The sequence below is a fragment of the Mycobacterium sp. E2479 genome (genome assembly GCF_001667925.1).
Classification (GTDB): domain Bacteria; phylum Actinomycetota; class Actinomycetes; order Mycobacteriales; family Mycobacteriaceae; genus Mycobacterium.
In genome coordinates this window covers 1-57,671 of sequence record NZ_LZJR01000151.1, presented here as the reverse complement: position 1 = coordinate 57,671, position 57,671 = coordinate 1, and the positions used below count along the sequence as shown (strand labels likewise).

Here is a 57,671-nt window from a genome sequence, read left to right as displayed (position 1 = left end):
TTTGCTCACCCATGGTTTCGGCGCCACCGCGGGCATGTGGAATCCCAATATCGATGCCTTGAGCGTCGACCGCCCGGTGATCGTCTGGGACCAGCGCGGCCATGGCAGCAGTGACGCTCCCGACGACATGGAGCGCTACACCGAGCAGCTTTGCGTCGCCGACATGGCGGCCATTCTCGACGCCGCGGGTGCCGATCGCGCCGTACTCGGCGGAATGTCCTTGGGCGGCTACCTATCCCTGGCCTTCCACCTCGTCCATCCGCAGCGCGTGGCCGGGCTGGTGCTGGTCGACACCGGACCGGGCTATCGCAATGACGAAGCACGCGACAAGTGGAACGCGTGGGTGGAACGCCGCGCTGGAGAGCTCGAGCGCGGCGAAGGGCGCGCCGACGCCTCGGCGGAACTCGCTCAGGCGGTCCATGCGCATCCCGAAGGACTGCCTCGCGCCGCCCGCGGTGTGATGGCTCAAAAGGACGCTCGCGTGATCACGTCGCTCGACCGCATCACGGTGCCCACATTGGTGGTTGTCGGCGCCCACGACTCCGACTTCCTGGCCCCGGCCGACTACATGCACCGCAAGATCTCCAATTCCCGCAAGCTTGTCATCGACAACGCCGGGCATGCGGCGAACATGGATCAGCCCGAGATATTCAATGCCGCCGTGCGCGAACTGTTGGAACGGCTATGACCACTGTCGATGTGACCATCGAACTCCTCGGCCACGTGGCCATGGTGGAGATCCATCGGCCCCCGAACAACTACTTCGACACCGGCTTGATCGCGCGCATCGCCGACGCCTACGAGCAACTCGACGACGACATCGAGTGCCGCGCGATCGTGTTGTGCGCCGAGGGAAAACACTTCTGCGCCGGCGCCGACTTCTCCCAGCCCGCCGAGAATCGTTCGTCACCGGGCGAGCTTTATCCCCAGGCCATCCGGTTGTTCCGCGCCCGCAAGCCGGTTGTCGCGGCGGTGCACGGCGCCGCGATCGGCGGCGGGCTCGGGCTTGCCCTCAGCGCAGACTTCCGGGTGGCGGCACCCTCCTCGAAATTCGCGGCCAATTTCAGCCGGCTCGGGTTTCATCCCGGCTTCGGTATCACCGCCACGCTGCCCCGTGTCGTCGGCCAGCAAAAAGCACTCGAGTGGATGCTCACCGGTGAGCGTTTCGGTGGTGAAATCGGCTATGCCTCAGGACTTTTCGATGAACTCGCCGCTGACGGCGATGTTCGCCCGGCGGCGGTTCGGTTCGCTGAGCGCATCGCCGCTTCGGCTCCCCTGGCGCTCACGAGCATCCGCACCACCATGCGCGCCGGACTTGCCGAGGCCGTCGCGGCCGCCACCGCCCACGAGCTCGAGGAACAAACGCGCCTTGCAGCGACCGCTGACTTCCGTGAGGGCGTGGCGGCAGCGGCCCAGCGCCGCGCTCCGATATTCACCGGTCGCTGAACCTTGCCGAGCTCACGGCGCAAACCGATACGGTGCATTGCATGCGTCGTGTGGACTACGTCATCCAATATGTCGAATCGCTCGACCGGTCCGTGGCGTTTTACCGCGACGTGATCGGGCTCCGGGTGCGAATCGAGGGCGACGGCTATGTGGAGTTCGAAATGGAGAACACAAAATTCTCGCTTTTCGAACGCTCGAAACTGCCGGAGCTCATCGGTCGCGATGGCGGCAGCCCGCCGTGTGGTGAGATCGGCTTCCTGATCGAGGACGTAAATGTGGAAGCGGAAAGGCTGAGCGGACTCGGTGTCGAAATCCTCACCGGACCGGTGGATCGACCTTGGCGTGAAAGGACGCTGCACATCGCCGACCCGGACGGCAACATCATTGAATTCGCGCAGAAGCTGCGATGATCCTCGCCGTCGACCTCGGCAAGACGTCCTGCCGAGCCGCCGCAGGCGGCCGGAGGGCCGAGGGGGTGGGCGCGCCCGGGCTCGGGGCGCCGGGCGGCGCGCGGGCGGCCGAGGCCGCGATTGTGACCTTAGCCAGCAAGCTGGTGCGAGATTTCGGCCCGGTTGATGAAGTGGTCGTTGGCGCCGCCGGCGCGCTGACGGCGCCGGACGCGGCGCGAGCCCTGGGCGATTCGCTACTGACCTCGCTGCGGACGGAGCGCGTCACGGTGACCAGTGACGCTGTTATCGCGCACGCGGGCGCACTGGGCGGGGAGCCGGGCGTCGTGCTGATCGTGGGCACCGGCGTCGTGGCGCTCGCGATCGATGCAAACGGCTCGCTGCGCAGCGCCGATGGATGGGGACCCTGGCTGGGCGACGAGGGCGGTGGCGCGTGGATCGGCGCCGCCGGGCTGCGCGCGGCGCTACGCGCCCACGACGGCCGTGGACCGTCCACCGCACTGCTTGACGCCGCCCGCGCCCGCTTCGGCGCGCCGGAGACCTGGCCCGCGCAACTCACCGGTGCCGGAGCGCTGGCGTCCTTCGCGCCCGACGTCCTCGCCGCAGCTGGTGACGCCGCGGCGCTGGCGATCATCCGCTCTGCCGCCGAGGCGCTCGCGGCGACCGCCCGCGCGGCCGGGGACGGCCCGGTGGCGATGGTCGGCGGACTGGCGGGAGTCCGGGCGCTGCGCGAGCAACTCGACGTCATCCCCGCCGCCGGCGATGCGCTGGACGGCGCGTTGGGATTAGCGGCGATCCACGAGCCGCACGTGATCCGCCGGCAGGCGGCCGCAACGACGGACGGGCTCGATGCGCTGGCCACCGAAGCCGTGCGGCCAGACCTGGACGACCTCGACGCGCGGCCCATCGACGAGGTCGTTGCGCTGCTCGTCGCCGCCGAAGGCGAGGCTCATGCCGCGGTGGCAGCGGCGATTCCGCGGATTGCGGCGGCGGCCGAGGCGATCGCCGCGCGGCTGGAGCGCGGCGGGCGCCTGATCTACGCCGGCGCCGGAACTTCCGGGCGACTCGGCGTGCTCGACGCGGCCGAGTGCGTGCCGACGTTCGGCACCGATCTGGTGCGCGGCGTGATCGCCGGCGGGCCGGCGGCGCTGACCGAGGCCATCGAGGGGGCCGAAGACGCCTTTGCCCCAACCGATCTCGCCGGCCTGACCGCCGCCGACACACTCGTCGGGATCACCGCCTCGGGCCGCACTCCGTACGTCGTCGGGGCGCTAGAGCACGCGCGCGCGGCGGGTGCGCTCACCGTCGCGATCGTCAACAACCCGAGAAGAGAGGCGGCCGCCGACCTGGTGATCGAGCTGCTCACCGGTCCCGAGGTGCTCGCCGGGTCAACGCGGCTCACCGCGGGCACGGCCCAGAAGGTCGTGCTCAATGCGCTGTCGACGAGCGTGATGATCGCGCTCGGCAAGGCCTATGGACAGCGGATGGTCGACGTGCGCGCGACGAATGCGAAGCTGCGCCGCCGCGCGGTGCGGATCGTCCGCGACGCGGCCGGCGTCGACGAGGAGACCGCGACCGCCGCGCTCGCCGCCGCGGGTGGCCACGCCAAGACCGCGATCGTCGCCCTGCTCGCTGGCCTCGACGCGACCGAGGCCGCCACCCGGCTCGACCGGGCACGCGGACGCGTGCGCGACGCACTGGGTGCTACCAGAATGAAGACGTCCCGCGGTCCGGTGTCACGCCCGTATGGTGAGGACCGTGTGTGAGCCAGCGCGCCGCCGGCCAGCTCTGGTCAGCCGCCGTCAGCTGCTAGCGCTGGCCGGCGGTGCCGGGGCGGCGTCCCTGGTCGGCAGCTGCTCGAGTGCCGCTTCTGGGACCGGCCCGAATCCACCGTCTCCTCCCCCGACCTCAACGATCAGTGCAACCCTGACCGCTTCGACTTCGGCGGTATTGCTGTGCCGGGACGCCTGGGGGGCGCGACCGGCCCGCTCCGGAGGGAAGCGCCACACCATCACCCGGATGACCCTGCACCACGAGGCGGTCGTCCTCGGCGACAACCGCAATGCCCCAAACCATCTCAGACAGGATCAGCGATACCACCAAGACCAGCACGGATGGATCGACATCGCCTATCACGTCGGCGTCGACCGCAATGGCAACATCTACGAGCTGCGGAGCACCGAGATCGCGGGCGACACCGCGACCGACTACGACACGACGGGCCATTTCCTGGTCCTCTGCGAAGGAGACTTCGATCAAGAGGGCGTGCCGGAGGCCCAGCTGCAGGGAGCAGCCCGCGCCTTCGCGTGGGCCGCCCAGACTTTCCACGTTTCGAGCGACACGCTGGCGGGCCATCGTGACCTCGCCCAGACCTCCTGCCCAGGCCGGAACCTGTACGCCCACCTTTCCTCGGGTGACCTCAAGCACCGCATTGATGACCTCCTCGGCGCCGGCGGAGTGGACCTTCAGCGCTTCTGCGGACCCGACGCGGCCGCAAGGGTCGCAGCAATCGAGTCCGGCAACTGACCTGCGCTCCTGGCAGGCGCTCGTCGGCGGAGCCCCGCCGGGACTCGAAACGCCAGGAGCGTAGACGACGAAGAAATGTTTGTAGTCCTGTAACAGCGGGCACTTCGCTGAGCACGGGTAGAAGAAGGGGTCAGCATGTCGGTCACACATCTCAGCGGTTTCGCCAATGCCTGTCAGGAAGCCGTGGGGGCCGTCCTTCATGCCATCTCCACTCACGGGGAGGAACGGCGAGGACACCTCTCGAACGCCAAAACGGCGGTCGACATGGCGTTACGCGATGCCCATAGCGGCGAGGAATGGCACCTGGCTGAGCACCTGCGCCAGGGAATCAAGGATGTCGAGACCCGCCTGCGCGACGCTTCCTGATCGAGGCCATTGCCAATCGCAACCGCTCGGGCATAACCATGACGAGGTTCACCCCGCCCAGACGTCCTCGACGTAGTTGTCGGATTCGATGAGACCGTTCAACCAGTCACGGGCCCGGTCGTCGTCAGCGCCCGTCCGGGTCCGATAGATGTCGAGAAAGGACCCGCGCACCGCAGGCGCCATCCGCGCGCCGTCGCCGCACACGTATACGTGGGTGTCCTTGTCCGGGTCACCTAATAGGTTCCACACCTCGTCGGCGTCTGCGGCGATCCGGTCCTGCACATAGCGGACCCCATCCTGCGGCGCGCGGGAAAATGCCGGGCGCATCCGCACGATACCGATGGCTTCGGCCTGTTCGAACCGGTCTCGGAAGATGTAATCGACCTCTGGGTCACGCACCCCGAAGAAGCACAGCGCAGGCTCCACCGGCGCACCCGCGCCTTGTACGGCCAGTCGGTCACCGAGAAAACCGAGGAACGGTGCGACCCCGGTACCGGCGCTGACCAGGATCACGTTCTTGGCCGGATCGGCACCGGCCCGGAACGCCTGGCGGGCCGGGTCCACGCGCGCCCGAATCACTTGTCCGGGTTGGACTGTCGCGAGGTAATTGGACGCGACACCTTTGAACAGACCATGCCCGGAACGGGCCGGCGCATCTAGCACACTGACGATCAGACCCACGGTGCGTGGTGACAGCATTGACGACGATGCGATCGAATAGTGCCTGGGCACCATGGGATCCAGCAGCTCAAGAAGTTCAGCACCGGTGAGAACGCAAGCAGGGTATTCGTCTAGGCACTCCAGCACGCTCAGCGGGCAGCCGTTTGGATTCTCGGCCAGTTCGGTGAGCCGTTGGCGCTCTGCAGGATTGCTGTTTGCCGCGGCAAGACTGCGTAATTGACTGCTGGTCACCGGTTTCCGCAATTCTACGAAGTGCGTGAGCAGTTCTCGTGCGCTGACCTCGCGGTCGAGCGCGATGAGCCGCCGAGAGCTGCGCCGGGGATTGATCGCTAATCGCAGTCCAGGGTCGATGCCGAGCTGTGCCAAAACCGCGTCGACCACCTCGGGTGGGTTGTCGGCCATCACCGTGAGGTGGTCGCCCGTTTGGTAGTCGACGCCGTCCGGCAGCTCCACGCGGACATTCATTTTGGCTTGACCCAGCCCGGGGCTGACCAGTTGGGTGTTCTCGACGATGGTCATCGGGATCACCGACGACCGTGCGTCCATCGCCGCCGTCACGGGCCCGACGATTCGGCGCAACTCATAAAGCGGTTCGGCCGCGTCCGTGACCGGCGCGGCGTCGGGGTCTCCGAAACGTTCGGCCAGCGACGACCACAGCGCGGCCGCGAACTCCTCGATCGCGCCGACCATATCCCCCGACGTGTCCGCCGCCGCCCGCGGAACCAATCGGTTGGCCTTCAGCTCGCCGAGGCGCTCGTCGATGCGCTGCGGGATCGCCTGGTAGGTGTCCGCCCAGTTGTGGTCACCCACGCCGAGAACCGCGACATTGGGTGCCGGGTTCAGTGTGGTATTCGCGTCGAGCAGCCAGGTGAGGAAGGCGCGCGCGTCGTCGGTCGGCTGTCCGTTGTAAGAGGACGCGATGATCACGGCGGCCTCGGCTTCGGGGAAGCCACCAACGGCATGGTCGAGGGGGGCCACCGTCGCCGTGCAGCCCAAAGCCGTGGCGTCGTCGGCGAATTGACGGGCCAGTGCGCGACAGGTACCGAGGTTCGAGCCATGAAAGATGGCCAGCCGGGTGCCGGCCCTGATCGCTGTCGGGTGCTGCTCTGCGTTCTGTCTGGCCGCGGCCTCAACGCCAGGGGTGCTAGTCTCGCGGTCCTGCGGTGTGCGCCGCAGCAGGTCGAGCCGGAATCCAACCGGCCGACGACTGGTGGGCGTTTCCCACTGCGGCACATAGTGATAGGAGTCGATGAGGCGGTAGCGATGCACCAGCCGCGCCACTGTCATGGCCGCCTCATGCAGCGCGAACTGCCGCCCGATACATGATCGTGCGCCCGTCCCGAAAGGTTTGAACAGCGCGGTCGGCCGGCAAGCCGAGCGTTCGGGAGCGAAGCGGCCGGGGTCGAAGAGTTCGACATTGTCGCCCCAGCCCGGCTGGCGGTGCAATGCGCCGGTGAGCACCGTGACCGCCTCGCCGCGCTTGATCGGATACTTGCCACCGATCACAGTGTCTTCCAGGGCCATTCGATCGAAATGCAGCACAGGTGGGGACAGTCGTAGGGTTTCATCGATGACCTGCCGCAGATAGGTCAGCTTGCCGATGTCGTCGTAGCTGGGCACGTAGTCGTCTTCGGCTCCGAACACGGTGTCCACCTCGGCCTGCACCCGGTGCAGCACCGTCGGATCGCTGACGATGTTGTACAGCGTGTTGGGCATCAGCTCCGATGTGGTGAGCTGCCCCGCGATCAGGAAGGTCATGATCTGATTGCGGATGTTCTCGGTTTCCAGCACGGGTTTGCCGTTCGGATCCTGTTGCAGCATCAACGCCAACAGGTCCTCAAACTCGCGGTCACCGGATCGATGCTCGGCTATCAACCCGTCGATGAACGTGTGCAGGGTGGTCAACTCTTCCTTGAACACCGACGTCGGCGCATCAGATGACAATTCCCCCAGTGCGGTTGTGAAGCTCTGTGGGATCGGAGCCAGGCCGGGGCGGTCGAAAGAGTCGAAGCGCGAACCGAATCCGGCGAGCGCCACGGTGTCCATGGCCAGCTTCTGCAGGTCAGCCGACACATCTACCGGTCCGACTCCTACTTTGGCGTCCCACCGGTCGATCATTTTGCAATTGATGTCCAGCATCGCCGCGTGGTAGGCGCGCAGACCGGCGTAACTGAAGCCCGGTAACAGGACATCGTGGGCGCGCTGCCAGTTCGGTTCGCCGTGGTAGGCCGTGAACAGGCCGTCACCGGCCAACGGCCTGACTCGGGCAAGGGTTGCCGTCAGGTTCTTGGCGAACCGGCTTTCGTCGCAAAGCTCGGTAACGAGCTCCAGCGAACACGCGTAGAGCTTCCTGAAGCCGCCGTTGAAGTCGGCGTAGAACAGCGGACCGTGTAATTCGCCGAGTAAATCCACGGCCAACGCGCGCGGTCGGCCGACCAACTGATCCGGTCCGGGCAACCGACCCTCGGCCGAGGGGATGCCGGGAAGATCCGGCGGGGACGAGGCACGGAACTCGGTCATGCGGGCAGCATAGGTTTCGACACGACAGCCTCGTCAGGAATCTGCGGACGTCATCGTCGGCGCAACGCGCGTTACTGTGCTTTGGTCGGCCCCACCGAACTGGCCGATAGAAAAGTTGAGCAATTCATGACCACAGCAGAAGTGTCGGCGCTCGAATCGCGGGTCGGCCACTACTACCAGATGGACGGCACCTACCTGGTCGGCCGCGAAAAGTTACGCGAGTACGCCCGCGCGGTCCAGGACTATCACCCAGCGCATTGGGACGTCGCCGCCGCCGCCGAGCTGGGCTATTCGGACCTGGTGGCGCCGCTGACGTTCACGTCGACGCCTGGCATGACCTGCAATCGCCGCATGTTCGAACAGGTTGTCGTCGGCTACGACACCTACATGCAGACCGAAGAGCTTTTCGAGCAGCACCGCCCGATCGTGGCCGGCGACGAACTGCACATTGACGTCGAACTGACGTCGGTGCGCAGGATCGCCGGCAGGGACCTGATCACGGTGACCAACACTTTCACCGACGCAGCCGGCGAGCGAGTGCACACCCTGCACACCACCGTTGTGGGAGTCACCGCCGAGGATGTCGATCCGGCGATCAAGTTGGCCGTGCCGAACATCATGATGCATGACGTGGACCTCACCGCAGTCGGTGAAGCCGATGACGCGTATGAGAAGACGGTGCGCCGCGAGGGCGAGATTCGGATCGCCGAGCAGGGCAGCACTCGCACGCCGGGGACGCCGTCCTTCGATGACCTGAAGGTTGGCGACGAGCTACCGGTGCGTCACACCCGACTGTCTCGCGGGGACCTGGTGAACTATGCCGGCGTGGCCGGCGACGCCAATCCGATCCACTGGGACGAGGAGATCGCCAAGCTGGCCGGCCTGCCCGACGTGATCGCCCACGGAATGCTCACCATGGGGCTAGGAGCCGGTTTCGCCTCCACATGGACAGGCGACCCCGGTGCGGTTACCCGCTATGCGGTACGGCTCTCGGCGCCGGCGATCGTGTCGGCCAAGGAAGGCTGCGACATCGAGTTCAGCGGCAAGGTCAAGTCACTGGACCCGGCGACGCGCACCGGTGTCGTGCTTGTTGGGGCGAAGTCCAGTGGCCGAAAGATCTTCGGTTTGGCGACGCTGAACGTCCGCTTCCGCTGATTACCTGCGGTTTGGCTTTTCCGGGTTTGATGGCGTCAAGACCCGTCGCACGGCACGAAGTCCTCCTCGGCGGCGAATTTCTTCAGCGGTTCACCGCGAATTGCCCGGGGACGCGGGGCTCGCAGGACTCGTTGAGGTCGTCGGGCTCGTCGGACTCGTTGAGGTCGCCGGGCTCGTAGGACTCGCCGGGGTCGTTGAGGTCGTCGGACTCGTTGAGGTCGTCGGACTCGTTGAGGTCGTCGGACTCGTCGGACTCGTTGAGGTCGTCGGACTCGCCGGACTCGTTGGGGTCGTAGGACTCGCGGGAGTCGGAGGAGTCGAGGGCGTAGGACTCGCAAGGCCTGGTCCTTCGCCGCACCAGTCCGCCACATCTTTCGGATACTGCTCGAGCGGTGGGGGACACCGCTGCCCCGGCGGGAAATTGGCGCCGGCGTTGAGCAGATCGCAGGGCACGTAGACCTGCTTGCCCTTGGGAGTGTTGGTCAGACATTTCGTCGGAGGCTCGCCATGGGCCTCGACGGGAATGATGGCCGCCGCCACCATCGCGCAGAGCGCCCAAGCAAGACGGCGATAGGTCATGAGAGCTCCTCATCTAGCTGCGAAGTCCATCACTGGAGTTCACTGGGGATTACCCAAACAAACGAGATTCTGCCTCCTCGACAAGAGCGCTCATCTAATACAGGTTCGCGTCGAACGGTGTCGGGCGCGCAACTTGACATCGCGGCCGTACGACGACTCTTGACGTGGTTGCGGCGCGTACCTAACTTACCGCTGCAGCCAAATGGTCGTCCGGCTGCGCTGACTGGATGTCGCGCAAACGAGTCACCGCATTGGCGCTGACGGGCGCGCTCGCGGGTTGGCCACTGCGCAAGCGTCCACCATCGACTCGCCGGTCCGGAGGGCCGTAAGTCACCGATCTACCTGCCGGATGTCATCAAGCGGCTGAGTTCAATGGGCTCCGCAATAGGGTCTCAATGCTCTGTTGCCCAATGCCGTCGCGACCCATCCTGTGAAAGCGAAGGAGAGCAACGATGGCAAAAGGCTGGTTGGTGATGGAGGGTGATGGACCCGCGGCGCCGTTTCGCGCCCGGCTGGCCGCGGCCGGGCGTCACCGCGAGTGCCGCTCTCTACCGCCAAGCGCTGAATCCGGTGTAGCGAGATGAATTCACCGACGAAATCGAAATCCACGATTGTGACCCTGACGATGAATCCGGCGGTCGACATCACTACGGACACTGATCGGGTCATTCCCACCGACAAATTGCGGTGTGGGCCACCCCGCTACGATCCCGGCGGCGGCGGTATCAACGTCGCGCGAATCGCCCATGTGCTCGGCGAATCGGTATTGGCGCTCTTCCCCGCGGGCGGCCACGCCGGCGACAAGGTAACGGATCTGATCGCTGAGTCAGGAGTTCCGGTACTGCGGATCCCCGTGGCGCACTCCACCAGAGAAAGCTTCACCGTCGACGAGCGCAGCACCGGGAAGCAGTACCGTTTCGTGCTTCCGGGCCCGCGGCTCACTGAAGCCGAGCAGCTTGCGTGTCTCGAGAAGCTCAGCGCCGCGGCAGGATCCGCAGACTTCGTGGTGGCGAGCGGCAGCTTGCCGCCCGGCGTGCCTACCGACTTCTATCAGCGGGTCGCCGACATCTGTCGCGAGCGTGGTGTGCCGCTGATTCTCGACACGTCTGGGGGTGGATTACGGCATATCTCTTCTGGGGTCCATCTGCTCAAGGCGAGCGTGCGAGAACTACGCGAATGCGTCGGACGGGAGCTCATCACAGAGCCGGAACAGCTAGCCGCTGCGCACGAACTCATCGACCGCGGCTGCGCTCAATTTGTCGTCGTGTCACTTGGTGCCGACGGTGCTCTGCTTGCCACACCGCATGGCAGCCAACGCTATTCTGCTGTCGAGGTGTCGTCCGGCAGCGGTGTGGGCGCTGGGGACGCCATGACCGCGGGCATTACTGTCGGCCTCAAGCGCGGCTGGCAACTCGACAAGGCGATGCGACTGGGCATCGCTGCCGGTTCGGCCATGTTGCTTACTCCCGGCACCGCGCCCTGCATCCGGGAAGATGTCGAGCGCTTTTTCGACGTGGTCGCCGACCCCATAGATATCGACGGGCCATGGTTTCCTGCTCGACCAGAGACATCGCCATGACGCTGCCGGTCACCGTGGACCCGCGCTACCACGACGCCGTGATCTTCAACCTCGACGCTGTGGTGACCGCCACCGATGCTGTTCAGGCGTCGGAGTCGACAATCGGTCTGGTGCGAAAGCTGCGCGAGGTCGGGCTGGCCACCGCGGTCTACTCCATGTTCCCGGGCGGTCGACAGCTCTTGAAATCCGCCGGGATCGACGACCTCTTCGGCGTCTGTGTCGATGGAGACCCTGCCGCCTCCCTCCCAGAAATTGTTCGCCAACTCGGTGTGCGTCCGCAACGGTCGGTTGTGGTCGACGGCGCCGGTGCCGGCATAGCGGCAGCTCGTGACGGCGGTTTCGCGTTCGTCGTCGGTGTCGATGCCGTGAGTGCCGACCGACTACTGGCGTGTGGCGCCGACGTGGTGGTCACGCACCCGGACGAAGTCGCAGTTCGCGTGGGCGGCAGGCGAATCTCGCAGCTCCCCGATGCCGTGGAGTCATACGGTCAGATCGTCGGGGTCCTCGGCGCCCGAGAACCGGTGTTATTCCTCGACTTTGACGGAACGTTAGCCCCCATCGTTGACGATCCCGGCTCCGCTGCCCTTGTCGTCGAAGCTCGCAAAGCGTTGGAAAGTCTTGCATCGCAATGTCCTGTCGCCATACTGAGCGATCGTGACCTCGCCGATATCCGCAGCCGGGTAGCGATACCGGGTATTTGGTACGCGGGCAGCCACGGTTTTGAGCTGACCGAACCGGACGGCACGTATCACCGAAATGAAGCGGCCGCTGCCGCCGTCGGTGTTCTCGAAGGTGCGGCGGCGGAGTTACGTGAGATCCTGACGGAGATTCCGGGAGTAAGGGTAGAACACAAGCGCTTTGCCGTCGCCGTTCACTATCGCCAGGTCGCGACGCAACACATCGGCGAGATTCTCTCTGCCACACACAAACTCGGGCAGCGCGATGGCCTGCGTGTGACGAACGGGCGCATGCTCGTCGAGCTGCGGCCGGATATCGACTGGAACAAAGGGACCACGCTGGCCTGGATTCGTGATCGCATCGACGCCGAGGGCTCCCTGCTGCCGATTTACATCGGAGACGATTTCACCGACGAAGACGCCTTCGACGCAGTCGAATTCGACGGCATCGGGATCATCGTACGCCACGACGAAGACAGCGACCGCAAGACGGCGGCCCGTTTTGCTCTGCAGAGTCCCCATCAAGTGCACGAGTTCGTCCAGCGCGGGTCGAATTGGCTGGCGAATAAACATCAGACATCCGCCAAGGCATGGGATTTCACCTACGAGGGATACGATCCGCAAAGCGAGAAGCTTCGTGAGTCGTTGTGCACGTTAGGAAATGGCTACTTCGCCACCAGGGGGGCCGCACCCGAATCGAAAGCCGGCCAGGTGCATTATCCCGGCAGCTATGCCGCGGGGGTGTATAACCGTCTCGTCGACGACGTATCGGGTACGACTATCGACAACGAGAGTCTGGTCAACCTGCCTAATTGGCTTGCCCTGACCTTCCGGGTCGACGGCGGTAGCTGGTTCGACATCGACGCGGTCAGTGTGCTGTCCTACCGACAGACACTCGACCTGCGTGGCGCGGTGCTGACGCGGGAGGTGCGCTTCCGCGACGGTGCCGGGCGCACCAGTTCGCTGAAGCAGCAACGATTCGTCGCGATGCACATGCCCCACGTCGCCGCATTGCAGACGACGATCGTCGCCGAGGACTGGTCCGGGATGCTAGAGATTCGCTCGACACTGGACGGCGGCGTCACGAACTCGCTCGTCGAGCGGTATCGGGATTTGGCCAACGATCATCTCGAGTTGATCGAAAAGCGACAGGTCTCGGACAACTCTGTGCTGTTGGCCGTTCAAACAAACCAATCGCGTATTCCCATCGCCATGGCGGCGCGAAGCATCGTGTGGCGTAACGCGAGTCCCGTGCCGGCAAGCTACCGGCCCGTCGACGACGGCGCAGAGATCGGGCACGATATCGCGGTCGAACTGTCGACGGGCGACGCGTTGACGGTGGAGAAGGTTGTGACCCTGTTCACCGGGCGCGACGTCGCGACATCAGAACCCGCTGTCGATGCGCAGCGCTGGCTGAGCCGGCTGGGACACTTTGCCGAGTTACGCGCCGGGCATGTCACCGAATGGGCGCATCTGTGGGAGCGCCTGTCTATCGAGTTCGCAGACTTCACCGAGGAATCGCGCATACTGCGACTGCATCTCCTGCATCTGCTGCAGACGGTTTCACCCAACAGCTCCGACCTCGATGTCGGGGTGCCGGCTCGCGGACTGCATGGTGAGGCTTATCGCGGGCACATTTTCTGGGACGAGCTGTTCATCTTCCCGGTGCTCAATCTCCGGCTCCCTATGGTCACCCGGTCGCTACTGGGATACCGATACCGTCGCCTACCCGAGGCGCGTCATGCCGCCAAGGCGGCGGGGTACTCCGGTGCGATGTTCCCGTGGCAATCCGGCAGCGATGGACGCGAGGAAAGCCAACGTCTGCATCTGAATCCGCGCAGCGGCCGGTGGAACCCCGACTCCAGCGCACGGGCACATCACATCGGCATCGCCGTCGCCTATAGCTCGTGGAAGTTCTATCAGGTCACCGGAGATCTCGCCTACCTGATCGACTACGGCGCAGAGGTGCTGGCCGAGATCGCGCGCTTCTGGGTAAGTCGGACCAGCTACGACGAGGAAGGCAAACGCTACAGCATCCGAGGGGTCATCGGGCCCGACGAATTTCACTCGGGCTACCCGGACGCGCCTTACGACGGCATCGACAACAACGCGTACACCAACGTGATGGCGGTCTGGGTGATTTTGCGCGCCCTCGATGCATTGAAATTGTTGCCGCTGCCGAACCGACTCGACTTGCAGGAAACGCTGGGACTGCGCACTGCCGAATTAGCGCATTGGGAAGAGGTGAGTCGACGGATGTGCGTCCCGTTCCATGACGGGATCATCAGTCAGTTCGAGGGATACGGCGACTTGGAGGAACTAGATTGGGACGGTTACCGGCGGCAGTACGGCAACATCCAACGCCTCGACCGCATCCTCGAGGCGGAGAACGACGACGTGAACCGATACAAGGCCTCCAAGCAGGCCGACGTGCTGATGCTGCTCTACCTGATGTCGGCAACGGAATTGTGTGAGCTACTGGACCGGCTTGGCTATCACTTCAGAGCCGACAAGATCCCCGAAATGGTGGACTACTATCTGGCTCGCACGTCGCACGGATCGACGCTCAGCGGTGTGGTGCATACCTGGGTACTTGCCCGAGCGAACCGTGATCGGGCCATGGAATTTTTTCAACAAGCACTCACCTCCGACGTCTCCGACATCCAGGGCGGCACGACGTCCGAAGGCGTACATCTCGCGGCCATGGCCGGCAGCGTCGACCTCATGCAGCGATGCTTCACTGGCCTGGAGACCCGGTGCGACCGCATCATCCTCTCCCCACATTGGCCGGAAACGCTTGGCGTGCTGGCGTTCCCGATCCACTACCGCGGCCTGCACTTGCACCTGCGGGTCAGCGGAAAGGGCGTGATTATCAGCGTGCAGCCGCGCGATGCTAACGGCGTCGAAGTGGAGTGCCGTGGTCGAGTCGTTCGATTGATGCCCGGAACCACTGTCCGATTTCCCGGCTGACCGGATTCTGAATCCCGGCGCTGGCGTGCATTATCTGGAGTTTCGTACTCAACGCTGGTGCGGCCAAACGTTACCCAGTCCAGTGACCTTCGGCCCTGGCACGGTGTGTGCCGCCGTGGGAGGTTGGCATTTGTGGCGTTATCGGCCGTACGGCAACGAACCGCAACACACCGAACGCACCGATCGTTCTTGTACCGCCACCACGAATGGCGTTGTCGGGCAATGAACCGAGCGAACTCGGCACCGCATGACGTGCGCGTCGAGTTCGCCGCCGACCTGATGCGCTACGAGAGGACAAGTCATGACAACATCCGGATACGTCCGCTTTTTCGAGGAGTTCGGCATCGACGATGTGCCGCTCGTCGGCGGAAAGAACGCGTCCCTGGGCGAGATGTTCCAGAAGCTGTCCGGGCAGGGCGTCCGCGTCCCGCACGGATTCGCGATCACCGCCCAGGCCTATCGCTACATGTTGGACGAGGCCCGCGCCTGGGACCGCCTGCATGCCGAGCTCGACGATCTGGACCCCGCTGACGTCACCGAGCTGGCGCGAAAAGGCAAGCGCGCCCGTGACATCGTCTACGGCGCAGGCCTCCCCGACGATCTGGCCGCCGAGATCCTGGATGCCTACCACAAGCTTCAGCAAGAGTACGGCGAGGAGGTCAGTCTCGCTGTGCGGAGCTCGGCGACCGCCGAGGACCTGCCGACGGCAAGCTTCGCCGGCCAACAGGATTCGTATCTGAACATCAAAGGCGAACAGAGTCTGCTCGACACGTGCCGGCGTTGCTTCGCCAGCTTGTTCACCGATCGCGCCATTCACTACCGACTCGACCAGGGCTTCGACCACTTCAAGGTGTCCCTGTCGATCGGCGTGATGAAGATGGTGCGCTCCGATATCGCCTCGTCCGGTGTGATGTTTTCCATCGACACCGAGTCCGGGTTTCGCGACGCCGTCTTGGTGACGGGCGACTACGGGCTTGGCGAAAATGTGGTGCAGGGCGCCGTCGACCCCGACGAGTTCTACGTCCACAAGCCGACCTATCTGACCGGCCACCGCGCCGTGTTGCGCCGCCGCGTCGGCGACAAGGCGGTGAAGATGATCCTCGTCGAGGGCGAGACGAAGAGCACGGTGCGAAACATCCCGACACCAAAGTCCGACCGTGCCCGGTTCTGCATCACCGATGAGGACGTCCTGGAGCTGGCCGGCTACGCGTGCACGATCGAGGCGCACTACGGGCGGCCGATGGACATGGAGTGGGCCAAGGACGGTCTGGATGGAAAGCTCTACATCGTCCAGGCCCGCCCCGAGACGGTGGCCTCTCAGCACAGCACAACGGCGCTGGAAACCTATGTCCTCGAGGGCCAAGGCGAGATCATCGCCGAGGGCCGCGCGGTCGGCGACCGGATCGCCTCGGGCGTAGCCCGAACGATCCATAACCCCGAGCACCTGTCCGAGTTCAAGCCTGGCGAGGTGCTGGTCGCCGACACCACCACGCCCGACTGGGAGCCGATCATGAAGACCGCCGCGGCGATCATCACCAACCGCGGCGGTCGCACCTGCCACGCGTCGATCATCGCTCGCGAACTCGGCATCCCCGCTGTGGTTGGCACCGGCGACGGAACCACGTGCGTGCCCGATGGCGAAACCGTGACGGTGTCGTGTGCCGACGGCGAGTCGGGCCGCGTGTACCGGGGCGAACTTGGTTTTCACGTGAACCGCAGCGAGGTGGCGGGCTTGGAGCGGCCTCGAACCCAGATCATGCTCAACCTCGGGAACCCCGCGCTCGCCTTCAAGACGTCGTTCCTGCCGAACGACGGTGTGGGGCTCGCCCGGATGGAGTTCATCATCAGCGAGGACATCCGGGTCCACCCGCTGGCTCTGCTCCACCCCGAGCAGGTCGACGACGCCGATGCACGCAGGACGGTCGATCGGCTCACGCACGACTATCCCGACGGGAGCACCTTTTTCGTGGAACGCCTTTCCGAAGGAATCGGCACTATCGCCGCCGCCTTCTGGCCCAAGCCAGTTGTGGTGCGGATGTCGGACTTCAAGACCAACGAGTACGCGAGCCTGATCGGCGGAGCGGCCTTCGAACCATCCGAAAGCAACCCGATGCTCGGCTTTCGAGGCGCCTCGCGCTATGCGCACCCCGCCTACGCCGAGGGCTTCGAGCTGGAGTGCCGCGCGATGCGACGCGTGCGCGAACAGATGGGTCTGACAAACGTCATTCTCATGATCCCGTTCGTGCGCCGAATCGCCGAGGCGGACCTCGTCCTACAGACGATGGCCGACCTCGGTCTGCGCCGCGGCGAGAACGGACTCAAGGTGTACGCGATGTGCGAGATCCCCAACAACGTGATCCTGATCAACGAATTCGCCAAGCTCTTCGACGGCTTCTCCATCGGCTCCAACGACCTGACTCAGCTCACTCTCGGCGTCGATCGTGACAGCGACATTGTGGCTTTCGACTACGACGAACGCGACGAGGGCGTCAAGGAGATGATTCGCATGGCCGTTGAGGGCTGCCGCCGCAACGGAATCCACTCGGGACTGTGCGGACAAGCGCCTTCGGACTACCCGGACATGGCCGAGTTCTTGGTCCGGATCGGCATCGAGTCGATGAGCCTTAACCCCGACACGGTCATCAAGACCACCCGTCAGGTCCTTCAAGTGGAGAAACAGCTCGTACCGGCCCAATGACGAGCGACGCATCCCATCGGCCCGCAGCGGCAACTTCGAGTGACCTCACGCCGCTTGCGGGCCTGTACCACCTGCAGTCTCGGGCCGGACCGGTGCGCGAGCGCCGACCCGTCTATGTCGATTTGCTGCCACCGTCCAACGCAGGTTGCCCCGCCGGAGAGAACATCCAAGCCTGGCTTGCCCATGCCACCGCCCTGGGCCTGCACGAGCAGGCCTGGCGTCTGCTCGTTACGGACAACCCATTCGCCGGAATTCACGGACGGGTGTGCTATCACCCGTGTGAAACCGTCTGCAACCGTGCCTATCTCGACAGCGCCGTATCAATCCACTCGGTGGAGCGGTTCCTCGGTGACCTAGCTTCCGAGCGCGGCTGGCAGTTCGAACCGCCGCCTACCCGCAGCGGCAAGCGAGTCCTGGTCGTCGGCGCGGGGCCGAGCGGACTGTCCGCGGCCTACCATCTGGCACGACTCGGCCACGCAGTCGAGATCCGCGACGCGGGCGCTATTCCCGGCGGGATGATGCGATACGGCATCCGAACTACCGGCTGCCGCGTGAGGTGCTGGATGTCGAGCTGAACCGGATCGCGGCAATGGGCATCCGGTTGACCAGCGATCATCGGGTCGATGACCTCAGGGCCGAGCGCGACACGTTCGGCTTCGACACGGTGTTTGTCGCGGTCGGCGCTCATCTGGCCAAACGCGTCGATATTCCCGCTCGCGACGCCGGCACGATGGTGGATGCGGTGTCTTTTCTGCGCACGCGAAACGACGCGAAAGTACGTGAAAATGACCTGCGGATGCGCGACACGTGTTGATGGCGTCAACACCGCCGACTCGTTAAGCAATCGGTGTCTTTGGTCCTCCGGCTTGCATCTCTTCGGCCCTGACAATCACGGCTTCCCTGAGTGATTCTGCCGGTGGGTAAATAGCCGATCAGAGAAGAATTGAAATGTGGCAACCACCACTTGGCGCGATCTTGGTATGCGTTGATGGTTCAGCAGCGGCACTGGGTGCCGTCCGGTGGGCGGCTCGTGATGCAGCGCTGCGGAATGTGCCGCTGACTCTGGTCCACGTCTCCGACCCCCCCTTACCGGAGTGGTTCGAGGTCACCGCTCTGGCCGCCGGCAGGCAGAGGCAGGAACAGCGGACACACGATTTCATCGAGTCGGCGATCAAGATCGCCGAGGAGAGCACCGATGGGTGCGGTCCAGTGCAGATCGATAGCAAGGTGTTCGATTCGGCCACCGTCCCGACGCTCGTCGGCCTCTCCGCAGAGGTGGAGATGGTCGTGGTCGGCTACCGAGGACGTGGCGGCGCGTTGGCCCGCGACTGCCTGGGCTCGGTGAGTTCGGCATTGGTCTACCACGCGCATTGCCCGGTCGCCGTGATCCACGACGACCAAACCATGACCGGCAATGTCGCACGGGCACCGGTGCTGGTGGGCATCGACGGCTCGCCGGCATCGGAAGCGGCGACTGCTATTGCATTCGAGGAAGCCTCCCGACGAGGTGTCGGCCTAATGGCTTTGCACGCCTGGACTGATCCCCGGGTTTCCGGCTCTCGGGCGCCGTTCCAAGACTCCAAATGGGACGCTCAGCTATCCGAGGAGGAGGAGATCCTCGCTGAACGACTGGCGGGTTGGCACGAACGCTATCCCGACGTGGGGATCCGTCGCAGAATCGAAATTGGTGATCCGGCACGTTGGCTCATCGATGCGTCCGAATGGGCGCAACTGCTTGTGGTCGGCAGCCACGGCTGCGGCCGGTTCCGTGGCAATTTGCTGGGATCGGTCGGGGCAATGGCAGTCAACAGGGCCAAAACCCCGGTGATCGTGGCACGTCAGTCCTGACGGCCGTTGAGGGTTGGCTTAAACCAATGTTGCTGAAATGTTGACACAAAAAGGGGCCGCATCTCTGCGGCCCCTTTCAGTGGAGCTGCCGGGAATCGAACCCGGGTCCTACGGCATTCCCTCAAGACTTCTCCGTGCGCAGTTCGCTATGCCTCTACTCGGATCTCCTGGTCACGCGAACAAGCCAGGATGACGATCCCAGTCGCTGTTGGTGTCCCGATGAGTCCCGCGACCGGACTCATCGGTGGATCCCTCTAGCTGACGCCAGGGTCCGGGTCGAGGGCTTTCCCGGGCTGACGGACTAGCTGTCGCTTAGGCAGCGAGAGCGTAGTCGCGCTGATGTGAATCGGCGCTTATCTGTTTGCAACGACGCTTACGGTGGTCAGTTGCCTGCACCGGCACGCTTCCCTTGATTCGATGCGCGAAGTCGAAACCTTTCAGCCCCTCGCACCCCGCCGACTTTCGGCAGGAATATCAATGGTACCCAACTATCAACCAGCGGCAACGCAAATATCTTCCGCCCCGGAAAGCCGAGTACCCCCGACGTCACGGCGCCGGGGGTACTCGTCTGCGTTGGCGATCCGCTAGCTGATTCCGACCACCTCTTGGGCGATGGCTGCGACACGGGTCTGCGCGGCGGAGACGATGCGCTGCCGGTTCTTGTGCGCCTCTTCATAAGCGATGATGACGCGCACGTCGTCGGCGGTGGTGAGCTCCCTGATCGCGGCCACGGCGTCGGTGACGTTGAGGTCGTCGTAGTTCCGGATGGGCAACTCGGACTCGTCCAGGACGCCGACCGTGGCACGGCTGGAGTGCAGTGCGTCTGCCGCCCGGTCCGCACCTTCGGAGCGGGTGACCCTTTCCGCGGCCCGCAACGCGGCGCTCTGCGACGCGGACAGCGCCTTCGCGGCGATCTCACTGGCGTTGCCCCCGCGCTTGACGAGGTCGTTGATCGCCGGGCCGGTGGAACGCAGCGCGTCAACGGCGCGATCCACCCCACGGGCGGACCAAGCGACCGGCAGGTTGACCAGCTTCACCGCCGTGCCTGCGGCCATCTGGATCGGGGTCCGACGCAGCGCCGCCGGGCCGCCGAGCGCATCCTCGGCAAGCACGGTGGTCAGCCAGTCCACGGTTGCCGCGTGGGCGGTGATCAAGCGGTCGGCGAGAGCGACGATGTCCTGGCGGTCCGCGGCGACGGCCAGCGCTTTGGTGTAACGCGCGCGGTCCAGTAGCTGGTCCTCGAGCGCGAGGTCCCCCAGGAGCGCCTCATCGAAGGGCTCGGCCTGCTCGGTCAGAGCCTTGACCGCCGCGGCGGCGCGACCCAGGAACGGACCGATCACGTCCGGGTAGCCCCCCAGGTCCCGGATCGCGGACTCGATGGCTTGTGCGCGGTCACGGCCTTTTCCGGCGTTCTGGGAGAGCTCCCGGCGCACCGCCTCGGTGCGCGCCTGGGCGACGCGGGTCTCCGCGATCTGGATTTCGGTGTTGGTCAGGTCGAGCAGCGTTCGCAGTTGCGCGAGCAATCTCGAGGTATCGGGTGCAGTCATTCGTATGGCCTCCTGGCGTAGACGATTTGGTGTGTGCGCACGGTGCGCTCTTCTCGTTCGGCTACCCATTCACCGGGGGCCAGGACACCTCCGATGCGGAGGTGTGACATATGTCGCTTTGACGAGTTCTCGCTCGCACCGAATTCACCCGGCGCCAAACCCCTACTTAGATAACGAAATTGAGGTGCTCGACGATTTGCGTCGCAACGTTTCGGTCGCCGTCGCGCTGAATGTCCTGGGTGCGGGTCGGACACATCGGGCGGCCACCGGTGAGCCTGGTGAACTGCAGCCCGTCCAGGCGGATGGTCGCGGTCGGCTCCCGGCCGCCGAAGTCGTCGACCACCGCGGCCCGCCCGTCGACGCTGACCCGGATGGTGCGTGCCAGCGGGCCGCTGAGGTCGAACTGGATGCGTGAACCCTCGGGCGCCTTGGCCAGCTTGCCGACGACGTAGCCCATGGTGGCGGCGATCTCGTCGAGGGCGAGCGACGCTGCGGGGCCGGCCAGCTCGTCATCGGACGGCGGCCGCTCCAACGCAACGCGGATGTCTTGTTCGTGCATCCAGCAGTCGAACACCCGGATCCGCATGAACCGGCCATAGGAGTCCGGGCCGGTGGGAGTCATCGTCACCGCGTCCCACTCCGCGCCCGGCAGGCTCGTCAGCGCTTCACGCCGATCGGTGGTGATCGCCCTGAAGCTCTCCAGAACGTCGGCATCGGCGTGCGCACTCAGATGGCGAACCCAGCACTCGTTCATCACCCCGACGTCATTGCGGACGTGCTCTAGCGTCGAGACGTCGATATCGGGCTGGGGTGCGGCGATGCCGGCAAGGAACGACTCGGTACCGATCATGTGGGCCACCAGTGCTTTGACGTCCCATCCAGGCAGCGGACTCGCCGCCCGCCATTGCGCTGCGGACAGCCCGGCCAGCAGGGCGTCGATGTCGTCCCACACCGCGAAAAGGCCGGAGAGCACGGCGGACTTGTCGAGTTTGGTGACGGGACGATCGGGCATGGTCAGGATCGTAGGCCGATCAATGGGCAGCAGGAGCCCGGGGTGGTCAGGCCGAGGCGATCATCGCCACGGAACCCATCGCCAGCACCATGCCGATCCCCTGCAAGCGGGTGACCCGCTCGCGCAGCACCACCATCGCCAGCACCACCGTCGCGGCCGGATACAGCGAGATCAGGATGCTGGCCAACGAGAGCAGCCAGGTGTGCAGCGCCGCCAGCATGGTGAGGTTGGCGAAGATGTCCAGGACGGCAACGGCCACGGCGAGTTTGAGCGGCCGTCCGCGCGGCATCACCAGGTTCTGGCTGGTCTTGGCCATCGCGACAACCACCAGGCTGGCGGCCACCCGAGCGAAGACCAGCGGCCAGAGTTTGCACACGTGCGGCGCCTGGTGCAGGAAAACCAGGTTCAAGCCCATCGCGGAGCCGGCAACTACTGTGAGCCAGGCCACTTTTGGGGTGAAGCGATACGGCGTCCCCTCCACCGGGGCCTCCCGGCTGACAAGCATCACCGCAGCCAGCGCCAGGACCACGCCCACCAGGGCGGCCTGACCGGGCCGCTCCCCCAGCGCCATACCGACCGCCACGGGTACCGCGGCGTTGAGCACGGCCGCCAATGGTGAGACGACCGAAATCGGCCCCGAACCGAGTGCGGCGAAGAACGCCCACATGCCGAAGGCCATGCCGACGCCGTACAGGCAACCCCACACAACGGCGCCGACGTGGATGGGCCCGCCGACGAAAACGGCCATCACGCCCAGCAACAGGGTCTCGATCGGGTAGGCGACCAGCATCACGCGCAGCGCGGCCACTCGCCGTGCTGCTACGCCGCCCACGAAATCGCTGACACCGTACGTAACGGCAGACAGCTGGGCGTAAGCCGCCCCGATCAGGCCATGCCCTTTGCTCGACGCCCCAATTCCCGGACCACTTCGCGCTGTGCGTCTCGCTGCGCCATGTCCTGGCGCTTGTCGTAAGCCCGTTTACCGCGCGCAAGGGCAAGTTCGACCTTGACCTTGCCCTCGGAGAAATACAGAGACAACGGCATCAAGGCGAGGTTACCATCTCGTATCTTGCCGACCAGCCTGTCGATTTGTTGCCTATGTAACAACAACTTTCGGTTGCGACGCGGCTCGTGGTTGGTCCAGCTACCGTGCTGATACTCCGGAATGTATAAGTTACGCAACCAAACTTCGCCGTCGTCGATCGTTGCGAAGGCATCAGCCAGCGATGCCTGGCCCAAGCGAAGGCTTTTCACCTCGGTGCCCTGCAAAGACACTCCGGCCTCGAACAACTCGATGATCGAATAGTTGTGCCGCGCTTTGCGATTGGTGGCGATAACTTGTTTGCTACCACCTTTGCCGCCCGCCGCCTTGGCGCGGCCGGAACCCTTGGCCACAGCTACCGCCGTATATAGAGGCGCAAGGTCGCGTACCCCGTCACCGCCGCCATCGACACGCCGAGCAGAAACAGCCACGGCGAGATATAGAGGATGTCGGCGTAGTCGACCTTGGCAATTAGATGTGCTTGATAGAACTGGCTCAGCGCGTTGTCCAGGAACAAGGCCCGAACCAACATGAGTCCGACGACGGCGATGGCCACACCGACGGACGCGGCCAGCATCGCCTCCACCAGGAACGGCAGCTGGGTGTACCAGCGGCTGGCACCCACTAGCCGCATGATCCCGATCTCGGTGCGACGGGTGTACGCAGCGACCTGCACCATGTTGGCAATCAACAGGATTGCTCCCACCGCCTGCACCAGGGCAACGGCGAACGCGGCATCCCGCAGCCCGTCCAACACGGCGAACAGCCGGTCGATGAGGTCCTTCTCGTTGAGGATGCTGCGCACCCCCGGCTGGCCCTGCATCGCGGCGTCGAACTCCGCGTGCTGTTCGGGATTGTTGAGTTTGACGATGAATGACGCGGGAAACGAGTCCTTCCCCGCCACGTCCTTGAACTCCGGGAACTTCTTGATGGCGTCGTTGTAGGCGTCCTGCCGGTTGACGAAACGCACCGATTTGACGTCTTGGCGTGCGTCGATCTTGTCGCGCAGTCCCTTGCACGGCGCGGACGCACACGTCGTGTCGTTGGCCGAAATGTCGTCGGTCAAGAACACCTGCGTCTCGACGCGGTCGAGGTAGATCTCGCGCGAGTTGTCGGCCAGCCGGACCACCAGCAGACCGCCGCCGAACAGGGCGATGGAGATCGCGGTCGTCAGGATCATCGCGGCCGTCATCGTGACGTTGCGACGAAACCCGGTCAGGACCTCGTTGAGTAGGAAACCGAAGCGCACTTAGCGGTCCATCCCGTAGATGCCGCGCTGCTCATCGCGAACCAACCTGCCCAGCGACAACTCGACGACGCGCTGGCGCATCGAGTCGACGATGTGGTGATCGTGCGTTGCCATCAACACCGTCGTCCCCGTGCGGTTGATCCGCTCCAACAAATCCATGATGTCCTTACTGGTATCTGGGTCGAGGTTGCCCGTCGGCTCGTCCGCCAGCAGGACAAGGGGCCGGTTGACGAACGCGCGAGCGATCGCCACCCGCTGCTGCTCGCCACCGGACAACTCGTGGGGCAACCGATTGGCCTTGCCGGACAGCCCCACGGTGTCGAGCACCTCCGGCACCACCCGGTTGATCGCGTCGCTTCGTTTGCCGATCACTTCAAGCGCGAACGCGACGTTCTCGTAAACCGTCTTTTGCTGCAACAGGCGGAAGTCCTGGAAAACGCAGCCGATGACCTGGCGCAGCTTCGGGACGTGACGACCGCGCAACTTGTTGACGTGGAATTTTGAGACCCGGACGTCACCGCTGGTCGGGTTCTCCGCGCCGAGCAGCAACCGCATGAACGTGGACTTGCCAGACCCCGACGGGCCGATCAGGAAGACGAATTCACCCTTGTCGATCTTGACGTTGACGTCTTCCAGCGCCGGGCGGGCCGACGCTTTGTACTTCTTACTGACATGGTCCAGGGTGATCATCACGGCACGCCAGTGTAGCGGTGAATTTCGCTGGCAGGCGACGTCAACTGGCCGGTGACGGCGAAGAGGGCGCCGGGCCGGGCCCCGGCTGCGGTTGCTGCGGCAGCGACGGCGTGGGGGTTGGGCTCGAGCTGGGCGGGCAGAACGGCGCCGGCAAGACGCACGGCAGCTGCGGCAGCTGGAACGGCGGTGTCGTGGTCGTGGTCGTCGTCACCGGTGGCGGTGGCGGGGGCGGCGGCGTGCTCGTCGGGGTCGGCGTAGGGGTGAGGGTCCCCGGCGGTGGCTGCACCCGGGTCCGCGGCACCCAGGTGTAGTTGGGGTCCGGCACAAAACCGGGCGGCACCACTTGCTGGGCCGGGGGCTTGGGGGCCGGTTCAGGGCGGTAGGTGTCGTAGACCCACCACACCCCGAAGAACGCGATGATCAACACGAAGGTGGACGTGCGCATCCGCCCGCCGAATATGTGCTTCGGCCAGCGATGCTGCGCATCCGTGTCGTCGCCGTCGCCGCGCTTCTCGAGGATGTTCAGGGTGAACTTCAACGCTTCTGCACCGCACCTCGGGCTTCGTCATCGCTTTGCTGTTCGGCGGCCTGGGCGGCCGGAACCGACGGGTCTTCCACCAGGCCCACCTTCGCGTCCGCCGCGGTCACGATGCCGACGCGGGCCAGCGCCCGGATGACCAGCACACGCAGCTGCCGGCCGACCTCGAACTGCTTGCCGGGCAGCGTCCGGGCCACCAGACGCAGGGTCACGGTGTCGACCGCGATGCTTTCTACCCCCATCACCGTGGGCGCATCCAACAGCAATTCCCCGAGCACGGGATTGTCCATTGCCCGGTCGCATTCCTGATGCAACACCTCGTTGACCCGGTTCAGGTCGGCGTTTGTCGACACCGGGATGTCCACCACCGCGCGTGCCCAGTCCTTCGACAGGTTGACCACCTTGACGATCTGCCCGTTCGGAATGGTCAACACTTCGCCATCCGCGGATCGCAGGCGGGTCACCCGCAAGGTCACGTTCTCGACCGTGCCGCTGGCCTCCGTCGCGGAAACGACGGTAATGGTGACCAGGTCTCCAAAGCCATATTGGCGTTCCACCAGGATGAAGAAACCCGCCAATAGATCTCGCACCAATTGTTGTGCACCGAAACCCAGCGCGGCGCCCACCACGGTGGCCGGCGCGACCAAGCCACCCACGGAGAACTGCAGCACGGAAGAGATCTGCAGGATCACCCAGATGCCGATGATGACGATCGACACCCAGGAGATCACCGAGGCCAGGGCCTGCCGGTGCTTGGACGCCTCCGAGCGCACCAGCGCGTCGCTCTCGGCAAAGCCCAGGTTGAGCTGATGGGTCACCTGCTGTGCCACCCAGTTGACGAATCGGGCAGCCAGCACCGCGGCGATCAGGACCATGACGATCCGCAGACCCCGGGTGATGATCCACTCACCGAGTTCGCCCCGCCAGAAATCGTGCCAGCGGTGCGTCATCGATGCGGCGAGAAAACTCGAGTTATTCGTCATCTTTTCGGTTGCGCCAACGGATTCCCGCTTCCAGGAATCCGTCGATGTCTCCATCCAGGACGGCGGCAGGATTGCCAACCTCGTACTCGGTTCGCAGATCCTTCACCATCTGATATGGCTGCAGCACGTAAGAGCGCATCTGGTTGCCCCACGAGCTGCCACCTTCGCCTTTTAACGCGTCTAACTCAGCACGTTCTTCGGAACGCTTGCGCTCCAACAACTTTGCCTGAAGCACCCGCATCGCCGAGATCTTGTTCTGCAACTGCGATTTTTCATTCTGGCAAGTCACGACGATACCCGTTGGGATATGGGTTAAACGCACCGCCGAGTCGGTGGTGTTCACCGACTGGCCTCCGGGGCCACTCGAACGGTAAACATCAACGCGCACATCACCTTCCGGTATGTCGATGTGGTCGGTGGTCTCCACCACCGGAAGCACCTCGACTTCAGCGAACGATGTCTGACGCCTGCTCTGGTTGTCAAACGGGCTGATTCGCACCAGCCGGTGGGTGCCCTGCTCCACCGAGAGTGTGCCGTAGGCGAACGGGGCATGCACGGCGAACGTCGTGCTCTTGATGCCGGCCTCTTCGGCGTAGGACGTGTCGAACACCTCTACGGGATACTTGTGCTGCTCAGCCCACCGGATGTACATCCGCATCAACATTTCGGCCCAGTCGGCTGCGTCCACTCCGCCCGCGCCGGAGCGAATGGTGACCAGCGCCTCACGTTCGTCGTACTCGCCCGACAGCAGGGTGCGCACCTCGGTGGCTTCGATGTCCGCGCGCAGCGCCTTCAGCTCGGCGTCTGCCTCGACCAGCGCATCGCCGGCACCTTCACCCTCCTCGGCCGCCAGCTCGTAGAGCACCGGCAGATCGTCCAGGCGTCCACGCAACTCCTCGACCCGGCGCAGCTCGCCCTGGGCATGAGAAAGCTCGCTGGTCACCCGCTGGGCGCGGGTTTGGTCGTCCCATAACTGGGGATCGGATGCCTCGTGTTCAAGCTTCTCGATGCGCGTGCGCAGACCGTCCACATCGAGCACCCGCTCCACCGTGGTCAGGGTGGCGTCGAGGGCGGCGATATCGGCTTGACGGTCGGGTTCCACAGCCGACCACGTTACCTGGGGGTCCCGGTGCAGCTCAGCTCGCGGCGAGTGTCCAGGCCACGACCAGCGGTCATGCGTTTAGCATCGAGTCACGATCATGTGCGCCCCCGCTTTGCGCGCGACAGCCCCGCGCGCATCCGGGCACGAGTAGAAGGTCGAGGATGCGCCCTTACCACGTTGCAATCGTTGGCTCCGGACCGTCGGGCTTCTTCGCCGCGTCCTCCTTACTGAAGGCAGCCGATGCGTCCGAGGACATCGATGTCGCCGTCGACATGCTCGAGATGTTGCCCACCCCCTGGGGGCTGGTTCGCTCCGGCGTCGCGCCCGATCACCCGAAGATCAAGTCGATCAGCAAGCAATTCGAGAAGACCGCCCAGGATCCGCGCTTCCGCTTCTTCGGCAACATCTCGGTCGGCGAGCACGTGCAGGCCCGCGAACTCGCCGAGCGCTACGACGCCGTCATCTATGCCGTCGGGGCCCAATCCGACCGCACGTTGAACATCCCCGGCGAGGACCTGCCGGGGAGCATCGCCGCAGTCGATTTCGTGGGCTGGTACAACGCACACCCGCATTTCGAGACGGCCACGCCCGATCTCTCCGGGGCACGGGCGGCGGTCATCGGTAACGGCAACGTCGCGCTCGACGTCGCACGCATTCTGGTCACCGACCCCGACGTGCTGGGTCAGACCGACATCGCCGACCACGCCTTGGAGTCACTGCGCCCGTGCGGCGTCGACGAGGTGGTCGTCATCGGCCGACGCGGGCCGCTGCAAACCGCGTTCACCACCCTCGAGCTCCGCGAGTTGGGAGACCTGGAAAACGTCGACGTGATCGTCGATCCTGCCCAGCTGGAGGGCATCAGCGACGAGGATGCGGCCGCGGTCGGCAAGACAGCGAAACAGAACATCAACGTGCTGCGCGATTACGCGAAGCGCGACCCACGCCCCGGACACCGCCGCATCGTGCTTCGCTTCATGACCTCCCCGATCGAGATCAAGGGCCGCGAGAGGGTCGAGGCGATTGTGCTCGGCCGCAACGAGCTGGTCACCGACGAAAGCGGGCGGGTGTCCGCCAATGACACCGGCGGGCGGGAAGAGCTACCGGTCCAGCTGGTGGTGCGCTCGGTCGGATACCGCGGCGTGCCCACCCCGGGACTGCCCTTCGACGAGAAGACCGCGACGATCCCCAACAGCGGCGGCCGGATCGAGGCCAGCCGCAACGAATACGTGGTCGGGTGGATCAAGCGCGGGCCGACCGGTGTGATCGGTACCAATAAGAAGGACTCGCAGGACACCGTGGACACGCTGCTCGCCGATCTGTCCGCCGCCGAGGGGCTCGCGGATTTTCCCGACGACCACGCCGACCAGCTGGTCGACTGGCTGGCGTCACGCCAGCCCGAACTGGTCACCTCGGCGCACTGGGACCTCATCGACGCCCACGAGCGCGCGGCCGGCGAACCGCACGGACGTCCCCGCGTCAAGTTGCCGAGTTTGGCCAAACTGCTACGGGTCAGCCACGGCTGAACCGGGCCCAGAGTACGAAGGGCTCTACTCAGCCACGTCGATCCTCCGTAGCGTTGAGGGCGTGGCTAGCGACCAACCGGTGACCGTGCTTTCCGACGATGAGAACTGGAGCTTGCTGGGCAGCGTGTCGCTGGGCCGGCTGGTCACCAACTTCGCCGGTGAGCCCGAGATCTTTCCGGTGAACTTCGTCGTGCAAGACCGCACCGTGTTGTTCCGCACCGCCGAGGGCACCAAATTGTTTTCGGCCGTGGCGAATCACGCGGTGGTCTTCGAGGTCGACGACCACGACGTCATCGAAGGATGGAGCGTGATCGTGCGCGGTCGCGCGCGACTGCTGAAGGCTGATGCTGACATTCAGCAAGCCGAACGCGCGCACCTGTTGCCGTGGACGGCAACGCCTAAACCTCACTATGTGCGCATCACGCCGACCGAAGTCACCGGCCGCCATTTCCGCTTCGGTCGCGAGCCCGACCGTCACGAGCCGGTTGCGTGACGACGAGCTCAGGTGGGCACCGGTCGGCCGCCGGTGCATAGCCACGCGATCCGGCGCGGCTGAACGTTCGCCCGATGGGCCGCCGGTCCCCGGTACATCTCGTCAACTGTGCTGTGCCATAGGATGAGCCAGCGGGGATACGCCGGTGGATCTCCCGGCCATCCCTCGTCGTCCAATGCCCGCCGGCAAAGTCGGCGCAGTACAGCCTGCCGAGCTACAGGTTGCCGCAACGTATCGAAAGCACGGAATGACCCGCGTGGCACAGGGCCTCGGCCCGGTAGGAGTCAGTGACCAGCAGCCGGCCCGCGTCGTGGCAAGCGCACAGGTCCAGCACGTCGGTCACGATGGCCGCCTCGGCCCGCACGTCGGGATACAACCGCATCCACCGCGCCAGTCGGCGGTCCAAATGCCGTTGCGCTGAGCGTTTTCCAGGTGTCGCATCGCGAGTGTCCGATTCTTTGGATACCGTCACGGCCCGCAGTGTGGCCCCGCGCAGCCTCGCTTCGTCGAACGCGTGCCGCAGCACCGTGCCGTTGTCCACTTCGGCTATCACACTGCTGACCTGGGGCACCGCCGGACGGCTCGTCGGCTGTTGGATCACGGCGACCGGACACGACGCCCAGCGGATCAAGGAGGTCGCAACGGAGGGTCCGCCATGGCAGGCATGGTTGAGCCCGATGTGTCCGATGCAGGCCATGGCGGCCGGCCTCGAGGCTTCGAGCAGCTTGGAAACCGTTCTGCCCCACAGAATGTCGGTCTCGACCTTGACCGATTGGTCGGTGGTGTCGACTGCCCGATGGGCATCGGCCAACGCGGCGCGGGCGACGGCGAGGCGAGTGGCGCCGTCGCGCGTGCCCCACGCGCCATGCGGATCGATGACATACACCAGTCGCAGCGGGATATCACGGCTTGTCGCCTCATCGATTGCCCAGACGGCCGCATGTATCGCCGCCCTGGATCCGTCGACACCTACCAGAATCGCGGGGCCTGAATACATGTTGCTCATCACGACTCCTTCGTCGAGCGGTCGAAAGGTGTTCAACTACACCGTTCAACTCTGACGTTATCGCCCGTAAACCCGCCTCCCCCAGAGGCATTGGTCCCGAAATAGGTGCCATTGGACCCTATGGTCCGGTCAACCCGCCGAATTGACTGTTGTCATCGTGGCGACAGAGATCGAGTATTAGATGCGGACAAAAAGCAGTTGTGTTTGACATCTGAGTCAGCGGGCACCACCACCCACCGCCCAGACGGGAGACCTCGCGCATGACCGCTCAGCAGACCTCCGCTCAACAGTCATCGTCTGCGCCCCTGGTCGGAAGGGGCTGGGTTCAAGGCGTCGCCCTGGTAATGATCTTCGGCTTCCTGGTGATGGGCATCCTGGCCTACCGAACGTATTCGGCTTCGATGCCGATGCCGGACAAAGTCGTCAACGAATCGGGCCAGGTCCTGTTCACCGGCCAGGACATCACCCGGGGCCAAGAGCTCTACCAGGCCCGCGGGCTGATGGAATACGGCTCGGTGCTCGGCCACGGCGCCTACCTGGGCCCCGACTACACCGCCGACTATCTGCGGACCGCCACCCAGGACGTCGCCGGTCAACTTCGCGCGCAGGGCATCGCCGATTCGCACGAGCGGGTCGTCACCGAATTCCGCACCAACCGGTATAACCCCGCCACCAAGACGTTGGTGTTCACCGATCACCAAGCCGTGGCCTTCGACCACATCCAAAGCCAGTACGCCGCCTACTTCGGTGAGAACTCGACGAAATACGGGCTGCTGCCCCGGATGATCACCGACAAGGCGCAGATCCGCGACCTCACGGCATTCTTCGCCTGGACGGCCTGGGCCGCGGCAGCCGAACGTCCCGGCCACAAGTACACCTACACCAACAACTGGCCGGCCGAACCGCGCGTCGACAACGGCCCCACCGCGGCGGTCATCGTCTGGTCGGCGCTGTCGCTCATCGCATTGCTTGGCGGCATCGGGATCATGTTCGCGGTCTACGGCCGCTGGAGCCAGAAGGTCGGCTGGCACAGCGCCGAATCCTCCACCCTGTCCTTCCGCCAGCCCGGTGAGGTGAGCCTCACGCCGGCGCAGCGCGCCTGCATCTGGTTCTTTGCGATCGTGTCGGTGTTGTTCCTGGCCCAGACACTGCTGGGTGCCGCGGCCGAGCATTACCGCGCCGACCTGTCCAACTTCTTCGGATTGGATCTGGCCCGCGTATTGCCCTACAACCTGGCCCGCACCTGGCATCTGCAGTTGTCGCTGTTCTGGACCGCGGCCGCCTTCCTGGCCGGCGGCATCTTCCTGGTGCCGTTCATCGCCCGGCGCGAGCCCAGGCGCCAGGCGTTGCTGGCGTACGTGCTGCTGGGTGCGGTCGCCCTGGTGGTGTTCGGGTCGCTGATTTGTGAGGCGCTGTCCATCTACGGCGTGATCCCGGCTGGCGGACTGTTCTCTCAGCAATGGGAGTACCTTGACCTGCCACGCCTTTGGCAGATCCTGTTGATCATCGGCATGTTCGTGTGGATTGCCATCATCTGGCGCGGGATTCGCGGCAGGCTCAAGGGCGAGTCGAAGATGAACATGCCCTGGCTGTTCTTCTTCTCGGGGCTGGCGATCCCGGGCTTCTACGCGGTGGGCCTGCTGGCCGGCAGCGACGCCCACTACACCGTCGCGGACTTCTGGCGGTTCTGGGTCGTGCACCTGTGGGTGGAAGACTTCCTCGAGCTGTTCACCACCGTGATGGTGGCCTACATGTTCGTACTGCTCGGCGTGGTGCGCGAGCGGATCGCGCTGGGCGTGATCTTCCTCGACGTCATCTTGTACTCGGCCGGCGGCGTCATCGGCACCATGCACCACCTGTACTTCTCCGGCACTCCGGTGGAGCATATGGCGCTGGGCGCCTTCTTCTCGGCCGCCGAAGTCATCCCGCTCACCTTCCTGACCGTCGAGGCGTGGGCGTTCCTGCAACTCGGTGCGCGTCAACAATCCGGTGACGCCAACCCGTTCCCGCACCGCTGGGCCGTCATGTTCCTGGTCGCGGTGGGATTCTGGAACTTCCTGGGGGCGGGCATCTTTGGTTTCCTGATCAATCTGCCGGTGGTGTCCTACTACCAGATCGGCACCGCACTGACGGCCAACCACGCGCACGCGGCGATGATGGGCGTGTACGGCATGCTCGCCGTAGGCCTGGCCATGTTCGCCTTCCGCTACGTGATCCCGCCCGACAAGTGGCCTGAGAAACTCGCGCGAATCTCGTTCTGGTGCATGAACATCGGTCTCGCGTGGATGGTATTCGCCACCTTGCTGCCGCTGGGCGTGCTGCAGCTCTACCACTCGGTCAACGACGGCTACTTCGAGGCGCGGTCACTGGGCTACATCACCAAGCCCGGTAACGCGGTGCTGGAGTGGCTCCGGCTACCGGGTGACGCCATCCTCATCGTCGGCGGTGTGGTGCCGTTCGTCTGGATCGCCTGGACCGCGCTGCGCAATTTCCGGTCGGGTACGCCCGTCGACGAATTGCCGGAAAACCCGCTGTACACCGAGACCGAGCCGCAGACCGGTGCCGCGGTGCCGGCAGAGGATTGACCGGTGGCCGCGCCGACCACCTCGGTGTGGATGATCGCCGGGTATTCCCTGGCCTTGCTGGCCGTCGGCTGGAGTTTCGATGTGATGGCCCGACGGGCGTCGGCGCACGCAGCACGCTGGCGCACGGGCCGATTCACCTACCGGCCCGACCATGATGCATGGGTATGTCCGCAAAATCATTGGCTGTGGCCCACTTCCTTCGACCCCACACATCGGGTCATGCGGTATCGCGCGCTGCCGGTGGTCTGCAATAGCTGTCCCGTCAAATCCGATTGCACGAGCTCTGAGCACGGCCGTGAGATAAGCCGCGAGGTCGACCCGTGGCCGCATTCGGACGCCGGGCGGTTTCACCGTGGAATCGCCTGCTGCGTCGCCGGACTCGGGATCGTGCTGCCGCTGGCGACGCTAGTGGCCGACCATTCGGCCGCAGATGCGATGGTCCTGACGGCTACTGTGCTGATCGTCGCGGTGTTGGGGCTGCCGCTGGTCCGCCACCTGTGGTACACGCCGTCCAACGCGCCCGAACACCTGCCGCACCGCACCGCGATCGAGGACCAGGTGGCCGCCGCAATCGACCGGTACTCCACTCGGTGGGGCGGCTGGACAAGCAAGGAGGACAACGCAACATGACTGCTCTTGTGGTCGGCCTGATCGGCGCGGGGATGGTCCTGCTTGCCGTGCTCGCGACGTGGTCACTGGCCGTGCTACGCGAGTATGAACGCGGAGTCGTGTTCCGGATGGGCCACGCACGGCCACTGTACGGCCCGGGGTTACGGTTCTTGATTCCCCTGGTGGACAGGATGATTCGGGTCGACCAGCGACTGGTGACGTTGACCATTCCGCCGCAGGAGGTGATCACCCGGGACAACGTGCCGGCGCGGGTCAACGCCGTCGTGATGTTCCAGGTGATGGAACCGCTGAAAGCGATTCTGGCGGTGGAGAACTACGCGGTGGCGACGTCGCAGATCGCTCAGACGACACTGCGTTCGTTGCTGGGCCGCGCGGACCTGGACACGCTGCTGGCACACCGCGAGGACCTCAACAGCGATCTGCGCACGATCATCGAGAAGCAGACCGAGCCCTGGGGCGTGCAAGTGCGCGTCGTGGAGATCAAGGACGTCGAAATCCCCGAGTCGATGCAGCGTGCGATGGCCCGCGAGGCCGAAGCAGAGCGCGAACGCCGCGCCAAGGTCATCAACGCCCGTGGGGAGCTCCAGGCATCCGAGGAACTGCGCGAAGCCGCGGAGACCCTGTCGAAGAGTCCGGCGTCGCTGCAGTTGCGCTACCTACAGACGCTGCTGGAGTTGGGGGCGGATCAGAACTCGACCGTCGTGTTCCCGTTGCCCGTCGACATCATCACGCCGTTTCTGCGGCATCCCGAGATGCTGCAGGGCGTGGTCGATAACCTCAACCACCGCGCCTGACCAGGGGCGCGCCCGTCGGCGGCGGGTCGACCGGCGCTCAGTCCGCGGGCGGCTGCGGCGATTCGGGTGGCGCGGGCGGCCCGGGCGGGGCGGGTGGTTCCGCGGGAGCGAACCGCCAGTTGTCCGGATTCTTCGGCGAATAGACCACCGGGAACAGCTGGCCGATGGTCGGCCACTGATTCACGTCCACGGCCATGCGCTGATACACCGCGTGTTCGTTGACGGTGGGGCCGTTGATCACGCCGGCGATGGTCACGAACTGCTCGCCGGCGGCGTCCGGGCGCGGACTTATCCCGGTCACCAGCAATGTGCCGCTCAGCAGCTCACCGCGGGGGCCGCGCGGAACGAACCGCTGGACGAGGAACACCGCCAATACGGCCATCAGCAGGAGCAGCAGCCCGAATTCCCACACGAGGCCATGGTAGGACCGTGATAAGACTGCGTCATGAGTCAGGATGATCTGGCGCTGGCATTGACGCTGGCCGACCGCGCAGACATGTTGACTTCCGCGCGATTCGGCGCGCTCGACCTGCGTGTCGACACCAAACCCGACCTGACGCCGGTGACCGACGCCGACCGCGCGGTCGAAACGGAGTTGCGCGAGGCGCTCGCGCGCGAACGGCCCGACGACAGCATTGTCGGCGAAGAGTTCGGTGGCGACACCGTCTTCACCGGACGTCAGTGGATCATCGACCCGATCGACGGCACTAAGAACTTTGTCCGCGGAGTGCCGGTGTGGGCGACGCTGATCGCGTTGTTGCAAGACGCTGTCCCCGTCGTCGGCGCCGTGAGCGCCCCGGCGTTGCAGCGCCGGTGGTGGGCCGCGCGCGGCCGGGGTGCTTTCGTAGCCGTCGACGGTGCGCCTGCGCGCCAAATCTCGGTTTCCTCAGTGGCACAACTGAGTTCGGCCAGCCTTTCGTTCTCCAGCCTGTCCGGCTGGGCGCAGCTCGGCCTGCGCGACCAATTCATCGCTTTGACCGACGCGGTGTGGCGGGTGCGCGCCTTCGGCGACTTTTTGTCCTATTGCCTACTCGCCGAAGGTGCGGTCGATATCGCCGCCGAACCGGAAGTGTCGGTGTGGGACCTCGCGGCGCTCGACGTCTTGGTGCGCGAAGCGGGCGGGGTGCTGACGGCGCTGGACGGCAGCGCGGGACCGCACCATGGCAGCGCCGTAGCCACCAACGGCCTGTTGCAGCAGCAGGTCCTCGGGGGCCTCGCCCCCACCCCGCTGTGAATTAGTTAACAAGTGTTCTCTCTGATCTTACTCCGGAGTAAGATCGGGCATATCCGCATTGCCCAACGACCTGAGGCTGCTGAAAATGACCGGTTCCGGTTCCAAACAGACATCCACCCGCTCTCGCACCAAACGGCGCGACCACAAGTCCGCCGTCGGGCTCCAGACCCACAAACGCAGCGGAGTCGACATCGCGATCGCGCTGATCACCCCGCTCGTCGGGCAGGAGTTCCTGGATAAATACCGGCTGCGGGACCCGCTCAACCGCGCGCTGCGCTACGGCACCAAGACGGTCTTCTCCACCGCCGCCGCCTCTTCTCGAGAGTTCAAACGGATCAAGAACCTGCGCGGCGGGCCGACCCGGCTCAAGTCCAGCGGCAAGGACTACTTCGACCTGACGCCCGACGACGAGCAGAAGATGATCGTCGAGACTCTCGACGATTTCGCCGAGGAAGTGCTGCGGCCCGCCGCGCACGACGCCGACGAAGCGGCGACGTATCCGCACGAGCTGATCGCCAAGGCCGCCGAGCTGGGCATCACCGCGATCAACATCCCCGAGGATTTCGACGGCATCGCCGCACACCGGTCCAGCGTGACCAACGTGCTGGTGGCCGAGGCGCTGGCCTACGGCGACATGGGTCTGGCGTTGCCGCTTCTCGCCCCGGCGGGCGTGGCCTCCGCGCTGACCCATTGGGGCAGCGCGGACCAGCAGGCCACCTACCTTCCCGAGTTCGCCGGTGAGAACGTGCCCCAAGCATGCGTGGCCATCGCCGAGGCGCAACCGCTCTTCGACCCCACCCGGCTGAAGACCGCCGCGGTACGCACGCCAAGCGGCTACCGGCTGGACGGGGTGAAATCATTGGTCCCGGCTGCTGCCGATGCCGAGCTTTTCGTTATCGGCGCCCAACTGGATGGCAAGCCGGCCCTGTTCATCGTCGAGTCTTCGGCGAAAGGCCTTACCGTGAAAGCGGATCCGAGCATGGGTATCCGCGCGGCGGCCCTTGGCCACGTTGAACTCTCCGGGGTGACGGTGCCGCCGAACGCGCGGCTGGGTGAGGACGAAGCGACCGACGCGGACTACTCCGAGGCCGTCGCGCTGGCCCGGCTGGGCTGGGCCGCGCTCACCGTCGGCACCTCGCACGCGGTGCTCGACTACGTCGTCCCGTACGTGAAGGAACGCGAGGCCTTCGGTGAGCCGATCGCCCACCGCCAGGCGGTGGCCTTCATGTGCGCCAACATCGCCATCGAACTGGACGGGCTGCGATTGATCACCTGGCGCGGTGCCGCGCGTGCCGAGCAGGGCCTGCCCTTCATCCGCGAGGCGGCGCTGGCCAAGCGGCTCGGCGCCGACAAGGGCATGCAGATCGGCCTGGACGGCGTTCAGCTGCTCGGCGGCCACGGCTACACGAAAGAGCACCCGGTCGAACGCTGGTACCGCGACCTGCGGGCCATCGGCGTTGCCGAGGGCGTCGTCGTCATCTAAGTCGTTAATCAACCCAAGCTGAAAGTTCAATCATGGCAATAAATTTGGAACTTCCCCGCAAGATGCAGGCGGTCGCGACCAAGACGCACCAGGGCGCCGCCGAGTTGATGCGCCCGATCGCCCGCAAGTACGACCTCAAGGAACACGCGTACCCGGTCGAGCTCGACACTTTGTTCAGCCTCTTCGAAGGGGCCTCGGAGTCAATCGAATTCGCGGGGGCGAACGCGCTGGGCGGCGAGGACGAAGAACGCGACAAAAACCACAACGGCGCCAACATGGCCGCGCTGCTGCAGACGCTGGAAGCCAGCTGGGGTGACCTCGCGATGATGTTGTCGGTCCCCTACCAGGGGTTGGGCAACGCGGCCATCTCGGCCGTGGCCAACGAGGAGCAGTTGGAGCGCCTGGGCAAGGTATGGGCGGCAATGGCGATCACCGAACCCGGCTTTGGATCGGACTCGGCCGCGGTGTCGACGACGGCCACCCTGGACGGCGACGAGTATGTGATCAACGGCGAGAAGATCTTCGTGACGGCCGGCTCCCGCGCCACCCATATCGTGGTGTGGGCGACGCTCGACAAGTCAAAGGGCCGCGCGGCGATCAAGTCGTTCGTCGTGCCCCGCGAGCATCCCGGTGTCACGGTCGAACGGCTCGAGCACAAGCTCGGCATCAAGGGTTCCGACACCGCGGTGATCCGGTTCGACAATGCCCGCATTCCGAAGGAAAACCTGCTCGGCAACCCCGAAATCGAGGTGGGCAAGGGCTTTTCCGGAGTGATGGAGACCTTCGACAACACGCGGCCCATCGTCGCGGCCATGGCCGTCGGTGTCGCGCGTGCCGCGCTGGAAGAGATTCGCAAGATCCTCACCGAGGCCGGTGTGGAGATCTCCTACGACAAGCCCTCGCACGCCCAGAGCGCTGCGGCGGCGGAGTTCATCCGGATGGAAGCCGACTGGGAGGCCGCCTACCTGCTCTCGCTGCGGGCGGCGTGGCAGGCCGACAACAAGATCCCGAACTCCAAGGAGGCGTCGATGAGCAAGGCCAAGGCCGGCCGCATGGCCACTGACGTCACGCTCAAGAGCGTCGAATTGGCAGGCACCACCGGCTATTCCGAGCAGTTACTGCTGGAGAAATGGGCGCGCGATTCGAAGATCCTGGACATCTTTGAGGGCACGCAGCAGATCCAGCAGCTGGTCGTCGCGCGCCGCCTGCTGGGCCTGTCCTCCGCCGAACTCAAGTAGCGATCGCGTCCAGGCGCTCGCGGGCGTCGTCATCGAGTTCGATGGACGCGACGTCCAGGTTCTCCTGTAGGTGGCTCACCGACGAGGTGCCGGGGATCAGCAGCACATTGGGCGCCACGTGCAGCGTCCACGCCAATGCGACCTGAGCCGGTGTGTGGCCCAGTCGCCGCGCGGTCTCCCGAACCACCTGATGGCTGAGCACGGGGTTGGGCTGCATGAAGGCGGCACCCAGCGGGAAGAACGGGACGAAGGCGATCCCCCGCGCCGCGCATTCCTGCAGAACCGCGGTTGACTCCCGATGCACCAGATTGAATGCGTTTTGCACGCAGGCGATTTCGGTGCGCCCGCACGCATGCAGCAGGTGCTCGCGGTTGACGTTGCTCAGCCCGATTCCGCCGATCAGTCCCTGGTCGCGAGCCTCGATCATGGCCGAGAGTTGCTCGTCGAACTCAGGATCCGGGCCGTCGCTTTCGAACACCCGCAGGTTGACCACGGCCAACTGCTCGACGCCGAGGCTGCGCAGGTTGGTCTCGATGTCGTGGCGCAACTCGCCCGGCGCGCCCGCCGGCAACCAGGCGCCACTGTCGTCCCGGCGCCCGCCGACCTTGCTGACCAGCGCCAGGTTCTGCGGATAGGGATGCAGCGCGGCGCGGATCAGCTCGTTGGCGACGTCGGGGCCATAGAACTGCGCGGTGTCGATGTGGTTGACGCCCAGTTCGACCGCGCGGCGCAGCACGGCCAGCGCTTCGTCACGGTCGCGCGGCGGTCCGAACGCGTTGGGCCCGGGCAATTGCATGGCACCGAAGCCGACGCGGTTGACCGAAAACCCACCTAGTGGAAAGGGATCCATACGGTGAGGTTAGCGTCGAATCATGGACGCGTTTCACGCGCTCGTCGCGCGACAAGATGGTGACCGGATAACCACGTCGGTCCAGACGCTGAACCACTCCGACCTACCGCCCGGCGAGGTGACCATCCGGGTCCTCTATTCGAGTGTCAACTACAAGGACGCGCTGGCATTGACGCCGGGTGGCGGCGTGGTGCGCGACTACCCGGTGGTGCCGGGCATCGACCTGACCGGTGAGGTCGTGGAGTCCGCGTCGGCCGACTTCGCCGTCGGCGATCAGGTGCTGGCCCATGGGTATGCGATCGGCACCGGCCACCACGGTGGCTACGCGGAATACGCACGCCTGCCGGCCGACCAGGTGGTGGCGCTCGGCGCATTGAGCCCACACGAGGGCGCCGCGATCGGCACGGCGGGTTTCACCGCCGCGATGAGCGTGCAGGCGCTGATCGACTGGGGCATCGCGCCGGACGCCGGTCCCGTCGTCGTCACCGGGGCCACCGGCGGCGTCGGCTCGATCAGTGTGGACCTGCTCGCGGCCGCCGGCTACCAGGTGGTCGCCTCGAGCGGCAAGCCCCACGCCGCCGACCGGCTCAAAGCCCTTGGCGCCGCGGAGGTTATCGGCCGGTTACCCGCCGACCCCGACGTCAAGCCACGGCCACTGGGCAAAGCACGCTGGGCGGGAGGCGTGGACTGCGTGGGCGGCGCGACGCTGGCCGACGTGCTCAGCACCGTCGACTACGGCGGCGCGGTGGCCGCCAGCGGCCTTACCGGCGGCCCGGCGCTGCACACCACGGTGCTGCCCTTCATCCTGCGCGGCATCGCGCTGCTGGGCATGGACTCGGTGCTGATGCCCATCGGGCCCCGCCGCGAATTGTGGTCCCGGCTCGGCGATTCGCTGCGGCCACGCCACCTGGACTCGCTGGTCAGCGATGTCGACGTGAAGGACGTCGTCGGCGTGGTCGATCAGCTGCGCGCCGGCACATTCTCCGGCCGGGCCGTGGTGCGGGTCGCGGGCGGATTTTGAGCCGGCAGTAGGCTCTGCTGGCATGCGCGCGGTACAGGTGACTCGGCTCGATGGTCCGGACGCGGTCGAGTTGACCGACATCGATGAGCCGTCGGGTGACGGGGTCGTCGTCGACGTGCACGCCGCCGGGGTGGCCTTTCCGGACGCCCTGCTCACCCGGGGCCTCTATCAGTACCGCCCGGAGTTGCCCTTCGTGCTCGGCGCCGAGATCGCCGGCGTGGTGCGGTCGGCGCCCGAGGGCGCGAACGTGCGCGCGGGCGACCGGGTCGTCGGCCTCACGATGCTGTCCGGCGGCATGGCCGAGGTCGCGGTGTTGGCCCCCGACCGGGTGTTCAAGCTGCCCGACAACGTGAGCTTCGAGGCGGGCGCCGGCCTGCTGTTCAACGACCTGACGGTGTACTTCGCGCTGACCGTCCGCGGCCGACTGCAGCGCGGCGAGACGGTCCTGGTGCACGGCGCGGCCGGAGGCATCGGGACCTCGGCGCTGCGGCTGGCGCCCGCGCTGGGCGCGTCGCGCAGCATCGCCGTGGTCAGCACGCAGGACAAGGCCGACATCGCCACCGCGGCCGGCGCGACGGACGTAGTGCTGGCCGACGGTTTCAAAGACGCGGTGAAGGAGTTGACGCACGGCCGTGGCGTCGACATCGTCGTCGACCCGGTCGGCGGCGACCGGTTCACCTATTCCCTGCGCTCCCTCACCCCCGGCGGGCGGCTGCTGGTCATCGGATTCACCGGCGGCGAGATCCCCACTGTCAAGGTAAACCGGTTGTTGCTCAACAACATTGATGTGGTCGGCGTGGGTTGGGGCGCCTGGGCAGCGACGCACCCGGGCGCGCTGGACGAGCAGTGGGCCGGACTCGAGCGCTTGCTGACCTCCGGGGAGCTGGCCCCGCCCGAGCCGATCACCTACCCGCTGGAGCAAGTCGCGACCGCAGTCGCCTCCCTGGAGAACCGCAGCGCCAAGGGAAAGGTCGTGCTGCGCATCCGCGTTTAGCCGCCGCGTTTGGCACCATCCGCCACAGCAGTTTCGTCGTGGGGCAATCGAATGTTTGCCGACCTCATAGCGACACCGTCCGCCGGTTTCGCCCCCGCTGGCGTTGTCGCTGTGAGGTGGGCGCAAAACATATCGTCTCCGCCTGAGGCGCCTGTGGCGATTGTGACGGCGTGTGCCGGTGGCGCAAAGTGGCCACCCTTGTGCGAGCCAAAAAGAGAAAGTAATGTCACTTTCAGTTTTGCAATGCTACTGGTCCCCCTCGGAGGAGCCGTCCAATGGAATCCTTTGTGCACCTGCGAAAAGGACGAACACCGCGCCGCCTGCACGCCGACCTCGACGGCCTCAAGGACGACGAGCTGGGCCGCGGCGGGTTCACCGGCCGCACCGCCAACCTGTACCGGCGTCACGACCCCACCGCGTATCGGGCGATCGGCCCGCTGCGCCCCATCGACGTGCTGTCCAGCGAGCTCAAGCCCAGCGATGCCACCGACGCTGACGGTGGTCCGTTGCTGATGTTCAGCAACGATGACTGTCGAATTCTGTTGAGCCGTCGTCACGAGCCGATGCCGTTCTTCATCCGTCATGTCGACGGCGACCTGCTGTGCTTCGTCCACCAGGGCAGCGGTCTGGCCGAGACGGAATTCGGGCCCCTGCGCTACCGGGAGGGCGACTGGCTGTACATCCCGAAGGCATGCACCTGGCGCCAGCTGCCCGACAGCGCGACGACGATGCTGATGATCGAGGCCACCGACGAGTTTAGGGTGCCACCGCCCGGTGCCCTGGGCCGCCACTTCCCCTTCGACCCGTCGCAGGCCGTCATCCCCGAGCCGGCGCCGGCCGACGAGTCCGACGGCGAATTCGAGGTCCGGCTCGTCCACGAAGGCGGCCCGACAACGCTGCTCTATCAACACAATCCGCTCGACGTCGAAGGCTGGCGCGGGGACAACTTCGCGTTCACCTTCAACATCGCCGACTACAACGTGGTCACGTCCGACAGTGTCCACCTGCCGCCGACGGTGCACCTGTTCATGCAGGCCACCGGTGTCTACGTGATGAACTTCCTGCCCAAGCCCGCCGAAGGAATTCCCGGCACCGAACGCACACCGTGGTATCACCGCAACGTCGACTACGACGAGATCGCCTTCTTCCACGGCGGTTCGCTGTACGGCATCCCGATGCCACCTGGCCTGATTTCCCATGCGCCGCAAGGGGTTCATCACGGCGCACCGGAGAAGGCCCGTGAACGGGCGCGCCGCAAATTCGGTGACTACTCCCGCGTCGACTGGCAGGTAATCGCCATCGACACACGCCGGCGGCTGATTCCGTCGGCCGAGGTATTGGCCCACGACCTAGGACAACGTTGATGACACACGCCGGCAACGATGCGAAACGCAGCGATGAAAAGGAGTGGCGTCGATGACCACCGCCGTGAAACCCAGGAAGTTCGAGTACGACCGGATCCCCTATCTCGTTGCCTTTCAGAACAACTCCGGAGTACGAGACGTCTACGGCGGCCTGGCCGAGATCACCGTCCTGGAAAGCTACCTGCTCAAGCCCAAGGACAGGCCGTCGGACACCGTGCTGGTGTTCATGCATCCCATCGGCGGCGGTGCCTACCTGCCGATGATCAACGCGCTTGCGCGGGCCGGCCACCACGTCATCTACTGCAACAGTCGGTTCCGTGGCACGGATTCGGCGCTGCTGATGGAGAAGGTCGTCGAAGATCTCGGCGAGTGCATCAAGGACGCCAAGAAGCGGCTCGGCTACCAGAAGGTGGTGCTGGCCGGATGGAGTGGCGGCGGTTCGCTGTCGGTGTTCTACCAGCAACAGGCACAGAAGCCGACCATCACATCCAGCCCGACCGGCGACGGCCCCGACCTGACCAAACTCGACCTGCCCGTCGCCGACGGCATCATGCTGCTTGCCGCGCACATCAGCCGGCACGGCACGCTGACCGAATGGCTGGACGCATCGATCCTCGACGAAGCCGACCCCACCAAACGCGATCCCGAGCTGGACCTCTACAACCCCGACAACCCCAATCAGCCGCCTTATAGCCAAGAATTCCTGGACCGTTACCGGCAGGCGCAGATCGACCGTAACCGGCGCATCACCGCATGGGTCAAGGACAAGCTGGCCGAGTTGGCAGCCGCCGGCCGCCCCGATGACGAGTTCGGCTTCGTCGTGCACGGCACCATGGCCGACCCGCGCTGGCTGGACCCGACCGTCGATCCCAACGAGCGGGCGCCCGGCACCTGCTACCTGGGGGATCCTCGGGTGGTGAACATGGGCCCCGTCGGGCTGGCCCGGTTCTCCACCCTGCGCGGCTGGCTTTCGCAATGGAGCTACGACGACGCCAGAGGCGACGCGTTGACCTGCGGGCCCGACATCGCGATTCCCGCGCTGGTGATCGGTAACCTGGCGGATGACGCCTGCACGCCCAGCCACACCCGGCGGCTGTTTCAGGCGATCGGACACGAGGACAAGGAGATGCACGAAATCCCGGGCGCCACACACTATTACGCAGGACCCGACCAGCGCGACGCGCTGCGGACCGCCGTCACCATCGTCACCGACTGGCTGGTGCGACACGATTTCGCGAGTCAAGGATGAGCGCATGACACCAGCCGGCCCGCTGGACGGCGTTCGGGTGCTCGAACTGGGCACCCTGATCGCCGGGCCCTTCGCGGGCCGTCTGCTCGGCGACATGGGCGCCGACGTCATCAAGGTGGAACTGCCCAGAGCGCCGGACCCCCTACGCACCTGGGGTCAAGCCGAACTCGACGGCCAGCACGTCTTCTGGACGGTGCACGCGCGCAACAAGAAGGCGATCACCCTGGACCTGCGCCACCCCCGCGGCCGCGAACTGTTCTGCGACCTCGTCGAGAGATCCGACATCGTGGTGGAGAACTTCCGACCGGGCACCCTGGAAAAGTGGCACCTGGGCTACGACGTGCTCAGCGAATGCAATCCGGGCATCATTCTGGTCCGGGTGTCCGGTTACGGGCAGACCGGGCCCGACGCCACCAAGGCCGGTTACGCCTCGGTCGCCGAAGCGGCCAGCGGGCTGCGGCACCTCAACGGTTTTCCCGGTGGCCCGCCGCCCCGGCTGGCGCTCTCGCTCGGTGACAGCCTGGCCGGGATGTTCGGCGCGCAGGGTGCGCTGGCCGCGCTGTACCGACGCGGCGTCACGGGGCGCGGTCAGGTGGTCGACGTCGCGCTGACCGAATCTTGTTTGGCCGTACAGGAGTCCACGATTCCCGACTACGACGTCGGCGGGGTGGTCCGCGGACCCTCGGGCACCCGCCTGGAGGGCATCGCCCCGTCCAACATCTACCGCAGCGCCGACGGCTCGTGGGTGGTGATCGCCGCAAACCAGGACACCGTCTTCGCCCGGCTGTGCAAGGCGATGGGCCGCCCGGAGCTCGCCACCGACGACCGGTTCGCCACACACGTCGCCCGGGGCCGCAACCAAGACGAACTCGACAACATCATCGGGGCGTGGGCCGCGCAACGCCGGCCCGGTGAGATCATCGAAACCCTCTCCGCCGCAGGGGTGATCGCCGGACCGATCAACACGGTTGCCGAGGTGGTCACCGACCCGCAGCTGCGGGCCCGCGGCATGCTGGTGGAGCATTACGACGAGCGGGTGCAGCGCAACGTGTTGGGGCCGGGCATCGTGCCGGTGCTTTCGGAATCGCCGGGACGAGTCCGCAACGCGGGCCCGGCGCGCCCGGGACAGCACAACGACGACGTCTACATCGGGCTGCTGGGCAAGACCGCCGAGGAGCTCGAGCAGCTGCGCGCCGAGGAAGTGCTATGACACGCGGCGACGACGATGCAGAGCGCAGCGGACAGGAGCGGCTCCAATGACACACGTTGAGATTCGAGAAGTGGCACTGCGCGACGGTCTGCAGATCGAAACGCCGATCCCGTTGTCCGCCAAGCTCGAACTGCTGGCCGCGGTGGCGGCCACCGGGGTGCGCGAGGTCGAGGTCACCGCATTCGTCTCCCCGACGAAGGTGCCGTCGATGGCAGATGCCGCCGAGCTCGCCGCCCATCTGCATGACTACCCTGACATCGAATTCTCGGCCTTGGTGGCAAGTCCCAATGGAGCCAAGCGGGCCGTCGCCGCGGGGTTGCGCTCCATCGAGTACGTGGTGGCCGCCGACGACACCTTCAGCAAGGCGAACGTCGGGCGCACCAGCGCCGAGGCCACCAACCAGATCGACGAGATCGTTGCGATCGCACACGACAGCAACGTCGCCGTCGAGGTCATCATCGCCACCGCCTGGGACTCACCGTTCGAAGGCCCCACCCCGCCGCAGCGGGTGCTCGAGATCGCCGCGGCCGCCCGCGACCGGGGCGCCGACCGCCTGTCGATTGCCGACACCATCGGCACCACCACCCCGGGACGGGTGAGTTCGCTGATCGCACAACTGCGTCCGGTTCTGGGCGACCTGCCGCTGGGCGGGCATTTCCACAACACCCGGGGCTCCGGGCTGGCCAGCGCCTACGCCGCGGTCAGCTCCGGCGTGAGCCGGCTGGACGCGTCGGTCGGCGGCCTCGGCGGCTGCCCCTTTGCCCCCGGGGCCACCGGCAACATCGCCACCGAGGATCTCGTCTACCTCCTCGCCGACAGCGGCTTCGACGTGGACGTCGACCTGCAGGCCACCATCGCCGCGGCCAAGGTGGCGAAGTCGCTGGTGGGGCACGATCTGCCGAGCGCCCTGTTGCGCGCCGGTGACCGGATGCGGAACTGATGTCGGCCCCGGAGGCGAACCGCGAGCTGACCGCCAAAGGCCGCCAGACCAGGCAGGCCATCGAGCAGGCCGCCCGGAAACTGTTCGCCGAACGGGGCTTTCACGGCACGACCCTGGCCGACATCACGTCGGCGGCGGGAAAATCGCCGGCGGTGTTCTACCGGTACTTCACCGACAAGGAAGACTTGCTGGCCGCCCTCGCGGAGTCGTTCCTGCACGAGGTGGTGGCGCCGTCCGGATTGAGCGTTCACCTGCCGGACTCCCCCGATGACGACGCGTTCTTCACCTCGGTGGTCACCGGCTACTGGAACCTGTTCAAGCAGAACATCGGCATCATGATCGCCGTGGCCCAGCTGGCCGCCACCCAACAGCGCTTCGCGGCGGTGCAGAACGAATTCCGGCGGTTCGGAATGGATCTCGTGGCGGCTTCGGTGCGCCGGGCACAGGAGCAGGGTTACGGCGCCGAGCTGCACCCCGAGCACATCGCGGCGGCCATCGCGTTGCTGTTCGAGAGCTTCACTACCGTGTTCGTCGGACCGTCCGGCCCCACGGGCCTCGGCCTGAACATCAGCGATGAAGACGCCATTGCAACCTTATCGACGGTCTGGAAGAAAACCCTGTACGGCGGCCTCACGAGACCTTAGGAGAAGACGTGGATTTCACTCTGCCAGAGCACCTTCCCGGCGTGCTCGCCGAGATTGATGAATTCATCGAGGTCGAGATCAAGCCGCTAGAACGCGAGAACATGCAGTACTTCGATCAGCGTCGCGAGCATGCGCGCACCGATTGGGACAACGACGGGATCCCGACGCGCGAGTGGGAAGACCTGCTTTCCGAGATGCGTAGGCGAGCCGATGAGGCCGGCTGGCTGCGCTACGGGTTGCCGGCCTCACTGGGCGGCCGCGACGGCACCAACGTCGACATGGCAGTAATCCGGGAACACCTGGCGCACAAGGGCCTTGGCTTACACAACGACCTGCAGAACGAATCGTCGATCGTCGGAAACTTCCCGCAGGTGATCATGATGGAGCGCTTCGGCACCGAGAAGCAACGCAAAGAGTGGTCAGAGGCGTTGATCACCGGGGAACGGTCCATGGCGTTCGGCCTGACCGAGCCGCAACACGGATCGGATGCGACGTGGCTGGAGACGCACGCGGAACGCGACGGTGACGGCTGGGTGATCAACGGCTCCAAGCGGTTCAACACCGGCGTGCACCGCGCCACCCACGACCTGGTCTTCGCACGCACCTCCGGCGAGCCGGGGGCCGCCCGGGGCATCACCGCGTTCCTGGTGCCGACCGATTCGCCCGGATTCGACGTTCCCTACTATTGGTGGACCTTCAACATGCCCACGGACCACGGCGAAGTCGAGCTGACCGATGTTCGGATCCCCGCCGACGCGGTCCTCGGCGAGGTGGACAGCGGGCTGGAGGTAGCGCAAACCTTCTTGCACGAGAACCGGATTCGGCAGGCTGCGAGCAGCCTGGGCGCGGCGCAGTATTGCATCGACCGCGCCGCCCAATACGCCGCCGGCCGAAAGGTGTTCGGCAAGCCCCTGTCGGTCAACCAGGCCGTGCAGTGGCCGCTGGCCGAGCTGCAGACCGAAGCGCAGATGGTGCGGCTGCTGGTGCAGTACGCCGCGTGGCATCTGGACCGCGACCACCATATGGAGGTCTCCGACAAGGTTTCGATGGCGAACTACCGCGCCAACCGGCTGGTCTGCGACGCCGCCGACCGCGCGATGCAGGTTTACGGCGGCCTCGGCTACAGCCGCCACGAGCAGTTCGAACACATCTACCGCCATCATCGTCGCTACCGGATCACCGAGGGCGCGGAGGAAATTCAAATTCGCCGGGTGGCCCAACGCCTGTTCAAATTCGGCAAGAAGTGATGGACAGCGTCGAGTCTGCGAAACTGGGCACCAAGCTGGCCAAGGTGCTCACGGGTGCCATCGGCGCCGACACCGCGGTGGAGAACCTACGGGCGTTGACCGGTGGCGCCAGCAGGACCACCTGGGCGTTCGAGGCGGTCACCGACGCGCGGCGTCGTGCGCTGATCCTGCGCACCGGCCCTCCCGATGATGTACATGCCGGCATGGAACTCGAGGCCAGGACGCAGGCCGCCGCGGCGGCAGCGGGCGCGCCGGTCCCGCACGTGTTGATCGCCGACAATTCGCCCGCCGCACTGGGTAATCCCTTCCTGATCTGTGACGAGATCGAGGGCGAGACCATCGTGCGGCGCATCCAGCGCCAACTCGAGGGCGCCGACGGATCCCGCACCCGGTTGCTGCAGCAGTGCGCGCAGGCGGTGGCCGCCATTCACCGCGCCGACACGGACGTCTTAGGCCTGACCCACGAAGACCAACTTGCCGAATGGCGTCAACGCCTCGACGACATGGGCGACACCACCGCAACTTTCGAATGGGGATTTCGCTGGCTGGCCGCTCACCGTCCCGAGCCGTCGCCGGCGGTGTTGGTACACGGCGACTTTCGGATGGGCAACCTTATTGTCGACGGGTCGAACCTTGCCGCGGTGCTGGACTGGGAGCTGGTACACGTCGGGGAGGCGTACGAAGACCTGGCATGGTTCTGCATCCGGGCCTGGCGATTCGGCGCACCGGCCAGCCTGGGGGCCGGCGGCCTGGGCAGCATCGAAAGCTTCCTGCGAGCCTACGAACAAGCCAGCGCGACTACGGTCGACCGCGTGGCGTTTCACTGGTGGCTGGTGCTCGCTACCTTGCGCTGGGGTGTCATCTGCCGCTTCCAAGCGGAACGGCACCTGAGCGGGCAAAACCGTTCGGTCGAGCTGGCGACGATCGGTCGTCGCGTCTGCGAGACGGAATGGGACCTTCTCAACCTGCTCGAGGTGCCCGGGGACGATGCGCGCCGCGCAGCGGCGAGGGGAAGCAGCGGGCGATCGGGTCCGGGCCGATGAACGCCGCATACGGTCGCCCGCTGGCCGCCGAACTCGTGGCCGCGGTCGCCGAATTCCTGGAAACCGACGTGCGCGCGGCCACCGAAGGACAGGTCAACTTTCACTCCCGGGTCGCGGCCAACGCACTGCGCATCGTCGAGCGCGAACTGCTCGACGAGAGCGGCGCGGAGTCCCGCTCGGCGCTGGCCGGCTTGGGCTTCGCCGATGAGGCACAGCTGGCCGCCGCGATACGGGCCGGCGACATGGACGGGCAAGCAGAACGGGTCACCGCCTGCCTGCGCGTCCTGGTGCGACGCCGATTGGCCGTCGCCCACCCCGGATACGACAGCGAATAGCTCGACGATCGGATAGGAGCCAGACATGCCCGCTTCCAGCACCGAAACGGTCCTCGATGCGGCCAATCGCCTGTTCACGGCGATCGAGCGAAGCGATGTCGCCGCGGTTGACGCGATGTGGAGCAACGACATCGCGGTGTGGCGCGTCGGCTCGCGGCGCGACGACGACAAGACGCGCGCGCTGCGGGTGATCGCTTGGTTCATCGGCGCCACCACCCAGCGTCGCTACGAAATCCTGGACCGGCAGCTCTTCGATGATGGATCCGCCCGCGGCTTCGTCCAGCAGCACATCCTGCACGCAACCGGGCGTGCCGGGCAGTCGATCTCGCTGCGGGTCTGCATCGTGATCAGGGTGGGCACGAACGGCCTGATCGAGCGGATCGACGAATACTTCGATCCCGCCGGGATCGCGCCGCTGATGAACTAGCGCTACATTCGCCACGACACATTGGGGGTGACGATGACGACATTGGAGACGCTGCTTCACGATCCCGACATGGCCGGTGTGTGGAACCTGGCCCCGGATCGCTCGGCCATCACTTTCAAAATCAAGAACATGTGGGGCCTGCTCAACGTCAAGGGCCGCTTCACCGATTTCAGCGGCGACGGCCAACTGACCAGCAAGGGAGCGGTTTTCGGCCGCATGGACATCCGCGCCGCCTCGCTGGACACCGGCATCGGCCGTCGCGACAAACACCTGCGCTCGGCCGACTTCTTCGACGTCGACCGCTTCGGGGAGATCAGTGTCGTCGTCACCGCGGTGCACCCGAAGAAAGGCAAGGCCGCCGACCTTCGGACCAGCTTCACCATCAAGGGGGTCACCGCGGACGTGCCGTTCCCCGTCACCATCTCCGAGCTCGAGGACGGCTCGGTGCGAATCACTGGAGAAACCAAGCTCGATCGGGACCGGTTCGATCTGGGCTGGAACCGGGGCGGCATGGTGAGCTCGACGGCAACGGTCGCCGCGGACACCATCTTCGTGCGGGTAACGCAATGAGGATTTCGGCGGGCACCGGGCTGAACCGGCTGTGACACCAGTAGCATCTGCACCGTGTCCGACTCCACCCCGCAATCCAACGTCGCCCTGCGGATCCTCGTCTACAGCAGCAATGTCCAGACCCGCGAACGGGTGATGCGAGCGCTGGGCACGCAGTTGCATCCCGACCTGCCCGAGCTGAGCTACGTCGAGGTGGCGACCGGACCCATGGTGGTGGCGACGATGGACAAGGGCGGCATCGACTTGGCCATCCTGGACGGCGAGGCGACCCCGACTGGGGGCATGGGAATCGCAAAGCAGCTCAAAGACGAACTCGAGACCTGCCCACCCCTCATCGTGCTGACCGGGCGCCGTGACGATGCGTGGTTGGCCTCCTGGTCGCGTGCCGAGGGCGTGGTGCCGCATCCCATCGACCCCATCCTGCTGGGCCGCACGGTGCTCAGCTTGCTACGGGCCCCGGTTCGCTGATCCAACCCAGCCTTAGCCGGGGCCGTTTCGCCCCAGCCGAATGCGGCAGTCCTGACAACTTCGCCCCCGCCGGGAAGGCGACCACAGCTGATCGCGACGTTGCTGGAGAGGTCCGGTCCGCCCTGGCGACGCCATTGATCTTCAACGCCGCAGCGATCGGCGTAGCCGCGCCTTTGCTGGTGCTCCCGCATCGGCAGGTACGGCCGATCGCAAACGGCGGCGAGCCTTTGTTCACCGCCTATCGAGTTTGCGCAGCGCAGCGCAACATGGCGCCGCCGATGCTGCAGAATGCCCACCCCGGGCAAGCGCGCCGCGCGCCGCGACGCTATGTTGTAAATCACTGTGGCGGGCCGCGGCCCGGTTCGTCACAGCAGCCCGGTTACCGCCTGGCCGCTGCAGGCGGCTCGTACGACGGATCATGGAGCGAGTTGAACGTCTACATACCCATCTTGGTGCTAGGCGCCATTGCCACTGCCTTTGCCGTGGGCTCGGTGGCGATCGCGAGCCTGGCCGGCCCGTCACGATTCAACAAATCGAAGATGTCGGCGTACGAGTGTGGGATCGAACCCACAGAGACATCGGTGAGCGGTCCGCATGCGACGGCCGGGCAGCGCTTTCCGGTGAAGTACTACCTCACCGCGATGCTGTTCATCGTCTTCGACATCGAAATCGTGTTTCTGTATCCCTGGGCCGTCAGCTATGACGCGCTGGGCACATTCGCTCTTGTCGAAATGGTGATCTTCATGCTGACGGTTTTCGTGGCCTACGCATATGTGTGGCGCCGCGGCGGCCTGACGTGGGATTGAGGTAGGACGTGGGTCTGGAGGAACAGCTGCCCGGCGGGATTCTGCTGTCTACAGTCGAGAAGGTCGCGGGCTACGTCCGCAAGAACTCACTGTGGCCGGCCACGTTCGGGTTGGCCTGCTGCGCCATCGAGATGATGGCAACGGCTGGACCAAGATTCGACATCGCCCGGTTCGGCATGGAGCGATTCTCGGCGACCCCCCGGCAGGCCGATCTGATGATCGTCGCCGGGCGGGTCAGCCAGAAGATGGCTCCGGTGTTGCGACAGATCTACGACCAGATGGCCGAGCCGAAATGGGTGCTCGCCATGGGCGTGTGCGCGTCGTCCGGCGGGATGTTCAACAACTACGCGGTCGTGCAGGGCGTCGATCACGTGGTTCCGGTGGACATTTATCTGCCCGGCTGCCCACCCCGCCCCGAGATGCTGCTGTACTCAATCCTGAAGTTGCACGAGAAGATTCAGGAGATGCCGCTGGGCGTCAACCGGGAAACCGCAATCGCCGAAGCCGAGCAGGCGGCACTGTCGGCCCGGCCCACGATCGAGATGCGCGGACTGCTGCGATGAGCTCACCGCGTCAGGATCCCAAGGAAGCGATCAGCCGCGCCGACGAAGAGGTCATCGACGTGCGCCGCGGCATGTTCGGCGTCGAGGGCTCGGGTGACACGTCCGGTTACGGGCGGCTGGTGCGCGAAGTCCTGCTGCCGGGCAGCAGTCCACGACCCTACGGCGGTTACTTCGACGAGGTGGTCGACGGACTGGCCGCGGCCTTGAACAAGGACAACATCGAATTCAATGACGCCATCGAAAAAGTCGTGGTGTACCGCGACGAACTGACCTTGCACGTGCGCCGCGACGCGCTGGAGCGGGTTGCTCACCGGTTGCGCGACGACCCGCAACTGCGCTTCGAGATGTGCCTGGGCGTCAGCGGGGTGCACTACCCGCACGAGACGGGACGCGAACTGCACGCGGTGTATCCGTTGCAGTCGATCACACACAATCGCCGTGTGCGCCTGGAAGTGTCTGTGCCCGACGGTGATCCGCACATTCCATCGCTGTTCGGGATTTATCCGACCACCGACTGGCACGAGCGGGAGACCTACGACTTCTTCGGCATCATCTTCGACGGGCACCCGTCGCTCACCCGAATCGAGATGCCCGACGACTGGCACGGGCACCCCCAGCGCAAGGACTACCCCCTCGGGGGAATTCCGGTCGAATACAAAGGCGCACAGATACCCCCGCCCGACGAGCGGAGAGCGTACAACTAATGAGCACTACCACTGAATCGACGCATGACGGCGCCGGCGAGACGTTCGTGGTCGCCGGCGGCCAGGACTGGGACAAGGTCGTCGAAGCCGCCCGCGGTGTCGATCCCGGCGAGCGCATCATCGTCAACATGGGGCCCCAGCACCCGTCGACGCACGGCGTGTTGCGGCTGATCCTCGAGATCGAGGGCGAGACGATCACCGACGCCCGGTGCGGCATCGGGTATTTGCACACCGGCATCGAAAAGAACCTCGAATACCGCTACTGGACCCAGGGTGTCACGTTCGTGACCCGAATGGATTACCTCGCGCCGTTTTTCAACGAGACGGCCTACTGCCTGGGTGTGGAAAAGCTGCTCGGCATCACCGATCAGATTCCGGAGCGGGTCAACGTCATCAGGGTGATGATGATGGAGCTCAACCGGATCTCGTCGCATCTGGTGGCATTGGCCACCGGCGGCATGGAGCTGGGCGCCATGACCCCGATGTTCGTCGGATTCCGCGGGCGCGAAATCGTGTTGACCCTGTTCGAATCGATCACCGGCCTGCGGATGAACAGCGCCTATGTCCGACCCGGCGGCGTTGCGCAGGATTTGCCGCCCAACGCGGAGACCGAGATCGTCGACGGCCTCAAGGAACTCAAGCAGGTGCTGCGCGACATGAGCGGTCTGCTCAACGAGAACGCCATCTGGAAGGCCCGCACCCAAGGCGTCGGATATCTGGATCTGACCGGTTGCATGGCGCTGGGGATCACCGGTCCCATCCTGCGTGCGACCGGGCTGCCCCACGATCTGCGCAAGAGCGAACCGTACTGCGGATACGAAAACTACGAATTCGACGTGATCACCGAAGATACGTGTGATGCTTACGGGCGCTACATGATTCGCGTCAACGAGATGTGGGAGTCGATCAAGATCGTCGAGCAGTGCCTGGACAAGCTGAAGCCCGGTCCGATCATGGTCGAGGACCGCAAGATCGCCTGGCCGGCCGACTTGAAGGTGGGCCCCGACGGCTTGGGCAATTCACCGGAACACATCGCCAAGATCATGGGCGGCTCGATGGAGGCGTTGATCCACCACTTCAAACTGGTCACCGAGGGCATCAGGGTTCCGGCGGGCCAGGTCTACACGGCCGTCGAATCGCCGCGCGGAGAGCTGGGCGTGCACATGGTCAGCGACGGCGGCACCCGGCCCTACCGGGTGCACTACCGAGACCCCTCGTTCACCAATCTGCAGTCGGTCGCCGCGATGTGCGAAGGCGGGTTGGTGGCCGACCTGATCACCGCGGTCGCCAGCATCGACCCGGTCATGGGCGGGGTGGACCGGTGACCGGGCCGCAGGGACAGCCGGTCTTCATCCGGCTCGGACCACCGCCCGACGAGCCCAACGCGTTCGTCGTCGAGGGTGCCCCCAAGATGTATCCACCCGAGGTGCGGGCCCGGCTGGAGGTCGACGCCAAGGAGATCATCGGCCGCTACCCCGACAAGCGTTCGGCGCTGTTGCCCTTGCTGCACCTGGTGCAATCCCAGGATTCCTACCTGACACCGGCGGGCCTGGAGTTCTGCGGTGAGCAGCTGGGGCTCACCGGGGCCGAGGTGTCCGCCGTGGCCAGCTTCTACACCATGTATCGGCGCGGCCCCACCGGCGATTACCTGGTGGGTGTCTGCACAAACACGTTGTGCGCCATCATGGGTGGCGATGCGATCTTCGACGCCCTGAAGGAACATCTGGGCGTCGGCAACGACGAGACCACCGCCGACGGGGCGGTCACGCTGCAGCACATCGAATGCAACGCCGCCTGCGATTACGCACCGGTGGTGATGGTGAACTGGGAGTTCTTCGACAACCAAACACCGGAATCGGCGCGCGAACTCGTCGACTCGCTGCGTTCCGGTGAGCCCTTGCCGCCGACCCGTGGTGCTCCGCTGTGCGTCTTTCGCGAGACGTCGCGCATCCTCGCCGGCCTGCCCGACGAGCGCCCCGACCAGGGCCAGGGCGGCGCCGGCGCGGCCACCCTGGCGGGCCTGAAGGTAGCCAAGGAACACGGCATGGAGGCGCCCAGCGCGCCGGAAGGTCAGTGATGACAACGACTTCCGACAATCAGGCGACGCCGCTGACCCCGGTCATCAGCCGATTCTGGGACGATCCCGAGTCCTGGACGCTCGAGACCTACCACCGCCACGGCGGCTACGAAGCGATGAAGAAGGCGCTGGCGATGGAGCCCGACGCGGTGATCGGGATGGTGAAGGATTCTGGGCTGCGAGGTCGCGGCGGCGCGGGGTTCTCGACGGGGACGAAGTGGTCGTTCATCCCGCAGGGCGACACCGGCGCGGCCGCCAAACCGCATTACCTGGTGGTCAACGCCGACGAGTCGGAACCCGGTACGTGTAAAGACATCCCGCTGATGCTGGCGACGCCGCATGTCCTCGTCGAGGGTGTCATCATCGCCGCGTACGCGATCCGGGCCAGCCATGCGTTCATCTATGTGCGCGGGGAGGTGCTGCCGGTCCTGCGCCGCGTCCAGAACGCGGTGGCCGAGGCCTACGCCGCCGGCTACCTGGGCCGCGACATCAACGGCTCGGGCTTCGACCTGGAGCTGGTGGTGCACGCGGGGGCCGGCGCCTACATATGCGGCGAGGAGACCGCGCTGCTGGACTCGCTGGAAGGCCGGCGCGGCCAGCCACGGCTGCGCCCGCCCTTCCCGGCCGTGGCCGGGCTCTACGGCTGCCCCACGGTGATCAACAATGTCGAGACCATCGCGAGCGTGCCGTCGATCATCGGCAACGGCGTGGACTGGTTCCGGTCGATGGGCAGCGAGAAATCCCCGGGCTTCACGCTGTATTCGCTGTCCGGCCACGTCGCCCGGCCCGGTCAGTACGAGGCCCCGCTGGGAATCACCCTGCGGGAGTTGCTCGCCTACGCCGGTGGCGTGCGGGCCGGGCATCGGCTCAAGTTCTGGACACCCGGCGGGTCGTCGACCCCGCTGCTGACCGATGAGCACCTCGACGTACCGCTGGACTACGAGGGTGTCAGCGGCGTCGGCTCGATGCTGGGCACCAAGGCGCTGGAGATCTTCGACGAGACCACCTGCGTGGTGCGTGCCGTGCGGCGCTGGACCTACTTCTACAAGCACGAGTCGTGCGGAAAATGCACGCCGTGCCGTGAGGGCACCTTCTGGCTGGATCAGATCTACGAGCGGCTGGAAACCGGCAAGGGCACCGACGAGGACATCCAGAAGCTGCTGGACATCTCTGACACCATCCTGGGGAAGTCGTTCTGCGCGTTGGGCGATGGTGCCGCCAGCCCGGTGATGTCGTCGATCCAGTACTTCCGCGACGAATACGTCGCGCACGTCGAGGGCGGCGGATGCCCCTTCGATCCACGCGACTCGATGCTGACGGCTGAGCGCGAAGGCGCGAAAGGTTAGGAGGAGCGGCGCCCATGACTAGCGCGGCCAAAACCGAAACCGGCGACGAGGTGCGTCCGCCGGAGATGGTGACGCTGACCATCGACGGCAACGAAATCAGCGTTCCCAAGGGAACTTTGGTGATCCGGGCCGCCGAACTGATGGGTATCCAGATCCCGCGGTTTTGCGACCACCCGCTGCTGGAGCCGGTCGGCGCGTGCCGGCAGTGCCTGGTCGAGGTCGAAGGCCAGCGCAAGCCGATGGCCTCGTGCACCACAGTCGCCACCGATGACATGGTGGTGCGTACCCAGCTCACCTCCCAGGCCGCCGACAAGGCCCAGCACGGTGTGATGGAGCTGCTGCTCATCAACCACCCGCTGGACTGCCCGATGTGCGACAAGGGCGGTGAATGCCCGCTGCAGAACCAGGCAATGTCCAACGGCCGCGCCGATTCCCGCTTCACCGACGTCAAGCGCACCTTCGCCAAGCCCATCAACATCTCGTCGCAGGTGCTGCTGGACCGGGAGCGCTGCATCCTGTGCGCGCGCTGCACCCGGTTCTCCGAGCAGATCGCCGGCGACACCTTCATCGACATGCAGGAACGAGGCGCCCTGCAGCAGGTCGGCATCTACGCCAACGAACCGTTCGACTCCTACTTCTCGGGCAACACCGTGCAGATCTGCCCGGTGGGCGCACTGACCGGATCCGCATACCGGTTCCGGGCCCGCCCGTTCGACTTGGTCTCCAGCCCCAGTGTCTGCGAGCACTGCGCTTCCGGGTGCGCGCAGCGCACCGACCACCGCCGCGGCAAGGTGCTGCGCCGGCTGGCCGGCGACGACCCTGAAGTCAACGAAGAGTGGAACTGCGACAAGGGCCGGTGGGCGTTCACCTACGCCACCCAGGCCGATGTGATCACCACTCCGCTGATCCGCGACGCCGATGGCTCGCTGCAACCGGCGGCGTGGTCGCACGCGATCGCCGTCGCGACAAAGGGCCTCGAAGCGGCGCGCGGCCGCACGGGTGTGCTGGTCGGCGGCCGGGCGGCCAGAAAGTCGGCCTCCTCCGCCGAGCTCGGGCGTGCCCGAAAGTCGATGTCGTTGCTGTCCAGGACGATTCGCGCGAACTTGGAATAGGCGTAGGCGTCCTCCAAGGTCGCCCGGCCGCCGACCAGCACACCCGTGCGGCCGCGCGCCGCTTCGAGGCCCTTTGTCGCGACGGCGATCGCGTGCG

The 57,671-nt window shown here is 65.6% G+C and carries 52 protein-coding genes, 1 other RNA gene and 4 pseudogenes (1 of these 57 running past the window's edge); 41 read left to right on the top strand and 16 right to left on the bottom strand.

Going from position 1 to position 57,671, the window contains the following annotated elements; genetic code table 11:
• The 7 genes and pseudogenes from A5686_RS22410 to A5686_RS22385 form a co-directional block, all read left to right on the top strand.
• Positions 1-688: the 3' portion of an alpha/beta fold hydrolase gene (locus A5686_RS22410; protein ID WP_067938767.1), read on the top strand. It extends 77 nt beyond the left edge of the window; only the last 688 of its 765 coding nucleotides appear in the window; its start codon lies off the left edge, out of view; its stop codon occupies positions 686-688.
• Positions 685-1,446 (top strand): enoyl-CoA hydratase/isomerase family protein, encoded by a 762-nt coding sequence (locus tag A5686_RS22405; RefSeq protein ID WP_067938765.1) that lies wholly within the window; start codon positions 685-687, stop codon positions 1,444-1,446. The genes A5686_RS22410 and A5686_RS22405 overlap by 4 nt, the downstream gene beginning before the upstream one ends.
• A 41-nt stretch (positions 1,447-1,487) precedes the next feature.
• The gene (locus A5686_RS22400; RefSeq protein ID WP_067938764.1) at positions 1,488-1,856 is read left to right on the top strand and encodes a VOC family protein; all 369 of its coding nucleotides are present in this window, start codon (positions 1,488-1,490) and stop codon (positions 1,854-1,856) included.
• Positions 1,853-2,581, top strand: a pseudogene (locus A5686_RS28510) (BadF/BadG/BcrA/BcrD ATPase family protein); the annotation flags it as partial. The gene A5686_RS22400 and the pseudogene A5686_RS28510, both read left to right, overlap by 4 nt.
• Positions 2,582-2,665: 84 nt before the next feature.
• Positions 2,666-3,619 carry an N-acetylmuramic acid 6-phosphate etherase gene (gene murQ, locus A5686_RS28505; RefSeq protein WP_369829738.1) on the top strand — a complete coding sequence of 318 codons (954 nt, stop codon included), beginning with the start codon at positions 2,666-2,668 and terminating at the stop codon, positions 3,617-3,619.
• Between the two features lie 184 nt (positions 3,620-3,803).
• Complete coding sequence (locus tag A5686_RS22390) at positions 3,804-4,379, top strand: N-acetylmuramoyl-L-alanine amidase (protein WP_255405051.1); 576 nt, start codon at positions 3,804-3,806, stop codon at positions 4,377-4,379.
• 135 nt (positions 4,380-4,514) lie between these two features.
• Positions 4,515-4,745 carry a hypothetical protein gene (locus A5686_RS22385; protein WP_067938763.1) on the top strand — a complete coding sequence of 77 codons (231 nt, stop codon included), beginning with the start codon at positions 4,515-4,517 and terminating at the stop codon, positions 4,743-4,745.
• 48 nt (positions 4,746-4,793) lie between these two features.
• Here the strand turns inward: A5686_RS22385 and A5686_RS22380 are convergent, their stop codons facing one another.
• Entirely contained in the window at positions 4,794-7,946 is a 3,153-nt protein-coding gene (locus A5686_RS22380; RefSeq protein ID WP_067938761.1) for a cytochrome P450, read from the bottom strand.
• Between the two features lie 126 nt (positions 7,947-8,072).
• Here A5686_RS22380 and A5686_RS22375 point away from each other — a divergent pair, with 126 nt between their 5' ends.
• Entirely contained in the window at positions 8,073-9,101 is a 1,029-nt protein-coding gene (locus A5686_RS22375) for a fused (3R)-hydroxyacyl-ACP dehydratase subunits HadA/HadB (RefSeq protein ID WP_067938778.1), read from the top strand.
• Between the two features lie 82 nt (positions 9,102-9,183).
• Here the strand turns inward: A5686_RS22375 and A5686_RS27450 are convergent, their stop codons facing one another.
• A complete protein-coding gene (locus A5686_RS27450) occupies positions 9,184-9,459 on the bottom strand; it encodes a hypothetical protein (RefSeq protein WP_067938759.1) in 276 nt (91 codons plus the stop codon).
• Positions 9,460-10,260: 801 nt separating this feature from the next.
• Between A5686_RS27450 and A5686_RS22365 the strand changes: the two genes are divergently transcribed.
• The 5 genes and pseudogenes from A5686_RS22365 (at position 10,261) to A5686_RS22345 (ending at position 19,452) form a co-directional block, all read left to right on the top strand.
• A complete protein-coding gene (locus A5686_RS22365) occupies positions 10,261-11,259 on the top strand; it encodes a 1-phosphofructokinase family hexose kinase (RefSeq protein ID WP_067938757.1) in 999 nt (332 codons plus the stop codon).
• Entirely contained in the window at positions 11,256-14,906 is a 3,651-nt protein-coding gene (gene otsB, locus A5686_RS22360) for a trehalose-phosphatase (protein WP_067938755.1), read from the top strand. Before A5686_RS22365 ends, otsB begins: the two co-directional genes overlap by 4 nt.
• A 301-nt stretch (positions 14,907-15,207) precedes the next feature.
• On the top strand, positions 15,208-17,604 hold the full coding sequence (gene ppsA / locus A5686_RS22355; protein ID WP_067938753.1) for a phosphoenolpyruvate synthase: 2,397 nt from the start codon (positions 15,208-15,210) through the stop codon (positions 17,602-17,604).
• A pseudogene (locus tag A5686_RS22350) lies at positions 17,601-18,361 on the top strand (NAD(P)-binding protein); the annotation flags it as partial. The gene ppsA and the pseudogene A5686_RS22350, both read left to right, overlap by 4 nt.
• Positions 18,362-18,552: 191 nt before the next feature.
• On the top strand, positions 18,553-19,452 hold the full coding sequence (locus A5686_RS22345; RefSeq protein WP_067938750.1) for a universal stress protein: 900 nt from the start codon (positions 18,553-18,555) through the stop codon (positions 19,450-19,452).
• A gap of 77 nt (positions 19,453-19,529) precedes the next feature.
• Here the strand turns inward: A5686_RS22345 and ssrA are convergent.
• The 10 genes from ssrA to prfB all read right to left on the bottom strand — a co-directional run bounded on the left by ssrA (position 19,530) and on the right by prfB (position 27,618).
• Positions 19,530-19,897: a transfer-messenger RNA gene (gene ssrA / locus A5686_RS22340) on the bottom strand.
• Between the two features lie 139 nt (positions 19,898-20,036).
• Positions 20,037-20,999, bottom strand: coding sequence for a hypothetical protein (locus A5686_RS22335; RefSeq protein ID WP_067938749.1), 963 nt, complete (start codon positions 20,997-20,999; stop codon positions 20,037-20,039).
• Between the two features lie 166 nt (positions 21,000-21,165).
• Entirely contained in the window at positions 21,166-22,011 is an 846-nt protein-coding gene (locus tag A5686_RS22330) for a maleylpyruvate isomerase family mycothiol-dependent enzyme (protein WP_067938747.1), read from the bottom strand.
• Between the two features lie 46 nt (positions 22,012-22,057).
• Complete coding sequence (locus tag A5686_RS22325; RefSeq protein WP_156750193.1) at positions 22,058-22,900, bottom strand: EamA family transporter; 843 nt, start codon at positions 22,898-22,900, stop codon at positions 22,058-22,060.
• Positions 22,897-23,406 (bottom strand): SsrA-binding protein SmpB, encoded by a 510-nt coding sequence (gene smpB, locus A5686_RS22320; protein WP_067938742.1) that lies wholly within the window; start codon positions 23,404-23,406, stop codon positions 22,897-22,899. The genes A5686_RS22325 and smpB overlap by 4 nt, the downstream gene beginning before the upstream one ends.
• Before the next feature lie 2 nt (positions 23,407-23,408).
• A complete protein-coding gene (ftsX, locus tag A5686_RS22315; RefSeq protein ID WP_067938741.1) occupies positions 23,409-24,302 on the bottom strand; it encodes a permease-like cell division protein FtsX in 894 nt (297 codons plus the stop codon).
• The gene (gene ftsE, locus A5686_RS22310) at positions 24,303-24,992 is read right to left on the bottom strand and encodes a cell division ATP-binding protein FtsE (RefSeq protein ID WP_067938740.1); all 690 of its coding nucleotides are present in this window, start codon (positions 24,990-24,992) and stop codon (positions 24,303-24,305) included.
• 43 nt (positions 24,993-25,035) lie between these two features.
• Entirely contained in the window at positions 25,036-25,533 is a 498-nt protein-coding gene (locus A5686_RS22305) for a hypothetical protein (protein WP_067938738.1), read from the bottom strand.
• Positions 25,530-26,516 carry a mechanosensitive ion channel family protein gene (locus A5686_RS22300; protein ID WP_231986455.1) on the bottom strand — a complete coding sequence of 329 codons (987 nt, stop codon included), beginning with the start codon at positions 26,514-26,516 and terminating at the stop codon, positions 25,530-25,532. Before A5686_RS22300 ends, A5686_RS22305 begins: the two co-directional genes overlap by 4 nt.
• Positions 26,506-27,618 (bottom strand): peptide chain release factor 2, encoded by a 1,113-nt coding sequence (gene prfB / locus A5686_RS22295; protein ID WP_067938734.1) that lies wholly within the window; start codon positions 27,616-27,618, stop codon positions 26,506-26,508. The genes A5686_RS22300 and prfB overlap by 11 nt, the downstream gene beginning before the upstream one ends.
• A 161-nt stretch (positions 27,619-27,779) precedes the next feature.
• On the opposite strand from prfB, the gene A5686_RS22290 reads away from it, so the two are divergent.
• The gene (locus A5686_RS22290; protein WP_067938732.1) at positions 27,780-29,141 is read left to right on the top strand and encodes an FAD-dependent oxidoreductase; all 1,362 of its coding nucleotides are present in this window, start codon (positions 27,780-27,782) and stop codon (positions 29,139-29,141) included.
• Positions 29,142-29,202: 61 nt separating this feature from the next.
• Positions 29,203-29,634 (top strand): pyridoxamine 5'-phosphate oxidase family protein, encoded by a 432-nt coding sequence (locus tag A5686_RS22285; protein WP_067938730.1) that lies wholly within the window; start codon positions 29,203-29,205, stop codon positions 29,632-29,634.
• Here A5686_RS22285 and A5686_RS28095 read toward each other — a convergent pair.
• Positions 29,576-29,774, bottom strand: a pseudogene (locus A5686_RS28095) (cyanoglobin); the annotation flags it as partial. The gene A5686_RS22285 and the pseudogene A5686_RS28095 sit on opposite strands and share 59 nt — an antisense overlap.
• A 74-nt stretch (positions 29,775-29,848) precedes the next feature.
• Positions 29,849-30,640, bottom strand: a complete 792-nt coding sequence (locus A5686_RS22280; protein ID WP_067938728.1) for a universal stress protein — start codon at positions 30,638-30,640, stop codon at positions 29,849-29,851.
• A gap of 260 nt (positions 30,641-30,900) precedes the next feature.
• Here A5686_RS22280 and A5686_RS22275 point away from each other — a divergent pair, with 260 nt between their 5' ends.
• The 3 genes from A5686_RS22275 to A5686_RS22265 are packed head-to-tail and all read left to right on the top strand — an operon-like array spanning position 30,901 to position 34,649.
• Entirely contained in the window at positions 30,901-33,225 is a 2,325-nt protein-coding gene (locus A5686_RS22275; RefSeq protein ID WP_067938726.1) for a nitric-oxide reductase large subunit, read from the top strand.
• Between the two features lie 3 nt (positions 33,226-33,228).
• Positions 33,229-33,855 (top strand): hypothetical protein, encoded by a 627-nt coding sequence (locus tag A5686_RS22270; protein ID WP_067938725.1) that lies wholly within the window; start codon positions 33,229-33,231, stop codon positions 33,853-33,855.
• Positions 33,852-34,649, top strand: coding sequence for a slipin family protein (locus A5686_RS22265; protein ID WP_067938776.1), 798 nt, complete (start codon positions 33,852-33,854; stop codon positions 34,647-34,649). The genes A5686_RS22270 and A5686_RS22265 overlap by 4 nt, the downstream gene beginning before the upstream one ends.
• Before the next feature lie 37 nt (positions 34,650-34,686).
• Here A5686_RS22265 and A5686_RS22260 read toward each other — a convergent pair whose 3' ends face one another.
• Positions 34,687-35,031, bottom strand: a complete 345-nt coding sequence (locus A5686_RS22260) for a hypothetical protein (RefSeq protein WP_156750194.1) — start codon at positions 35,029-35,031, stop codon at positions 34,687-34,689.
• A 63-nt stretch (positions 35,032-35,094) separates the two neighbouring features.
• Here A5686_RS22260 and hisN point away from each other — a divergent pair, with 63 nt between their 5' ends.
• The 3 genes from hisN (at position 35,095) to A5686_RS22245 (ending at position 38,604) form a co-directional block, all read left to right on the top strand.
• Entirely contained in the window at positions 35,095-35,883 is a 789-nt protein-coding gene (hisN, locus tag A5686_RS22255) for a histidinol-phosphatase (protein WP_067938721.1), read from the top strand.
• A gap of 85 nt (positions 35,884-35,968) precedes the next feature.
• Positions 35,969-37,366, top strand: coding sequence for an acyl-CoA dehydrogenase family protein (locus A5686_RS22250; RefSeq protein WP_067938774.1), 1,398 nt, complete (start codon positions 35,969-35,971; stop codon positions 37,364-37,366).
• A gap of 32 nt (positions 37,367-37,398) precedes the next feature.
• Positions 37,399-38,604 (top strand): acyl-CoA dehydrogenase family protein, encoded by a 1,206-nt coding sequence (locus tag A5686_RS22245; protein WP_067938718.1) that lies wholly within the window; start codon positions 37,399-37,401, stop codon positions 38,602-38,604.
• On the opposite strand, the gene A5686_RS22240 is transcribed toward A5686_RS22245, so the two are convergent.
• Positions 38,597-39,454 (bottom strand): oxidoreductase, encoded by an 858-nt coding sequence (locus tag A5686_RS22240; RefSeq protein WP_067938716.1) that lies wholly within the window; start codon positions 39,452-39,454, stop codon positions 38,597-38,599. The two genes, A5686_RS22245 and A5686_RS22240, sit on opposite strands and share 8 nt — an antisense overlap.
• A gap of 22 nt (positions 39,455-39,476) precedes the next feature.
• On the opposite strand from A5686_RS22240, the gene A5686_RS22235 reads away from it, so the two are divergent.
• The 20 genes and pseudogenes from A5686_RS22235 to A5686_RS22140 form a co-directional block, all read left to right on the top strand.
• Positions 39,477-40,475 carry an acryloyl-CoA reductase gene (locus A5686_RS22235; protein WP_067938714.1) on the top strand — a complete coding sequence of 333 codons (999 nt, stop codon included), beginning with the start codon at positions 39,477-39,479 and terminating at the stop codon, positions 40,473-40,475.
• A gap of 22 nt (positions 40,476-40,497) precedes the next feature.
• The gene (locus tag A5686_RS22230; protein ID WP_067938713.1) at positions 40,498-41,469 is read left to right on the top strand and encodes an NADPH:quinone oxidoreductase family protein; all 972 of its coding nucleotides are present in this window, start codon (positions 40,498-40,500) and stop codon (positions 41,467-41,469) included.
• A 275-nt stretch (positions 41,470-41,744) separates the two neighbouring features.
• On the top strand, positions 41,745-42,833 hold the full coding sequence (locus tag A5686_RS22225) for a homogentisate 1,2-dioxygenase (RefSeq protein ID WP_067938711.1): 1,089 nt from the start codon (positions 41,745-41,747) through the stop codon (positions 42,831-42,833).
• 52 nt (positions 42,834-42,885) lie between these two features.
• Complete coding sequence (locus A5686_RS22220; RefSeq protein ID WP_067938709.1) at positions 42,886-44,082, top strand: S9 family peptidase; 1,197 nt, start codon at positions 42,886-42,888, stop codon at positions 44,080-44,082.
• 4 nt (positions 44,083-44,086) lie between these two features.
• Positions 44,087-45,292 (top strand): CaiB/BaiF CoA-transferase family protein, encoded by a 1,206-nt coding sequence (locus A5686_RS22215; RefSeq protein ID WP_067938706.1) that lies wholly within the window; start codon positions 44,087-44,089, stop codon positions 45,290-45,292.
• Between the two features lie 46 nt (positions 45,293-45,338).
• On the top strand, positions 45,339-46,232 hold the full coding sequence (locus A5686_RS22210; protein ID WP_067938704.1) for a hydroxymethylglutaryl-CoA lyase: 894 nt from the start codon (positions 45,339-45,341) through the stop codon (positions 46,230-46,232).
• Complete coding sequence (locus A5686_RS22205; RefSeq protein ID WP_067938702.1) at positions 46,232-46,876, top strand: TetR/AcrR family transcriptional regulator; 645 nt, start codon at positions 46,232-46,234, stop codon at positions 46,874-46,876. Before A5686_RS22210 ends, A5686_RS22205 begins: the two co-directional genes overlap by 1 nt.
• An 8-nt stretch (positions 46,877-46,884) precedes the next feature.
• Positions 46,885-48,123, top strand: coding sequence for an acyl-CoA dehydrogenase family protein (locus A5686_RS22200; RefSeq protein ID WP_067938700.1), 1,239 nt, complete (start codon positions 46,885-46,887; stop codon positions 48,121-48,123).
• A complete protein-coding gene (locus A5686_RS22195; RefSeq protein ID WP_067938698.1) occupies positions 48,123-49,166 on the top strand; it encodes a phosphotransferase family protein in 1,044 nt (347 codons plus the stop codon). The genes A5686_RS22200 and A5686_RS22195 overlap by 1 nt, the downstream gene beginning before the upstream one ends.
• Positions 49,163-49,501, top strand: coding sequence for a DUF6285 domain-containing protein (locus A5686_RS22190; RefSeq protein ID WP_067938696.1), 339 nt, complete (start codon positions 49,163-49,165; stop codon positions 49,499-49,501). Before A5686_RS22195 ends, A5686_RS22190 begins: the two co-directional genes overlap by 4 nt.
• Positions 49,502-49,526: 25 nt before the next feature.
• A complete protein-coding gene (locus A5686_RS22185; RefSeq protein ID WP_067938694.1) occupies positions 49,527-49,928 on the top strand; it encodes a nuclear transport factor 2 family protein in 402 nt (133 codons plus the stop codon).
• Positions 49,929-49,961: 33 nt separating this feature from the next.
• Complete coding sequence (locus tag A5686_RS22180) at positions 49,962-50,498, top strand: YceI family protein (RefSeq protein WP_067938692.1); 537 nt, start codon at positions 49,962-49,964, stop codon at positions 50,496-50,498.
• A gap of 54 nt (positions 50,499-50,552) precedes the next feature.
• Positions 50,553-50,966: a response regulator transcription factor gene (locus tag A5686_RS22175; protein ID WP_067938690.1), complete on the top strand. Its 414-nt coding sequence runs from the start codon at positions 50,553-50,555 to the stop codon at positions 50,964-50,966.
• Between the two features lie 428 nt (positions 50,967-51,394).
• Entirely contained in the window at positions 51,395-51,772 is a 378-nt protein-coding gene (locus tag A5686_RS22170) for an NADH-quinone oxidoreductase subunit A (RefSeq protein WP_007772880.1), read from the top strand.
• An 8-nt stretch (positions 51,773-51,780) separates the two neighbouring features.
• Complete coding sequence (locus tag A5686_RS22165) at positions 51,781-52,335, top strand: NADH-quinone oxidoreductase subunit B family protein (protein ID WP_067938687.1); 555 nt, start codon at positions 51,781-51,783, stop codon at positions 52,333-52,335.
• Positions 52,332-53,039, top strand: coding sequence for an NADH-quinone oxidoreductase subunit C (locus tag A5686_RS22160; RefSeq protein WP_067938683.1), 708 nt, complete (start codon positions 52,332-52,334; stop codon positions 53,037-53,039). The genes A5686_RS22165 and A5686_RS22160 overlap by 4 nt, the downstream gene beginning before the upstream one ends.
• Positions 53,039-54,364, top strand: a complete 1,326-nt coding sequence (nuoD, locus tag A5686_RS22155; protein ID WP_067938681.1) for an NADH dehydrogenase (quinone) subunit D — start codon at positions 53,039-53,041, stop codon at positions 54,362-54,364. The genes A5686_RS22160 and nuoD overlap by 1 nt, the downstream gene beginning before the upstream one ends.
• The gene (nuoE, locus tag A5686_RS22150; RefSeq protein WP_067938679.1) at positions 54,361-55,116 is read left to right on the top strand and encodes an NADH-quinone oxidoreductase subunit NuoE; all 756 of its coding nucleotides are present in this window, start codon (positions 54,361-54,363) and stop codon (positions 55,114-55,116) included. The genes nuoD and nuoE overlap by 4 nt, the downstream gene beginning before the upstream one ends.
• Positions 55,116-56,462: an NADH-quinone oxidoreductase subunit NuoF gene (gene nuoF / locus A5686_RS22145; RefSeq protein WP_067938677.1), complete on the top strand. Its 1,347-nt coding sequence runs from the start codon at positions 55,116-55,118 to the stop codon at positions 56,460-56,462. Before nuoE ends, nuoF begins: the two co-directional genes overlap by 1 nt.
• A 14-nt stretch (positions 56,463-56,476) precedes the next feature.
• A pseudogene (locus tag A5686_RS22140) lies at positions 56,477-57,499 on the top strand (2Fe-2S iron-sulfur cluster-binding protein); the annotation flags it as partial.
• Positions 57,500-57,671: the final 172 nt, after the last annotated feature.

Bases quoted from the DNA above. Each gene is read 5' to 3' on its own strand.
- A5686_RS22275 (WP_067938726.1), top strand. From the start codon at position 30,901: ATGACCGCTCAGCAGACCTCCGCTCAACAGTCATCGTCTGCGCCCCTG.
- nuoD (WP_067938681.1), top strand. From the start codon at position 53,039: ATGAGCACTACCACTGAATCGACGCATGACGGCGCCGGCGAGACGTTC.
- A5686_RS22385 (WP_067938763.1), top strand. From the start codon at position 4,515: ATGTCGGTCACACATCTCAGCGGTTTCGCCAATGCCTGTCAGGAAGCC.
- A5686_RS22345 (WP_067938750.1), top strand. From the start codon at position 18,553: ATGTGGCAACCACCACTTGGCGCGATCTTGGTATGCGTTGATGGTTCA.
- A5686_RS22330 (WP_067938747.1), bottom strand. From the start codon at position 22,011: ATGCCCGATCGTCCCGTCACCAAACTCGACAAGTCCGCCGTGCTCTCC.
- A5686_RS22220 (WP_067938709.1), top strand. From the start codon at position 42,886: ATGACCACCGCCGTGAAACCCAGGAAGTTCGAGTACGACCGGATCCCC.
- A5686_RS22180 (WP_067938692.1), top strand. From the start codon at position 49,962: ATGACGACATTGGAGACGCTGCTTCACGATCCCGACATGGCCGGTGTG.
- A5686_RS22265 (WP_067938776.1), top strand. From the start codon at position 33,852: ATGACTGCTCTTGTGGTCGGCCTGATCGGCGCGGGGATGGTCCTGCTT.
- A5686_RS22280 (WP_067938728.1), bottom strand. From the start codon at position 30,640: ATGAGCAACATGTATTCAGGCCCCGCGATTCTGGTAGGTGTCGACGGA.
- A5686_RS22405 (WP_067938765.1), top strand. From the start codon at position 685: ATGACCACTGTCGATGTGACCATCGAACTCCTCGGCCACGTGGCCATG.
- ppsA (WP_067938753.1), top strand. From the start codon at position 15,208: ATGACAACATCCGGATACGTCCGCTTTTTCGAGGAGTTCGGCATCGAC.
- A5686_RS22230 (WP_067938713.1), top strand. From the start codon at position 40,498: ATGCGCGCGGTACAGGTGACTCGGCTCGATGGTCCGGACGCGGTCGAG.
- A5686_RS22185 (WP_067938694.1), top strand. From the start codon at position 49,527: ATGCCCGCTTCCAGCACCGAAACGGTCCTCGATGCGGCCAATCGCCTG.
- A5686_RS22380 (WP_067938761.1), bottom strand. From the start codon at position 7,946: ATGACCGAGTTCCGTGCCTCGTCCCCGCCGGATCTTCCCGGCATCCCC.
- A5686_RS22205 (WP_067938702.1), top strand. From the start codon at position 46,232: ATGTCGGCCCCGGAGGCGAACCGCGAGCTGACCGCCAAAGGCCGCCAG.
- A5686_RS22245 (WP_067938718.1), top strand. From the start codon at position 37,399: ATGGCAATAAATTTGGAACTTCCCCGCAAGATGCAGGCGGTCGCGACC.
- A5686_RS22400 (WP_067938764.1), top strand. From the start codon at position 1,488: ATGCGTCGTGTGGACTACGTCATCCAATATGTCGAATCGCTCGACCGG.
- A5686_RS22300 (WP_231986455.1), bottom strand. From the start codon at position 26,516: ATGACGAATAACTCGAGTTTTCTCGCCGCATCGATGACGCACCGCTGG.
- A5686_RS22210 (WP_067938704.1), top strand. From the start codon at position 45,339: ATGACACACGTTGAGATTCGAGAAGTGGCACTGCGCGACGGTCTGCAG.
- A5686_RS22225 (WP_067938711.1), top strand. From the start codon at position 41,745: ATGGAATCCTTTGTGCACCTGCGAAAAGGACGAACACCGCGCCGCCTG.
- nuoF (WP_067938677.1), top strand. From the start codon at position 55,116: ATGACAACGACTTCCGACAATCAGGCGACGCCGCTGACCCCGGTCATC.
- otsB (WP_067938755.1), top strand. From the start codon at position 11,256: ATGACGCTGCCGGTCACCGTGGACCCGCGCTACCACGACGCCGTGATC.
- A5686_RS22195 (WP_067938698.1), top strand. From the start codon at position 48,123: ATGGACAGCGTCGAGTCTGCGAAACTGGGCACCAAGCTGGCCAAGGTG.
- A5686_RS22235 (WP_067938714.1), top strand. From the start codon at position 39,477: ATGGACGCGTTTCACGCGCTCGTCGCGCGACAAGATGGTGACCGGATA.
- A5686_RS22365 (WP_067938757.1), top strand. From the start codon at position 10,261: ATGAATTCACCGACGAAATCGAAATCCACGATTGTGACCCTGACGATG.
- A5686_RS22240 (WP_067938716.1), bottom strand. From the start codon at position 39,454: ATGGATCCCTTTCCACTAGGTGGGTTTTCGGTCAACCGCGTCGGCTTC.
- A5686_RS22290 (WP_067938732.1), top strand. From the start codon at position 27,780: ATGCGCCCTTACCACGTTGCAATCGTTGGCTCCGGACCGTCGGGCTTC.
- A5686_RS22375 (WP_067938778.1), top strand. From the start codon at position 8,073: ATGACCACAGCAGAAGTGTCGGCGCTCGAATCGCGGGTCGGCCACTAC.
- A5686_RS22215 (WP_067938706.1), top strand. From the start codon at position 44,087: ATGACACCAGCCGGCCCGCTGGACGGCGTTCGGGTGCTCGAACTGGGC.
- hisN (WP_067938721.1), top strand. From the start codon at position 35,095: ATGAGTCAGGATGATCTGGCGCTGGCATTGACGCTGGCCGACCGCGCA.
- A5686_RS22260 (WP_156750194.1), bottom strand. From the start codon at position 35,031: ATGGCCGTATTGGCGGTGTTCCTCGTCCAGCGGTTCGTTCCGCGCGGC.
- A5686_RS22250 (WP_067938774.1), top strand. From the start codon at position 35,969: ATGACCGGTTCCGGTTCCAAACAGACATCCACCCGCTCTCGCACCAAA.
- A5686_RS22160 (WP_067938683.1), top strand. From the start codon at position 52,332: ATGAGCTCACCGCGTCAGGATCCCAAGGAAGCGATCAGCCGCGCCGAC.
- ftsE (WP_067938740.1), bottom strand. From the start codon at position 24,992: ATGATCACCCTGGACCATGTCAGTAAGAAGTACAAAGCGTCGGCCCGC.
- A5686_RS22335 (WP_067938749.1), bottom strand. From the start codon at position 20,999: ATGACTGCACCCGATACCTCGAGATTGCTCGCGCAACTGCGAACGCTG.
- A5686_RS22190 (WP_067938696.1), top strand. From the start codon at position 49,163: ATGAACGCCGCATACGGTCGCCCGCTGGCCGCCGAACTCGTGGCCGCG.